Below are 55,255 nucleotides of genomic sequence, written 5' to 3'. Positions count from 1 at the left end.
ACGCCGTTGCAGCCCGCCTCGATGGATACGCCAAAGCCCGTGGCGCGGCTCTGAATGACGCGGCCATGGCTGAACACGTCCGCATCAACTGTGGACATGATTGTGGCGCTGATTTGGGCGAGCAGGTTGGTCCAGGGGTGGATCACCGCCGTGCGCACGGGGTGAAGCATCTCAAAGCCGAACAGGCAGGCCAAGACCGCAACGAAGACGAGGGCAAATCGCCACATTTTCATTTGCCGGCCGCAAGCGGCAGACCCTCTTGATCGGGTACTGATGTCTTGGCCATCAAGATTTCAATGCCCTTGCTGACGACGCCGCCTCCTGTGCGAGAGAGATGCTCAACAGTTTGAGCCCGCAGGCTCACCGAGATTTTGAGCTTGCGTTCGCCAGGCGGTTTTGGTTTGCGTCCACGTTTGAACCCCATTGTGGATTCGGTTTTGCCGATAGTCATGCAGCAATTTTGGTATGACCAAAAAGCAAAATCAAGTCTGTTGATTCTTTGTTTGTATACCTCTCGCACGTCGCGCGCGCCACGCGAGCTCGAACGAGGGTTGGGGTGTTGTTTTATTAACAATTAACATTTGAATTGCTGATGAATTGTCTCATATGCAGTAGATTGACTTGGCGCTTTTTGTGAAACTGGACGCGAATAAAATTAACAATAGTCAGGGGTGGGGGAATGAAAAACGCTGTTTTGGCGGGCTGGGCCCGAAGGTACTTGCTGCCCGTTTTGGGGCTTTTTTTGGTATCCGGGGCAGCTTTGGCGCAGTCGGCCGACCTGGTGGTCAACCATTCGGACTCCCCCGATCCCGGTCCTGCCGGCGGCGTTTTCACTTACACCTTGCGGGTGGACAACAACGGGCCGAATTTGGCCACGGGCGTCACTTTGGCGGACGTGCTGCCTCCCGGGTCGGTGTTCGAGAGTGTCAACACCACGGCGGGCTCTTGTAGCCACGCCGCTGGCGCGGTCAACTGCACCCTGGGGGACATTGCCTTTCTGGCCAGCCAGACCGTGACGATCAACGTGCGCCTGCCTTCGGCAGGGGTCTGGACCAACACGGCCACCGCCAGCAGCGCGGTGACGGACCCGAACCCAAGCAACAACGTCAACAACGCCCAGAGCACCACGGCTTTGCAGGCTGCCGACTTGTTGCTGACGGCAACGCCATCGGATGGCAATGTGGTTGCTGGGCAGTTGTATTCCTACACACTTGATGTCTACAACAGTGGCCCGGACGCGGTTCTGGGTCGGCAGATCATCACGTTCACCGTGCCGCCGGGATCTTCCATCACAGCCGCACCTTCTGGCGTTGGGTGGGTTTGCTCGCCGCTCACGGGTTACCCCTTGAGTGCGGGCGACATCACTTGCACGCGAGAACAACCGCTGGCAAGCGGGCAAACGGCAGAGCCCCTGCTTGTGCCGGCCACGGCCAATCTGGATGGAACGGTCACGGCTGCCTTTGCTGTGGCCGGCTTCCGGCCGGATGGATCGCCCATGCCAGACGCCAACCTGAACAACAACACGGTGTCAGAAAGTGTGACCTCTGGTCCGGGGGCTGATGTGAGCATCACCAAGGTGGCGGATGCCACTGCGGTGGTTCAGGGGGGAACCGTGGTCTACACCCTCACGCCGCGCCTCAATGGCGGCCTCAGCTTGGTGGGACAGCAAATTGTGGTGACCGATACGCTTGACCCCGGGTTGACGTTTGTGTCGGCCAGTGGCTCGGGTTGGACTTGCGACGCGACCATTACCTGTGTGCGACCTGGGTATGACGGGGGCAACTTCACCAACATGCCGCCCATCACGGTGACTGCCGTGGCCAATGGGAGCGCGAACCTGATCAACACGACTTCGGTGAGTTCGCCCTTGGTCGATCCGATTCCGGGCAACAACGATGCCTCAGTCGCGGTGTTCTCTGGTAGTGCGACCGACTTGCGAATGGTGAAGGGCGTCAGCCCTTCGCCCTACATCCTGCCGAACGTCGAGTTTGAGTATCAGTTGTATGCCAACAACTTGGGTCCGCTGGCGTTGCCTGCCGGCCAGCTCATTACGGTGACCGACACGGTGCCTGCGGGGGTGACGCTTAAGCGCATTTCATCGGCGCCAGGGTGGACATGTGATGCTTTGCCCGTGACAGGGCCCGGAACATGGTCGTGCACGGGCGCGCCTGCGATCAATGTTGGCGCTAACACGCCTTTTATTCGAGTCGTGGCTGAGGTTGATGGAGAGGGTTCTTACACAAACGGCGTGTGCCTCGCGCTCGGCGCAGGCGGCGCGGACCGTGTGGACCCCAATGCGGCGAACGATTGCGCCACACGGGCTGTCACAAGCAATTCGAGCATCGCAGCGGATCTGCGGGTCGTCTCCAAGACCTCTTCGCCGTCCGTGGCGGCGGTAGGCGAAAACGTCACTTACGTGATCACAGTTGAAAACCTGGGCCCATCCGCTGCCTCGGCGCAGGTGCGCGACAGTTTGAGCCGCCTGATGGAGGTTGGTGGTTTTCAGTCAGCAACACCGTCGCGAGGAACCTGCTCGGCCAACCAGGTGACGACGACTTCGCGTTGGCTTCAGTGTGACATCGGCGTGCTTCAGCCCGGTGAAACGGCGACGGTGACTGTGGTGGTTCGGCACAACGAGACGGCTGCGCCCAGCTACACCAACACGGCTGAAGTGACTTCGTGGTCTAACCCCGACCCGAATCCTGCCAACAACACGGGCAGTGTTGTTACGGCGTTTGAAAACAAGTCTGACTTGGTGGTGGCCAAGACAGCCACACCCTCAACGATTCCGGCCGGCGCGCCCATCACCTTTGTGTCTTCTATCAGCAACGGCGGCACCCTCCCGGCCGATAACGTGCAGATGAACGATGCCCTGCCGGCAAATGCCACCTTCATGGATGTGGTTGCGGTCAGCGGCGGCGGTATGTGTGTTCCTGTGGCGCCCGGCGCCATGGGGGGCACCTTGCAGTGCAGCTGGGCACAAATTGCGCCGGGCGTGCAGCAGACGGTCACCTATCGCATGCGCCCTCTGGCGTCTGCCATAGGTGGTGTGGTGATCAACAGCGTGGCTGCCACAACAACCACGGCCGAAATCACCACCGCCAACAACAGTGCGCAGACCTCCACGCCTGTGACGCCCGCCGAGCTGGACATTCTGGTGAACAAGGTCGATAGCGTCGATCCGCTGAACCTGGGGGCGTCCACCGTTTACACGATCACGGTCACCAACAGTGGTCCGTCGTATGGGACGAATGTCGTGATGACCGATGTTTTTCCCGCGCCCGGATCTACCCCAACGGCAACCTTCAGTTACCAGGGTGAACTGACCGCGAGCGCTGGCGGGGTGTGTACGGAGCCCGCCATCGGGGTCACGAGCGGCACCCTGAGCTGCTCTTTCCCGGGCCTGGCCAGCGGCGCGTCGGCAGTTGTGACCTACAAGATGACGGCCGAGGCGCTCTTGATCGCTGGTGCAAACACCGGTACGGCCTTCAACGCTGTGTCTGTGAGTGTGGATGAGGTTGAGACGCTCACAGCCAACAACCAGGTGGTGCACGACACGACCACGCGCCGCTTCGCAGTGGCAACCGATCTTTCGGTGGTCAAGACCGCTCCTGCGGGCCCCGTGGCGCCTGGATCTGATGTGTCTTATGCCGTCACTGTGACCAACAATGGGCCCATGGTCAGTGATGGTGCACAGGTGATGGACACGCTGCCTGACGGTTTGACGTTCTTGTCGGCAAATGGCTGTATTTTGGACGACCGCCAGGTGTTTTGTCCCCTGGGGGTGCTGGCGGTCGGCGCATCACGCACCTTCACGATCAATGCACAGTTGAGTTCGCCCTATCTGGGTGCTCGCCCGCTGGTGAACACAGCCATGGTGGACGCCCCTGGCGACACAGACAGTTCGAACAACAGTTCAAGCGCATCCACGGTGGTGTCTGAGAATCCGCCGCCTGTTGATCCCGCACCTCCCGGTGGTGGCAACGTGGTCGACATTCCAACCCTGTCGGAGTGGGGGCTGATTTTCCTTGCATTGTTGTTGGGTTGGGTCACCTACAAGCAGGCGGGGCCTGCCCTTGCCCCGCGCAGACGTTGACGGGTGGGGTGGGGGCGGGTGATGGCCGCAGGACATGCGACTCAAGCATTGTCTTAAACTCGTCGGCCCACCTGCGAGGCCGCCATGAGCACACGACAAGTCCACCTGATCGACCACCCCCTGGTGCAGCACAAGCTCACGCTGATGCGCCAGAAAGACACCAGCACCAAAAGCTTCCGCCAGCTGGTGCACGAACTCAGCGCCCTGCTGGCCTATGAGGTCACGCGCGACATGCCCATGCAGGAGATCGAGATCGAGACGCCGCTGGAGACCATGAAATCTCGCGTGATCGATGGCAAGAAGATTGTGCTGGCCTCCATACTGCGGGCCGGCAACGGTTTCCTGGATGGCATGCTGGAGGTGGTGCCCAACGCGCGCGTGGGCCACATCGGCCTGTACCGCGACCCGAAAACCCTGCAGGCGGTGGAGTATTACTTCAAGATGCCCAGTGGCATGGACGAGCGCGATGTGATTGTGCTCGACCCCATGCTGGCCACCGGCAACTCCGCCGTGGCCGCTGTGGACCGCCTGAAGCAGACCAAGCCGCGCTCCATCCGCTTTGTGTGCCTGGTGACCTGCCCCGAAGGCCTCAAGACCTTCCACGACCACCACCCCGACGTGCCGGTGTACACCCCGGCGGTGGACCGTGGCTTGAACGACCACGGCTACATCGTCCCCGGCCTGGGCGATGCGGGTGACCGGATCTTTGGCACGAAATAAGACCACCCCCGTCGCTTGCCCGCTGCGCGTGGCCGCATCCCCCCTCAAGGGGGCAACACCAGCCGTCCGGCAGAGCCGGCCCGGCGGTGTTCACCCGGTTGACTCCCCCGCTTTCGCCCGGTATTTGCTTCTGGGGTAAGGTTCGGGGATGACGCATCAAGCACCCTCTTTCTGGCAACTTGGCTGGCGCGCGCTGTGGCGCGATCTGCGGGCGGGTGAACTGCGGCTGCTCATCGTGGCGGTGGCCTTGGCCGTGGGCGCGCTCACAGCCGTGGGGTTTTTTGCCGACCGCCTGCAAGGCGGCTTGCAGCGCGATGCGCGCCAGCTCATCGGCGGTGATGCGGTGGTGCAGAGCGACCACCCGGTGCCACCGAAGTTTCTGACCCAGGCATCTGCGCTGGGTTTGCGTGCCGTCACCACGCTGAGCTTTCCCACCATGGGCCGGGCCGACGACGCGCAAGGGGGCGCTGCGCGTCTGGTGGCACTCAAATCGGTGGAAGGCGGCTATCCCTTGCGTGGCCGGCTGCGCACCGCCGACGCGCCGGGCCAGCCCGATGTGGCCACCGCTGACATTCCCGCGCCCGGAACGGTCTGGATCGATGCGGCGCTGCTGGACGCGCTCAACCTCCAGATGGGGCAGACCCTGCTGCTGGGCGACAGCGGTTTTCGCATCGCGCGCATTCTGGTGGTCGAGCCCGACCGGGGCGCCGGTTTCATGAGTTTTGCGCCGCGTGTGATGCTCAACACCACCGACCTAGCGGCCACTGGCCTGGTGCAACCCGCCAGCCGCCTGAGCTACCGCTTGGCGGTGGCCGGCGAAGACGCCGCCGTGCGGCGCTACACGGCATGGGCCGAGGCTGAGCTGAAAAAGGCCGACGTGCGCGGCATGCGGCTGGAGTCGCTGGAAGGCGGTCGCCCCGAGATGCAGCGCACGCTGGAGCGGGCCGAAAAATTCCTCAACCTCGTGGCCCTGCTGGCCGCCTTGCTGAGTGCCGTGGCCGTGGCCATTGCCGCGCGCGGTTACGCTGCCCGCCACCTGGACGACTGCGCCATGCTGCGGGTGCTGGGCCTGTCGCAGGGCACCATGGCGCGGGCTTACACCTTCCAGTTCGTCACCGTGGGCCTGGCGGCCAGTGCCATCGGCGTGGCGTTGGGGTTTGCCGTGCACTTCGTGTTTGTGGTCTTGCTGGCCGGGCTGGTGGACGCGGCCTTGCCCGCAGCCAGCGTTTGGCCGGTGTTGTTTGGCCTCGGCATGGGCCTCACGTTGATGTTGGCGTTTGGCTTGCCGCCAGTGCTGCAACTGGCGCAAGTGCCGCCGCTGCGTGTGATCCGCCGCGACGTGGGTCAGCTCAAGCCCGCTTCGCTGGCCGTCTTGGCGCTGGGTGCGGCGGGTTTTGCCGCGCTGCTGCTGGCGGCCAGCCGCGACCTCACGCTGGGCCTCATCGCTGTGGGCGGTTTTGCGGTGGCGGTGGCCATTTTTGCCGTGGCCTCTTACGCGGCCGTGCGCCTGCTGCGCGCCAGCGTCAACGAGGCCACCGCGCCGCGCTGGCTGCGCCTGGCCACGCGCCAGCTGGCCGCCCGCCCCGCTTATGCGGTGGTGCAGGTGAGTGCGCTGTCGGTGGGCCTGTTGGCCCTGGTGCTGCTGGTGCTGCTGCGCACCGACCTCATCAGCAGCTGGCAAAAGGCCACGCCGCCCGATGCGCCCAACCGCTTTGTCATCAACATCCAGCCCGAGCAAGCCCAGCCCTTCCAGGCCAGCCTGCGCCAAGGTGGCGTGAACCAGTTCGACTGGTACCCCATGATCCGGGGCCGGCTGGTGGCCATCAACGGCAAGGACGTGGTGCCCGAAGACTTCACGACAGACCGCGCCCAGCGCCTGGTGGACCGCGAGTTCAACCTGTCGCACAGCGCAGAACGCCCCACGCACAACGAGATCGTGGCCGGACGCTGGACACCCGACGAAGCCGGCGGTGCCAGCGTGGAAGAAGGGTTGGCCGAGGAACTGGGCCTCAAGCTGGGCGATCGCATCACCTTCGACATGGCCGGCCAGCGCATCGAGTCGCGCATCACCAGCCTGCGCAAGGTCGATTGGGGTTCGCTGCGCGTCAACTTCTTTGTACTGTACCCGGTGGCACAAATGAGCGACGTGCCGCTGACCTACATCAGCGCCTTCCGCGCGCCCGACACACCAGGCTTCGACAACGCGCTGGTGCGCGCCTACCCCAACATCACCAACGTGGACATGAGCAGCACCATCGCCCAGGTGCAGCGGGTGTTGGGTCAGGTCATACGCGCGGTGGAGTTTTTGTTTGGCTTCACCCTGGCCGCTGGCTTGGTGGTGCTGTTCGCCGCCGTGACCGCCACCCGCAGCGAACGCGAGCGCGAATTCGCCGTGATGCGCGCCGTGGGCGCCCCCTCCAAGCTGCTGCGGCAGGTGCAACGCGCCGAACTGGTCGGTGTGGGTCTGTTGGCGGGTTTCCTGGCCTCGGTGGTGGCCGTTGTCGTCGGCTGGGCGCTGGCGCGCTACGTGTTTGAATTCGCCTGGACCGCCTCGCCCTGGGTGCCGCTGGGCGGCGCCGTGGCGGGTGCGTTGCTGGCGTTGGCCGCCGGCTGGTGGGGCCTGCGCAGCGTGCTGCGCACCCCGGTGGTGGAGACCCTGCGCAAGGCGCCAACTTGATGAACACCGAGAACCCTTCTTCCAACGCGGCAGCCGCGACCACACCGTTCGAGTGGGTGGGCGGCGAGACGCGTGTGCGTGCCCTGGTGGACCGCTTCTACGACCTCATGGACCTGGAGACCGCTTACCGCGAGCTGCGCGCCGTGCACGGCACCACGCTGGACGATGCGCGCGACAAGCTGTTCTGGTTTCTGTGCGGCTGGTTGGGTGGCCCCAACCACTACATCGAGCGCTTCGGCCACCCCCGCCTGCGCATGCGCCACATGCCGTTTGCCATCGGCATCCGGGAGCGCGACCAATGGCTGGCGTGTATGGATCAGGCGATGGGTGAAACCGGGGTGCCCGTCGATTTGCGCGAGCGGCTGAAAACCAGCTTTTTCCAAACCGCCGACTGGATGCGCAACACGCCCTGAGGTGGCAGCGGCGCTCAGTCCGGGATCGCCGGCTCCACCAGTTGCGCCAACTGTGCCAGCGATTCCTGCCAGCCCAGGTAACACATCGCCACCGGGATGGCATCGGGAATGCCGGCCTGCACGATGTTCAGCTCGGTGTTGACCCTGTCGCCGGATTTCGCAACACCTTGGGTCGACATTGTGACGATCCACGCAGCCGATTTGCGTATTTGACTCTGGCATGCTAATTAGCCAAGTTCCGAATACATGTTTCACGCCTGCATAGACGTAGCGCGACTTGAAGCCCCGGTAGTTGGCGGTAGTTGGCGGGAGTTGCGAGTGTGTTGCTGGGGAACCAGAAGTTGTGGCCAGCGTTGGATTCGTTGTTGACGTTTGCAAGTGCCGTTGAGAAAAATGTCCGTTTGGATAGGAAAAAGTCGAGCCAGGTGCACAACTTGAAGTTTGCTTAGCGACTGCGCCGACACGCACCTGCACTTGATGGCGGTTTGGCAGCAGATGAGTGAATGGATGGATCCCGGCGCTCAGTCAAACCGGATGGTGTCCCGTTGCAGCACGTTGTTGCAGTGAGGGCACATCCATTGACCTCGGAGGGATTGACCACATGGGCGGTGTATGACCGTCAACGACGAAGCACTGTGCCGTTGCCAGTGGTCGCCCCAGTGGATGAGTTCGATCGTTATTGGGTAGGTGGCAATCGCCGCGCGCGTCAGGTGGTACTCCAGTCGCGAGCCTGCGTAAGAGATGCCGCGCAGCATGCCCATGGACTGCAACTCTTCCAGTCGATCAGTCAGCGAGGCGGGCCAGATGCCGGTCGCAACCGACAGGGCAGAAAACGTTTTGTGCCCTTGAAGCGCCGCTGCAACGATCATGGCGTTCCAGCGGTCACCAAACAGGCGCAACAAAGTGGGCAGGCTGCCGCGATCGTCGCTGTGTGACTTTCGATACCGCCGGCGGGCCGGCAGCAGCGCGGCTGGTGCCGTGTGTTCATCTTCTTCTGTTGCCGGCGCTGCGAAGGTGTCGAACGGCGTGACAGGAGCTTGGCAGTGCGCGCAGGCGTAGATAGGATCGATCGGTTTTCCGCATTCCAGATGGATCAATCGGATGCGTGGACGGTCATGCGATGGCGCCGACGTGTCTGTGCCGGTACCCCAGTGCTGTTCCCATTGCCACATCGCCAGAAGTACGCTCCATAGCGCCAGGCCCGTTTCCGTCAGCCGGTACTCGGGATGGGCGCTTGGCGCCACGATTTTTTCTAGCAGGCCGTCGCGACACATGCGCTCCAGGCGGTCACTCAGTACAGCGCGCGAGACACCGAGCGCATGCATGTGATCACTGAAGCGACGTGCGCCACGAAAACTGGTTCGCAGGATGCGCAAGACCCAGGCGTCCCCAAGGACCTCAATCGCTCGCGATGCACCGGACACGCGCAGAGCCGGGACGAATGCTTCAGGCATGGCGTCTCACTATCACAAAAAAATAGGTCTGTATATAATAGTTTCCAGCATGGGTGCTATGGGTGATTGAGTGCAAAATTGGTCTGTGTAAAGTAGTTTGTCAAAAATTTACAGACAAGGAAGCTGCATGGCGAATGCATTGATTATCGAGGCGCTGCGTACACCACGCGGTGCGGCCAAAAGCAGTGGGGCACTGCATTCGCTCACGCCCGTAGAGCTGCTGGCTGGACACCTCCGCACGCTGCGTGAACAGGTGGCGGTGGATCCCATGTTGGTGTCCGATGCCGTCTTTGGCTGTGTCACCCAGGTCGGTGAACAAGGCGGCAACATCGGCAAAGTCGCGTCTTTGTTGGGGGGCTGGAGTCCATACACATCGGCTGTCACCATCAACCGCTACTGTGCCTCTGGCCTGAGCGCGGTGCATTGGGCCGCTCAACAGGCGATGACGATGGACACATTGTCGATAGGCGGTGGTGTAGAGATGATGTCTCGGGTGCCCATGCAAGGGGACAACGCGCCGCACTACACGGACGCCGAATTGTCCGAGGCCGTGGGTTTCGTTCCACCGCCCTGGACGTCGGACCTGGTGGCCACTCGCCACGGATTCACTCGCGAGCAGTGTGACGACTATGCCGCCTTGTCACAGGCTCGCGCCTGTGCAGCACGCGAAGAGGTACCCATGCCTTCCATGCGACCTGTGTCCGACTCGAATGGTCGTTTGCTCCTGGCGCATGACGAGAATCCACGTGCCGGCAGCACCAAAGAAAGGCTCGCTGAGCTCAAGGCCATCTTCAGTCGAGGCGCTGAAGCACTTGACGCCTGGGGCCTCGCCAACGAGCCTGGGCTGACCCATATCGAGCATGTGCATACCGCAGGCAACGCGCCTTGTATGGCGGACGGTGCTGCCGCTGTGTTGCTGGCGTCGCCAGCGGCGGCGGAGCGTGCGGGCTTGCGCCCACGGGCGCGGTTTGTTGCCATGGCCGATGCCTGCGTGCCTCTGGCGCAAACAGGTGCGGTCGACGCGACGCAGCGCGCCTTGGCACAAGCGGGATTGACGGTGGGTGACATTGACCTCTGGGAGGTGCGTGATTCGTTTGCTGCCATCACGCTGCACTACTTGCAAGCGCTGCAAATTCCCATTGATCGGTTCAATGTCAATGGCAGCTCGATTGCGTTGGGCCATCCACTGGGGGCGACGGGCGCCATGTTGATCAGCTGTCTGCTGGACGAAATGGACCGTCGTCAACTGCGTCTGGGCGTCGTGGCCATCACCGGCGCCACCGGGGTTGCAACTGCCAGTGTCATTGAACGACTCACCCATTGAACCGTCTCCAGGAGCAGAAACATGATTGAAATTCACTCGAAATACAAACTGAGCTGCCTGCCCTCAGATAACCCGTACCTGTCGGATGGCCACCAGCCGGTTGAGGTGGAATGGACAGCGGAAACCACCTCGTTGGAGGTGATTGGCGACATCCCCAAAGACCTCAACGGCGTGTACCTGCGCAACGGCCACAACCAGATCCACGCGCCCCTGGGCAAGTACCACCCCTTCGACGGCGACGGCATGATCCACGGCATGCACTTTGCCCACGGCAAGGCAACCTACCGCAACCGCTTCATCCGCACCACCGGCTTTCTGGCGGAACAGGCGGCGGGCGAATCGCTGTGGCCAGGCATCATCGAGCCGCGCCGCGCGGTGCGCCGGGGCTGGGGCTCCATCGGCGCCATGAAGGACAACGCCGGCACCGACGTGAAGGTGCACGCCGGGCGCGCAGTGGCCGCCATGAGCCAGTGCAGCGAGCCCTACCGGCTGGACCCCGTGACCCTGGACACACTGGGCCCCGACCCCAGCTGGGCGCGGGCGCTGGGCGACCGCGGCATCTGTTCCCACTTCCAGGTGGACGAACACAGCCAGGAGATGATGTTCTTCAACTTCGCCGAGCGCGCACCCTACTTCAACTACGGTGTGGTCAACGCCCGCAACGAGCTGGTGCACTACGAGCCCATCGAACTGCCCCACGCCACCTGGCCACACGACCTGGGCATGAGCCAGCACTACTGCGTGATCCATGACCTCTCCATGTTCTTTGATCAGGAAGGTCTGAAAAAAGGTCAGCACCGATTGAAGTTCCACCGCGATGTGCCTGCGCGTTTTGGTGTCATCCCGCGATTTGGCAGCAGCCGCGACGTGAAGTGGTTCGAGGGTCAGCCCTGTTACATCCTGCACCTGGCCAACACATACGAAGTGGGCGACGAACTGGTCATGGACGGCGCCATCCAGACCAACCCCGTGCCGGACCTCAGCGGCCTGCCCAAGGACGGCTACGCGCGCATGAACGCCTTGCTGTCCATGGACCTGCAGGAAACCCGTATGCACCGCTGGCGCTTCAACCTCAAGACCGGGCAGACCACCGAGGAAGATCTGGACGACGAGGTGACCGAGTTCTCCATGATCAGCGGCCGCTACAAGGGCCGCCCCAACCGCTACGTCTACAACGCCCTGATGCAGCCAAACTGGACTCTGGTCGGCCTCAAGAAATACGACTGGCTGACCGGCAACACGCAGCGTTGGCAGGCGCCCGAAGGCTGCTTTGTCAGCGAGACCCCGTTTGCCCCGCGCGACGGATCGACCGAAGAGGACGACGGCTACCTGGTCACTTTCCTGACCAACCTCAACACCCGTAAAGGCGAGTGCGCCATTTTTGATGCCCGCGACATCACCCGGGGCCCCATCTGCCGCATCGTGCTGCCCGGCCACATCCCCATGGGCGCCCACGCGGGCTGGACGCCCGCCGCCGCACTGAAGGAGCCAACATGACCACCTCCAACAACATCCCGCTGCCCGACCATTCGGTCACCCACCCCCACGGCCGCGCCAGTGGCACCACGGTCTTTGTGCTGCACGGTGCCTTCGGGGCCAAGGAGTACTGGCGCGCCCAGATCGACTGCCTGGTGCGGCACGGCCACCGCGTGGTGGCCTGGGACGCGCCCGGTTACGGCCTCTCACCCCTGCCCGCGGACTTCGGCATCGACCGCTGCGCCCAAAGCCTGGCCGCGCTGCTGCGCCACCAGAGCGGCGAGCGCAACGTGGTCATGGGCCACAGCATGGGCGGCATGATTGCCCAGCGCGCCTGGGCCCATGCGCCCGAGCTCATCCACGGCTACGTGCTGTCGGCCACCAGTGCCGCCTTCGGGCAGGCCGACGGCGACTGGCAGCGTGAGTTTGTGCGCCAGCGGGTGGCACCTCTGGACGCTGGCCGCTCCATCCCCGACTACGCCCCCGAGATGCTGCGCAGCATGATGGCGCCGGGCGCGGGCGGGCCCGTGGTGGACCTGCTGATCGCCACCGTCAGCCTCATGTGTGAGGACACGTTCCGTGCGGCCGTAGGCGCCATCGCCGGCTACGAAGGCCGCCAACTGCTCGCCGGCATGAACGTCCCCGCACTGTGTGTGGCGGGCGAGCTCGACCGCACCGCGCCCGCCGTGGTGATGCAGAAGATGGCCGCCAAGATGCCGCAGGCCCGCTTTCTTGAACTCAAAGGCCTGGGCCACTTTGGCTGGGCAGAAGATCCCGATCGTTTCAACGCCGCTCTGCTCGACTTCCTGTCCAGCAGCGGTTTTGGTCTCCCACCCCAAGCCCCAGGAGCTGCCGCATGAACCACCATCCCCTGAACCGACGCCACCTGCTGCAAATGGCTGCTGCCGGCGGCACCGCCGCGCTGTGGCCCCAAGCCCAGGCTCAGAGCGTCTGGCCGTCCAGAGCCATCACACTGATTGCACCCAACGCGCCGGGTGGCCCGGCCGACACCCTGGCGCGGGTGGTCACCACTTCCCTGTCACAGCAGCTGGGCACCTCTGTGGTGGTCGACAACAAGCCGGGCGCGGCCGGCAAGATTGGCATCCAGGCCATGCTGCGGGCGCCGCGCGACGGCCACGTGGTGGCTGTCACCTCGGTCACCGCCATGTCGGCACTGCCGGTGTTCGACCCGCAGGTGGGCTACCGCTCACCCGAGGACTTCGAGCCCCTGGTGCTGGCGGTCCGCACGCCCGCCGTCTGGTGTGTGCACCCCAGCCTGGGCGTAAAGAACCTGGCGCAACTCGTGGCGCTGGCCAAGTCCAAGCCCGGCGTGCTCAACTACGCCAGCTTTGGCACCAACAGCTCCTCGCACCTGGCGCAAGAGGACTTCTTCCGCCGCGTCGACATCCGCCTCACCCATGTGCCTTACAAGGGCGAAAGCGAGGGCATGACCGCGCTGCTGTCCAACCAGGTCCAGGTCATGATGATCTCGGGTGCGGCCAAGCCCCATGTGGAGGCTGGCAAACTGACCGCCCTGGCCACCACCTCGGCCGACACCTGGGAGGTGTTCCCCAAGCTGGTCACGGCCAGCCGCAGCGGTGTGCTGCAACTCGCCCATTACAGCTACGAGCCCTGGCTGGGCTTCTCCGCCGCAGCGGGCACGCCCGCCGAGACCGTGACGCGGCTGCAGAATGCCCTGCGCGACGCCTTGCGCACGCCCGAGGCACAGGCCACGCTGGGCAAGCTGGGTTACCGCGTGGTGGCCGGCAGTGCGCAGGACATGCGCAACGCCATCGAGCAGGACATGACGCTGTACCGGGTGCTGCTGCGTTCGGGTCGGGTCAGCGTGTCCTGAGGAGGCAGCGATGACCGCCGTGCTCGAAGGTGTGCGCGTCCTGGACCTGACACGGGTGATTGCCGGACCCTGGTGCACCCAGATCCTGGCGGATCTGGGTGCCGACGTGATCAAGATCGAAAAACCCGATGGCGGTGACGACACCCGCCGCGTGGGCCCCTTTGTGGGCGACCCCCAGCGCGGCGACTCCGCCTTTTTTCTGGGCGCCAACCGCGGCAAACGGTCGGTCACCGTGGACATCAGCCAGCCCGAAGGCCAGGCGCTGCTGCACGAGCTCCTGGGCCAGTGCGACGTGCTGGTCGAGAACTTCAAGGTTGGCGACCTGCGCCGCTACGGCCTGGACCACGCCAGCCTGTGCCAGCGCCACCCTGGGCTGATCTACTGCAGCGTCACTGGCTTTGGCCAGGACGGGCCCTACGCCACCCGCCCCGCCTACGACTCGGTGCTCCAGGCCATGTGTGGCCTCATGAGCACCTGTGGCCACCCCGACGATGCGCCGGGCGGTGGCCCGGTGCGTGCCGGCGCGCCCATCGCCGACATCTTCAGCGGCCTGTACGCCGCCATTGCGGTGTTGGCCGCCCTGATGCACAAACGCAGCACCGGCCAGGGCCAGTTCATCGACCTGGCCATGGTCGACGCGACCACGGCCGTCATGGGCCACCTGGCCCTGGGCTACCTGATGACGGGCGAGGTGCCCCAGCGCCAGGGCAACAACAATCCCATCACCGCGCCGTCCGAGGTGTTTCGCGCCAGCGATGGCTACTTCTCCATGTCGGCCGGCAACAACGGCCAATTCGCGGCCCTGCTCGAGGTCTTGGGCTTGTCCGCCACCCTCGCGCACGACCCGCGGTTTGTCAGCAACATCGAGCGCATAAAACACCGCCAGGCGCTGCACGCGCTGCTGGAAGCGGTGACGCTGACCCGGCCGGTGGCCGAGTGGATCGAACGCCTCTCAGCGCGCACCGTGCCCTGTGCGGCGATCAACGACATGCGGCAGGTGTTCGCCGACCCGCAGGTGCGCCACCGTGACCTGCGGCTGGACGTGCCCCACGGCAGCGGCCAGACCGTGCCCACGCTGCGCAGCCCCTTGCGCATGTCGGCCACGACCATACGCCACGGCACTCCGCCCATGCTCGGTGAGCACACCGATGCCGTGTTGGGGGAGCTGCTGGGGCTGTCGGCTGAGCGCCTGCAGGCCTTGCGCGAAAGTCATGTGACAACCGCCTCTCTCGTCGCGAATGGACGCTGAGGCTGGCATGCATGCGGTGCAAGTGATCGGTCGGGTGGAGGTGGTCGATCGCAGCGTGCAGGACGGCGCCGAGCTGGTCAGTACGCTGGCCAAAGGCCTGGACGTGTTGGCTGTGCTGGCCGGTGGCGAACTGCTGGGAAACCTGCAGATTGCACAGCGTGTGGGACTGAGCAAGGCAACCGCGTCCCGGTTGTGCACGACCATGGCAGCGCTGGGCTATTTGCGACTGGACGAAAGAACACGCAAATATGCGATGGGCGCGCGGCTGCTGGCCATGGGAGCGACCGTTCAGCACCGATGTGGGTTGCTGCGGTTGGCCAAGCCCCTCATGATTTCGCTCGCACGTGACACCGGCATGGTGGTCGGCATGGGCGCCCGTGAGCGTCTCGGCATGGTCTGTCTGGATGTGGCGAATGACGAAGGTGTCAGCGTCGGTACATCCAGCGTCGGATCGGTGTTGCCCATGGCAGATACGGCGATGGGGCTCGCGTATTTGGCCCACGCTGGCGTGGCCGAACGCATTTCCGTGCTGCGGCAGCTGCAGGTTGCCTACGGTCGGGACTGGAAAGCGGTGCGTGAACGCATCGAAGAAGCCATGACGCAGTACCGCCGCCAAGGCTATGTGATTCGACACCGATCGTGCGAAGCGGGCGTCACAGCTGTCGCAGCGGCGATCGAACTGCCGGGTCACCTGGGCGTGGTGGCGTTCACCTGCGCCACCGAAGCCAACAGTCCGGAAGTGACAGCGCGCCTACAGCGGGCAGGGGCTGGGCTGCTCGACATGGCAGCCGCCCTGCTACGCGGTGCTGTACCCGGACGTTGACGGGAAGGCTCAGACGCCAGGCACTGCCGGTTCAACACCCAGCCGTACGACTGGAGCGGTTCGCAAGGCCACTGTCACCGTTTTTTCCTCGGTATAGAAATGGCGCATGCCGTCGATGCCCTCGCGACCGACGCCCGATTGTTTGTAGCCGCCAAATGGAAAGCGGGTGTCCAATGTCATGTTCGTGTTGGTGAGCACCACGCCCGCTTCCAGGCGCTGTGCAGCGAGCAGCGACTGGGCCAGATCCTGCGTCCACACATAGGCCACCAGGCCAAAGTCTGATTCATTGGCAGTGTGGATGGCCTCTTCAAAATCATCGAACACCTCGACGGTTGCGACTGGTCCGAAGACTTCGCGTTGGCAAATCGACAGACGGTTGTGGGGCGTCAGCAGCGCGGTCGGTGCCAGGTAGTAGCCGCGCTGAAGGTGTGCCGGACGATCGCCTCCAGTCAACAGCTGTGCGCCATCGGCCACCGCCTGCCGCACGTGCTCCAGCACACGTGCGTGGTGTGCGGCGTTGGCCAATGGGCCAATGTCGGTGTGATCGTCCAGGGGATCGCCTACGCGGATGCGGCGGGCGCGTTGCACAAAGGCATCCATGAAATTTTGGGCGATGCGTCGATCCAGCAGGATGCGTGAACCCGCAAAACACTGCTGGCCGTTGTTGCTGAAAATGCCGGCCAAGGCACCGTCCAGGGCAGCGTCCAGGTTGGCACTGGCGGTCACGATGTTGGCGGATTTCCCACCGAGCTCCAGGTCGACGCGCTTGAGGCCGGGCCCAGCGGCGGTGGCGATGGCCCGTCCCGTCTCGGTGCCTCCGGTGAACGACACCACACGCACATCGGGATGGCGCACGAGTGCGTCACCCGTGGTGTGTCCGCGACCGTGTACGAGGTTGGCGACGCCCGGCGGAAGCCCGGCCTCTTGCAGCAGATCCATGAATCGGGACACCGCCAGTGGCGTGGTTTCAGCGGTCTTGATCACACAGCAGTTGCCGAAGGCGAGTGCTGCCGCGATCTTGGTGGAGGCCAGCGCCAGCGGTGCATTCCAGGGCGAGATCAACGCGGCGACACCTGCCGGTTCCCGCACCACATAACGCAGGTAGGCACCGTCCTGGATGCCCGCCTTCTCGACGTTCTGAGACATCCAGTCTGCAAAAAACTCGAAGTTGCGCGCAACGCGTGGCATCTGGCCATTGCGCACGTACCACAGCGGCAAACCGGTGTTGAGCGACTCCAGCCAGGCCAGTTCATGCAGGTGCTGCAGGGTGAGTTCGGCAATGCGCCGAAACAGCTTTTGGCGTTGTGCCACCGGCATGTGCCGCCATTCGCCGAGCGCGTGGGCGCGGCGGGCGGCGGCCACCGCTTGTGCCACCTGCGCTGCATCGGATTCTGCGACCTCGGCAATCTGGGTCTCGGTGGCGGGATTGACCACGGGCAGCATCGTGCCGACCGGTGGCTGCCATTGGCCGTCGATGAAGCTGCCGAAATGGGTGGGAAATTCGTAGGTTGTGCTCATGCCATGTGGCTCCCGCCGTTGACGTGGATGGTCTGACCATGGAGGTAGCTGGCGGCCGGGCTGAGCAGGAACAGCAGCGGCGCGGCAATGTCATCGGGTTGACCCAACCGTTTCAGGGGGACGGTCTCCTTGAAGCGGGCCACATCCAGGCCCGTCGTTTTGTGGGGTCTGCCGGTGCCGCCTTGCAAGAAGGGCGTCTCGATGGCGCCTGGCGCCAGACCGTTCACACGCACGCTGGGGGCCCACTCGGTGGCCAGCGCGCGCACCAGGTTGATGACGCCGGCTTTGGATGTGGCGTAGGGCGCGTAGCCGCTCAGCGGAACGGCCACACCAAAGGTCGACGAGACGAGCACCACGGCCGGTCCGTGGCCCAGGGCGGCAGAAGCCTGAAGCAGCGGCGCCGCCGCACGTGCGACCAGGAACATGCCTCGCAGGTCGGTGTTGACAATGTCGTCCCATTCCTGGGTGGGCATGTCGGCCACTGCGATGCGCTCCCCGGTGTACCCAACAAGGTTGACCAGGCCGTCGATGTGACCCCAACTGAGGCCAATCTGCGCGAAGGCACGCTGCACGTCTGTCTCTTTCGACACGTCGCAGGCCAGTGTATTGACGCTTTCCAGCGGATGGGACTTGTCGATGGCGCTTTGGGTGTCCAGCGCCGTCACACGGATGCCCACCGCCTCAGCGGCACGAACGAGGGCTCGCCCGATGCCACCAAGCGCGCCCAGCACCACCAGGTGGTATCCCGGTGGCGGCACGAAAGCGGGGAACTGCGTTGGGCTCATTGGGTGGCTCCCACTTCGGTCTGGGCTTTGTCCCAGAAGGAAATGTCGGCCGCCATTTGAGCCTTCAGCGCCTGGGGTGACATGTCCAACCAGGCCTGGTTCGGTTGCGCCCTCAACGTCCGCAGTGTGTCCTCATCCTGCAGCAACTTGCGCGAGACCTCTTGCAGTCGTTTCAGCACTGTGGCCGGTGTGCGGGCTGACGCAAACACCACCACACCATCGGTCCAATCGACGTCCAGGAAGCCCAGTTCCCGCATTGTGGGCAGTTGGGGTATGAACTCGATGCGCTGTGCACTGAAAACGCCCAGTAACTTGATTTTTCCGGTCTTTTCGTTTTCGCGTGCAGCCGCCATCGACAGCACGCCCATTTGAATCTGGCCTCCCAGGAGGTCGGCTAACATGGGCGCTTCGCCGCGGTACGACACCGCGACGGCGTCACGTGCCTTCAGTTGCTTGGCAACGCGGTGTTGCCCAATGTGTGTGGTCGTCATCGGACCGTAGGTGCCATACGACAGGCGTTGCGTTTGTGCAAATTGTTCCAGTTGCTTGAGGCTGGTGATCTGACTCTCTGCCGAGGCAGCCAGTACCAGCGGAGCAAGGGTCATGGGCAACACGGGCACGAAGTCCTCCAGCGCGTTGTAGCTGGTCTTGATCGCCGGATTGCGGTTGGTGAACACCGAATAGGGGGTAATCAACAGTGTGTGGCCATCCGCCGGAGCCTTCGCCACAAACTCTGCGCCAATGGTTCCAGCCGCTCCGCCTTTGTTGTCCACCACGACGGGCGTGGAGAGCAGCTCGGCGAGTTTTCTGGCGTACACGCGACCCAGCAAATCAGCGTTGCCGCCCGCGGGGAAGTTCACGACCAACTTGATGGGACCAGCCGGGAAACGATCATTTTGTGCATGCGCCAACGGTATTGAACAAATCATGGCCCATAGGGCCGAGGCGCACACTAGAGAGCGGCGATAGAACATGGGTCATTCCTTAACGTAGTTGATGGGAAAGCGGATTCTTGCCAGGCACCCACAGTCACACGACCGTTCTGTGGGGCGCGTTTCGTTTCATGGAACGACCAGGGGAAATTCCTGTGTTGTGCCTACCGACGCACTTTTTTTCCAACAACCAGTGCGGATCAAAATCGGTCTCGGTCGCTGAGGGGCAAGTTGGCGTTTGCGCCCGACACCGCCCACCGCGGAGCGCTAGGTTTGCACCCACCCGAGTCAGTTTGTGGCTAGCTACCTGTCGCGGTTTGGCGAACAGCCCACAACAACGCGTCAGCGGCCACGGCACTGAGTGGCCCCTGCGGCGATCAAGCGTTCCCGGGACGGTGAGCAGGCCGTTGAAATTCCACGGCGTAAACACTGTTTGCCGAGCCGACTGGCGCTGATAATTTTGGGTATCGAGGTACAGCAAGGAGTGGCCGATGCGCACAGAAAACGGTCTGCACGAAGTTTTGTTCACTGTCGCCAAACTCGAAGACTTCGTGCCAGTCGATCACCCGTTGCGCGCCTCCGACTGGTGGTCAATGAAGCGCTGAGTCGCCTTATTGAATACGGCATCATGGAACTTGAATCAACCGGCATAGCGAACCGGAGCATGCTCGAAGTATTTGCGAATCCGCTCAGGATGGCGTTGCACGCTGCGCATATGGCACGCCGTGACCTTGACCAGTTGTAGCTTCGTGCGCGCCTGCGCAGCGTGCTGCGCACCCCGGTGGTGGAGACCCTGCGCAAGGCGCCAACGTGATGAACACCGAGAACCCTTCTTCCAACGTGGCAGCCGCGACCACACCGTTCGAGTGGGTGGGCGGCGAGACGCGTGTGCGTGCCCTGGTGGACCGCTTCTACGACCTCATGGACCTGGAGACCGCTTACCGCGAGCTGCGCGCCGTGCACGGCACCACGCTGGACGATGCGCGCGACAAGCTGTTCTGGTTTCTGTGCGGCTGGTTGGGTGGCCCCAACCACTACATCGAGCGTTTCGGCCACCCCCGCCTGCGCATGCGCCACATGCCGTTTGCCATCGGCATCCGGGAGCGCGACCAATGGCTGGCGTGTATGGATCAGGCGATGGGTGAAACCGGGGTGCCCGTCGATTTGCGCGAGCGGCTGAAAAACAGCTTTTTCCAAACCGCCGACTGGATGCGCAACACGCCCTGAGGTGGCAGCGGCGCTCAGTCCGGGATCGCCGGCTCCACCAGTTGTGCCAACTGTGCCAGCGACTCCTGCCAGCCCAGGTAACACATCTCCACCGGGATGGCCTCCGGGATGCCGGACTGCACGATGCTCAGCTCGGTGCCACACAACACCGGCCTCAGCGTGACCGTCACCTCCAATGTGCCCGGCAGGTGGGGGTCGTCAAAACGGTCGGTGTAGCGCAGCTTCTCGTTTGGCACCAATTCCAGGTACTCACCGCCAAACGAATGCCCGTGGCCGGTGCTGAAGTTGCGAAACGACATGCGGTGTGTGCCGCCCACCCGCGCGTCCAGTTGGTGCACCTGGCAGGTGAAGCCGAAGGGCGGCAGCCACTTGGCCACGGCATCGGCTTCCAGGAAGGCGCGGTACACGCGCTCGGGTGGGGCGCGCAAAACACGGTGCAGTTGAACGGTGCCAGTGGTCATGGTGAACGCCTTGGGTGGTGAAGATATGTCTCTACGACGGATCAGGGCCGGTGGAATCGACAGGGGGCGGCGCCGCCTGGCTGAATCGGTGCCACACGTTGTGTGCCGCCCACACCGGCAACACCAGCACCAGCAACCATCCCAGCCCCAAGACCACTGCCTCCAGCCAGCCCGGCAAGAGGCCCGCGTGGGGGCCTGCAACCACGAGCACCAGCGCCCCGCAAGCCATCGTCACGAACACGAGCGTTGCCAGGTAGGCGACCAACGTCAGCGCCCAACGCGCCGCCGTGCCCTTCAGACCCTTGGCGGGGCGAACGCGCATGGTCTCACGCAAGGAACAGCGGGATGCGCTCCGGCGGCGGCAGGCCCAGCGCCGGGGACACCCTTCCGCGCAGGTCGAACAGCGAACCAGGCATGGCAGGACTCCGTTGAGGGGGTGATGTTCACCATGGTACGCCCGCGCCTTCCGCGCTCAAAGTCACCTGCGCGGCCATGCCACCAGCGGTGGCGATGGGCTCATTCCAGGGGGACCACCGTTGGAGCACCCAGCCATGCCCGCAGGGGTGTGTCCCTTGGGACGTACAGCGGATGGCGCGGTTGCCCCGCCAGCGTGATTCCGAAGCAACAAGGCTGAATGAGTTTCCCAAGGAGTGCGGCAGATCGGTCAGAGCGAGCGCCGTGGTTGCCCCAGGCCACGATGGTGCAGGACGCCAGCGTTGACAACAGTTCCATTGCCTCACTGTTCAGATCATCTGCTGGTTCCGGCCTTTTCAGCAAATCCCTGGCCGAACGGGTGCGCAACGAAAACACATTGCCGAACATCAAACCGCCATAGCCCAGCTCGTGTGACCACCGTTTGCAGCGCTCGAAGGTGTTGCGCCGTCGGCCTTCAGTCTCGCCCGTGCCGGGGTTGAGCATTACCCACAGCAGCCGCGGTTGGTCAGTCGCCCAGGTCAGGGCATATGCGTAGCGGCGGCTTTGGTCGTGCGAGTAGACAAAAACGTGTTCTCCATCCTTGTCGTCTCGCACGACAGGCTCGGGCAATTGGTGGGCCTCAGCGAAGGCACGGAACGACACGACGATGGGCGGCGGCATGGTGACTCGATCACACGCGGGGCCGTCCCGGTCGCAACAACACCACCAACGCTCCCGCCCCGCCATCCACCGGCCGCGCCTGCACAAAGGCCATCACCTCGTTTTTCTGTATCAGCCAGCTGTGCACCCGGCCTTTGAGCACCGGCATGCGGCCGGGCGACCCCAGGCCTTTGCCATGCACCACGCGCACGCAGCGCAGGCCGGCTTTGTGGGCTTCGCGGATGAACTGGCCCAGGGCTTCGCGGGCGTCTTCGCGGCGCAGGCCGTGCAGGTCGATCTGGCGTTGGATGCTCCAGGTGCCGGCGCGCAGGCGGCGCACCACGTCCACACCCATGCCGGGGCGGCGAAAGCTGAGGTGTTCGTCGGTGTGCAGCAGGGTTTCGGCGTCGAACTCGTCGGACAGGGCCTCCTGCATCACGGCCTGCTCGTCACGTTCGCGCTGCAGGGGCAAAGGCAGGGCGGGTTGGGGGCGCAGGTGTTTGTGGCCGCTGCTGCGCAGGGGTTTGACCGGGCCCACCGCGTTGGCAAACAGGTTTTTGCGCGCCAGGCGCTCGCGCTCGGCCGCCAGCCGGGCGGCTTCCTGCGAGGCCCGGGCCTGGCGTTGTGCCAACAGCTGTTTTTGCAGTTGTTTGAGTTCGGACAGCCCGTGCACTTTCATGCAGGGTATTGTCGGTGCGGCGCTGCGCCCGCGTCAGACCAGGCCCATTTCGGCCATGGAGCGCCAACCGCTGGTGCACACCACCATGTGGTCGAGCACGCGCACGTCCACCAGCGCCAGGGCGCTTTTGAGGGTTTGTGTGAGCATTTCGTCGGCCTTGGACGGTTCTGCCACGCCGCTGGGGTGGTTGTGGGCCAGCACCACGGCAGCGGCGTGGTGGTGCAGGGCGCGCAACACCACCTCGCGCGGGTACACGCTGGTCTGGCTCAAGGTGCCCCGAAACATTTCTTCCAGCACGATGAGGCGGTGCTGGCTGTCCAGGAACAGCACCGCAAACACCTCGTGTGGCTTGGCGCCTAGTTGCAATTGCAGGTAGTGGCCCACGGCTTGGGGCGAATCGAACACCGGCTGCTGGCGCAGTTGCTCGCTCAAGGCGCGGCGCGCGAGTTCGAGCACGGCCACCAGTTCGGCGCGTTTGGCCGGGCCCAGGCCTTTGATGCTTTTGAGCGCGTCGGCCGGTGTGTGCAGCAGGCCGGCCACGCCGCCGAAGCGGTCCACCAGTTCTTGCGCCAGCAGCAGAACGTTTTTGCCGGGCAGGCCGGTGCGCAGCAGCAGGGCCAGCAGCTCGGCGTCGCTCAAGGCGCTGGGGCCACGCGCCAGCAGTTTTTCGCGCGGGCGTGCCTCTTGTGGCAGCGCGTGCAGCGTGGCTTGGCCTGGTGTCATGGACCTCTCCCTCCCGTTTTTTACAATACGAGTTTATTCAGCGGCCGCCGGCCGCGACCGCGTTCATCGCCCCCACCATGCCCCAAGTCGATTCCGCCTCGTTTCTCACCCTCCACTATCGGCTGTCGGGGCCGGACGGGCGTGCCTTCATCACCACCTTTGACGGCCCGCCGGCCACGCTGAGCCTGGGCATGGGCGAGCTGTCGCCGGCCATCGAACAACGCCTGCTGGGCCTGGAAGAAGGCACCCACACCACCTTCGACTTGCCCGCTGGCGAGGCCTTTGGCGAGCGCCAGCCCGAGATGGTGCAGTGGGTGGCGCGCAAGCTGCTCAACGAACTGGGTGACCCGTTGGAGAAGTACGCCGTGGGCGACGTGGTGCAGTTCCCCACCCCCGATGGCCTGGGCCAGTACGCCGGCACGGCGGTGGAGGTGCGCGAAGACGGCGCGGTGCGTTTCGACTTCAACCACCCGCTGGCCGGGCAGCCGGTGTCGTTTGAAGTGCAATTGATCGGGGTGCTGTGATGGAGATCACCCTCGCCGAGCCACGCGGTTTTTGCGCCGGTGTGGACCGCGCCATTGAAATTGTGGAGCGCGCGCTGGAAAAATTCGGCGCGCCCATCTATGTGCGCCACGAGATCGTGCACAACACCCACGTGGTCAACGACCTCAAGGCCCGTGGCGCCATCTTCATTGAAGAACTGAGCGACGTGCCACCCGGCGCCACGCTGATCTTCAGCGCCCACGGTGTGAGCAAGGCGGTGCAGAACGAAGCCGCCGCGCGCGGCTTCCAGGTGTTTGACGCCACCTGCCCGCTGGTGACCAAGGTGCACGTGGAGGTGGCCAAGCTCGCCAAAGAGGGCTATGAGTTCATCATGGTCGGCCACAAGGGCCACCCCGAGGTGGAGGGCACCATGGGCCAGCTCGACCAAGGCATTCATCTGGTGGAAGACGTGGCGGACGTGGCCCGCGTGGCGCCGCGCCAGACCCAGAAGCTGGCCGTGGTGACGCAGACCACGCTGAGCGTGGACGATGCCGCCGAGATCACCGCCGCCGTGCGCGCGCGTTTCCCGCAGGTGCGTGAGCCCAAGCAACAGGACATCTGCTACGCCACCCAGAACCGGCAGGACGCGGTGAAACTGCTCAGCGCCCAGGTGGACACCGTGGTGGTGGTGGGCAGCCCCACCAGCAGCAACACCAACCGCCTGCGCGAACTGGCCGACCGCCTGGGCGTGCCGGCCTACATGGTGGAAGACGCGACCGAGCTGGAGGCCGAATGGTTTGCAGGCGCTGCGCGCGTGGGCCTGACCGCCGGCGCCTCCGCGCCTGAGAGCCTGGTGCAGGGCGTGGTGACGCGGCTGCGTGAATTGGGCGCGATCTCTGTTCGCACATTGGCTGGCGCCGAAGAAACCATGAAATTCCCCCTGCCCAAGGGCCTGAAGATCGATTCGTGAAAAGACATTGACATGCTAGACATCACCCTGCTTCGCAAAGACCTCGACCACGTGGTCGCCCGCCTGCTGACCCGCAAGAACCCCCAGGCCTTTCTGGACGTGGACGCCTTCCGCGCGCTGGAGGGCGAGCGCAAGACGCTGCAGACCCGCACCGAAGAGTTGCAGAGCCAGCGCAACAGCCTGTCCAAGCAGATTGGAATTTTGAGTGGGCAAATCGCGCGATTTGTCGCAACTGAAGATTTTGAGCAGGCGGACTTCAACAAAGCGCAGGTCGAGCACAACAAAAATAAGGTCGCTGAAATTAAGGACGAGCTGGACCGCTCGGCCGCGCGGCTAGAAGTCATCCAGGCCGAGCTGCACACCCTGTTGCTGGCCGTGCCCAACTTGCCGCACGAGAGCGTGCCGGTGGGCAGCGACGAAAGTGGCAACGTGGAACTGCGCCGCTGGGGCACACCACGCACCTTCGACTTTCCGGTGAAGGACCACGTGGACCTGGGCGAGCGACTGGGCCTGGACTTTGAAACCGGCACCAAGCTGGCCGGCTCGCGCTTCACCTTCATGCGCGGCCCCATCGCCCGCCTGCACCGCGCGCTGGCCGCCTTCATGCTCGACATCCAGACCCGCGAGCACGGCTACACCGAGTGCTACACGCCCTACGTGGTCAACGCCGACACCTTGCGCGGCACCGGCCAGCTGCCCAAGTTCGAGGGCGACCTGTTTGCCGTCAAGAAGGGTGGTCAGGATGGCGAACCCGTGCCCGACACCCAGGCGCTCTACCTCATTCCCACCTCGGAAGTGACGCTGACCAACGTGGTGCGCGACGAGATCGTGGCCGAAGCCGAGCTGCCCATCAAGCTCACCGCGCACACGCCGTGTTTCCGCTCCGAGGCCGGCAGCGCCGGGCGCGACACGCGCGGCATGATCCGCCAGCACCAGTTCGACAAGGTCGAGATGGTGCAGATCGTGCATCCTGAAAAGAGCTACGAGGCGCTGGAAGAAATGACCGGCCACGCCGAGGCCGTGTTGCAGCGCCTGGGCTTGCCCTACCGCGTGTTGGCCCTGTGCACCGGCGACATGGGTTTTGGCGCCACCCGCACACACGACCTGGAGGTGTGGGTGCCGGCACAGAACGCCTACCGCGAGATCAGCTCGGTGAGCAACTGCGAAGCCTTCCAGGCGCGCCGCCTGCAAGCCCGCTTCAAGAACGCACAAGGCAAGAACGAATTGGTCCACACCTTGAATGGCTCCGGCCTGGCCGTGGGCCGCACCTTGGTGGCTGTGTTGGAGAACTACCAACGCGCCGATGGCCGCATCGACGTGCCAGCGGCGCTGCAGCCCTACTTGGGTGGCGCGGACGTCCTTTGAGCACCCTTTAAAATCTCGGGTTTTCCCCAAGGAGCATTTTTGTATGGCATCGCAAGAAGTCGAAGTTGAACAACGTGTGGTCGCCGTGGTGGTGATCGCCGCCATCCTGTTGGCCGTGGGCCTGGCGCTGGGTTTTGGCATCAACAAGTCGCGCCCCAAGGCCGTGCCCGCACCTGCCGCTGTCGCCGCAGCGCCCTCTGCCGATGCCTCCGCCGATGCCGCCCGTGTGGTGGTTGAAGGGGGTGTGGTCAAGTTCTTCTTCGCCACCGGCAAGGCCGATCTGGCGGTGGACCTGTCGGCCGACGTGCAAGCTGCCCTGAACGACGCCGCTGCCGCCGCCAAGGCCGGCAAGAAGCTGGTGGTCTCGGGCTTTCACGACAGCACCGGCGACGCCGCTGTGAACGCCGAGCTGGCCAAGCAGCGCGCCCTGACCGTGCAGGCCGTGCTGGTCAACCTGGGCGCGGATGCCGCAGCGATTGAACTGAAGAAGCCCGAAGAAATGTTGGGCGGCACCGACAACGCTCAGGCCCGCCGCGTTGAGGTGGTGGTGCAGTAAGCCACGCGCCTCTTTTTCACGTTCAAAAGCCCGGCTCGCCGGGCTTTTGTTTTGGGGGCTGCTGGCCTTCGGTGGGGCACAGCGCTACCATTCGTCTCTTAATATAAGGAAATAAGCATGAATGGCATCCTGGCGTTTGGTGAACAGGTGGATGGCTACCCGGTGCGTGTGGTCAACGAGCGGGTGGTGCGCGCCGCCGCCGGGCTGCTGTTTTTCCCGGCCGTGTTGTCCTTCATGCACTCGTTCCTGCTGGGCAACTTCCAGTACACGCGGCTGTTCATCATCGTCTTCCTGATCGACATGGCCTTGCGCCAGTTGAACCCGCGCTGGGCGCCCAGCATGATCGTGGGCGGCTGGATCGTGCGCCACCAGGCGCCCGAGTGGGTGGGCGCGCCACAAAAGCGTTTTGCCTGGGGCCTGGGCCTGCTGCTGGGGCTGGCCATGCTCTACCTGATGGTGTTCAACCGCTACATGGGCCCGCTCAACATGCTGATCTGTGGCAGTTGCCTGCTGCTGATGTTTTTTGAAACCGCCTTTGGCATCTGCCTGGGTTGCAAGCTCTACAACCTGTTTCACCACGAGCAGGCGCAGTTGTGCCCCGGCGGCGTGTGCGAGGTGCCGGCGCAGCGTGTGCCTGGCCTGCGGCCGGCACAACTCGCCAGCCTGGCGGCGTTTGTGGCGGTCACGGTGCTGGCGGCCCGCTGGGTGCAGGCCACCGGGCCCATGGGGGGCTTCGACGACATGGCCACGCTGGAGGAAATGGGCGTGCCGGCCACCGCTGGTCAGCCCAGCGCAGCCGATGACGGGCGCTGCAAGGTGCCCGATTTCGCCAAGGCCATTGGCCACGAGGAATTGTGGAAGAAGCACAACGGCTGCAGCTGAGTCCCACGAAGCAGGCCTGACGGTTCACTCCATTTCCATTTCCAGGTAGGTGCGGTTGACCAGCTGTGGCAGCCACACGTCCACATGCTGCAGGTGCTTGAAGGGCGTCGCATCAAAGGTTTTCACGGCCGTGGCCAGGTCGGTGCCAGCCTCCACCGCCAGGCCCGCGTGGGCGCGCAAGGCCTTGAGCAAAGCCCCGGTGTCTGCCTGGGCCTGCGCCAGTGTGGTCACGCGGCCGTGGCCGGGCACCACCACGGTGGGCTTCAAGGTCTCCAGGGTCTCAAAGCTCTTGACCCAGGTCCGGGTTTTGCTCACCGGGTGCAGGCCCAGGATGCGGTCCACATACACCACGTCGCCGGTGAACACCACACCGCTCTGGGGCAGCCAGACCAGCACGTCGCCCGGCGTGTGACCGCCGCCCCGGTGCAACACCTGCACCGTGACCCCACCGAGCGTGAGCGTGGTGTCGGGCTCGCGCAGCCAGCGGGTGGGCAACACCACCTCGGTGCCCGCCATCTTGTCTTTGAGCACCGGCGCGTTGGCCTGCAATTGCTCGGGGCCACGCGCCTTCATGTCGGCCTCGGCGCTGGCATGGGCGATCAGCTCGGCGCCCTGGGCCTTGAAAAAGCCATTGCCCAGCCAGCGGTGGTCTTGCCCGCCGGTGTTGATGACCCATTTGATGGGGAGAGGCGTCACTTGCTTCACCGCCTCGGCGATCTGCCTGGCGCCCTGAAAACTGGCACCACTGTCGATCAGCAGCGCGCCGCCCGGCGTGAGCACCAGGCCGAAGTTGGCGTTGAGCGCCTCGTTCTCGTGGGTGCGGCCTTCGGTGTCGCCCACGTAGGCGTACACATGGGGCGCCACGGGCATAAATCGGATCTCCAGTGCCCAGCCCGACCCAGGCAGGCAGGCGGCCAGGCCCACGGCGCACAACAGCCGCTGGCGGGTGGACAGGGCGTGTTGCCAGAATCGCTTGAAAAACATGTCTTGTCTCCTGCCGGTCGGCGTGCATCGCCTTACCCGGGGGAGTAAGTATGGAATGGGTTTGCCATCTTGAAGCACAATGCCCGTCGAGAAGTGTTAAAAATCATGTTCCACCCCTCGCACCACTCCGAATCTCGACTGTTGCGCGTGTGGCTGCTGGTGCTGCTGGCAGGCCTCATCCTGGTGTTGTGGCTGCCAGCGCCGGATGCTGCGCGTGGCCTGGCCGGCTACGTGCCCCTGCACACCACGCTGGAGGTGTTGGCCATGGCGGTGGCGGCCATGGTGTTTGGCACGTCCTGGGCCACGCAGCGCTACCGCGTCGATGGCCGCGCGGTCGTGTTGGGGGTGGCGTTTCTGGGCGTGGGCTTGCTCGATCTGGCGCACACCCTGTCCTACGAGGGCATGCCCGATTTCGTCACGCCCAGCGGTTCGGAAAAGGCCATCAACTTCTGGCTGGCGGCGCGGGCCCTGGCGGCGGCCAGCATGTTGCTGGTCGCATTCTGGCCCCGGCCTTGGGGGCGGTGGCTGGATCGCCTCTCGCGCCACGCGGCCCTGGCGGGGGTGCTGGCGCTGGTGCTGCTGGTGCACTGGCTGGTGTTGTTTCACCCCCAGCTCTTGCCGCGCACCTTTGTGCCAGGCTCGGGCCTCACGCCTTTCAAGCTGGCTTTCGAGTACGGGCTGATCGCTGCCTATGGGCTGGCGGGCCTGGGCTACCTGCACCATCTTCGCCAGGCGCGGGCGTTTGGTGCGGCCCCCTTGGCGGCGGCGGCCTTCACCATGGCCATGAGCGAGTTTTTTTTCACGCGCTATGCCAACGTCACCGACATCTACAACCTGCTGGGCCACGTGTACAAGGTGTTGGCCTACGGCTTTTTGTACCGGGCCTTGTTTGTCGAATCGGTGCAAAGCCCGTTCCAGGCACTGCAGGCAGCGCAGGCCCGCCAGCAGGCCACGTTGGACACCTTGCCCGATCTGCTGTTCGAGATCGACGACAACGGCGTGTACCAATCGGTGCACGCCACCGAAACCGACAAGCTGGCCGCACCCGCCGTTGAGCTGGTGGGCCGCAACATCCGTGAGGTGCTTCCCGCCGATGCGGTGGCGCAATGCCACGCCGCCATGGCCGAGGCACGGCGCGACGGCGTGTCGCGTGGCAAACGCCTGCAGCTGGTGGTGCCCGACGGTGTGCGCCATTTCGAGCTGTCGGTGGCGCGGGCGTCGGATGGGGTTGGCGGCGGGGGCGCCCATTTTCTGGTCCTGTCGCGCGACGTGACGCAGGCGGTGCGGCAAGAGCAGCAATTGCGGTTTGAGGCCGAGCTCAATGCCGCACTGCTCGACCTGGAAACCTACACCGAAGGCGATGACGAAAGCGATGTGCTGCGCCGTGGTGCCCGGCAAGCCAAACGCCTCACCGGCAGCGGCCTGGCGTTCGTCTACCTGGTGCATGAAAACCAGCAGGACACCGAACTGGCGGCGTGGGTTCGCCGCAGCGGTACCAACGGTCCGCAGCTGCGCCTGGGCGAGCCTGAGCCGCCGCCGCCACTGGTGCTCGACCGCAGTGCAGGCTGGCTGGGCGCGCTGCACCTGCGCGAACCTGTGGTCGGGCCAGGCCAACCCAAGGGGGCCCATCACGCGCAGGCAGGCGATGGGACGCCGCGTGGGGTGGGCTTTGCCAGCGTGCCGGTGGTCGATGGCGGTCTGGTGCGCCTGCTGCTGGTGGTCAGCGATGGCCCTGCGGCGTACGACGCGTCTGCCGTGCAGGCCTTGCGCATGTTGGCGGCCACGCTGTGGAACCTGGTCAAGCGGCGGCGGCAGGACGCGGTCATCCACCAGCTGTCGGAGGCGCTGGACCAGAGCCCCTACCCGGTGGTCATCACCGACGCCGACGTGTGCATCCAGTACGCCAACCGCGCCTTTGGCGAGGTCAGCGGCTACGCGCCCGCCGAGGTGCTGGGCCACAACCCGCGCCTGCTGCAGTCTGGCCAGACACCCAGCAGCACCTATGCCGACATGTGGCGCCACCTGAGCCAGGACCAGCCGTGGCAAGGCGAGTTCATCAACCAGCGCAAGGACGGCCAGGTGTATGTGGAGCGGGCCGTGGTCTACCCCATCCGCGATGGATCGGGCCGGCTCTCGCACTACGTGGCCCACAAGGAAGACGTGACCTTGCGCAAATCGGCCGAAGAGCGGCTGCGACAACTCTCCGAGTTCGACGCCTTGACCGGCTTGCTGAACAAGAAGGCCTTTGACGAACGGCTGAGGCAGGCGGTGGCACAGGCCGACCAGCACCAAGGGCAGGTCGCGCTGTTGTGGTTCGATCTGGACAACTTCAAGTCCGTCAACGACTCGTTGGGACACAACGCGGGCGACGAGTTGTTGCTCGCCTACTCCCAGCGCCTGCGCGCCTTGTTTGGCCCGCCCTTTGCACTTGGGCGTTACTCGGGCGACACCTTTGTTGCCATCGTGCCCGACACCGAACAGTCGGCGGTGGCCTTGCTGGCGCAGGAGGCGCTGAGCCGGCTGCAAAGCCCGGTGACCACCCAGGGCAGCGCGTTGGCCCTGAGTGCGTCCGCCGGCATCGCGATGTACCCGGGCGACGCGCCCGGCGCCAGCCTGCTGGCTGCGGCGGCCGAAACCGCCATGTACCGCGTCAAGGAAGAAGGGCGCAACGGTTTCCGCTTTTTTGCGCCCGACATGCAGGCCCACACCCAGCGCTCGCTGGCTTTGGCGGCCGAACTGCGCCAGGCGGCGTCGCGGGGCGAACTGCACCTGGTGTTTCAGCCGCAGTGCGCCTTGGGCAGCCGACACATGGTGGGCGCCGAGGCCCTGTTGCGCTGGCAGCACCCCACTTGGGGCGCCGTGTCACCCGGCGAATTCATTCCGCTGGCCGAGCAGACCGGCGTCATCGTGGACATTGGACTTTGGGTGGTGGAGCAGGTGGTGCTCAAGCTGCGCGACTGGCTCGACGCCGGCCTGCCCGTGGGCTGTGTGGCCATCAACGTGTCGGCCATCCAGTTTGCGCAGCCTGACCTGGTCGAGCGCCTGCTGGGCGTGTTGCAGCAGCATGGTGTGAGCACCGACCACGTGGAGATCGAGCTGACCGAGGCGGTGGCCCTGCGCGACCCGGCCGGTGCGGGCATCAAGATTCAGCACCTCAAGGACGCGGGCTTCCGTGTTTCCATCGACGACTTCGGCACTGGGTACTCATCCATGAGCTACCTCAAGCGCTACGCGCTGGACAAACTCAAGATCGACCAGTCCTTCATCCGCGATCTGGCCCACGACGCGGGTGACCAGGCCATCGTCACCGCCATCGTCAAGATGGCGCACAGCCTGGGCCTGAGCACCATCGCCGAAGGGGTGGAAACCGCCGAGCAGCAGGCCTTTCTGGAGGCTGTCGGGTGCGATGAAATCCAGGGTTACTGGTACAGCCGCCCCATCGAGGCAACGGCTTTTGAGGCCTTTGTGCGCGCGCAGGCCTGACCGCAGCCAGGCCCAACGCCTCATTCTTCGAGCAGGCTGCGCAACATCCACGCGGTTTTTTCGTGCACGTCGATGCGCTGCGTCAGCACATCGGCGGTGGGCTGGTCGTTGGCGGCATCCACCACCGGGAACAGCTTGCGCGCGGTGCGGGCGGTGGCCTCCTGGGCGGCCACCAGATGGCGCACCATGTCATTGGCCTTGGGCACACCCTCCACCTCCTTGATGCTGGCCAGACGCACAAACTCCTTGTAGGTGCCGGGCGCCGGGAAACCCAGCGCACGGATGCGCTCGGCAATGATGTCCAGCGCGTTCCACTGCTCGGTGTATTGGCCCATGAACATGGTGTGCAGGCTGTTGAACTGCGGACCGGTCACGTTCCAGTGGAAGTTGTGTGTCATCAGGTACAGCGTGTAGCTGTCGGCCAGCAGCGCAGACAAACCGTGGGCGATTTTTTTGCGGTCGGTGTCGCTGATGCCGATGTCGATGGCGGGTGCGGAAGGGGCTTTTTTGGCCATGGGACGCTCCTTGTGGTGGGGGTGAAAAATGCGATCGAACGATCATGCCACCGCCCGGCCTTCGCCTGCTTCCTCCACCGTCTGGCCGTCGCGGATGTGGTAGATGCGCTTGAAGGTGGGGATGATTTTTTCGTCGTGCGTGACCACGATGATGGCGGTGTGGGCCTGCTGCGCCATCTGGTTGAGGATGCGCACCACGGCCAGGGCACGTTCGCTGTCCAGCGGCGCGGTGGGCTCATCGGCCAGGATGACGGGCGGCCGGTTGGCCAGGGCGCGTGCGATGGACACCCGTTGCTGTTCGCCGCCCGAGAGCTGCCCCGGCTGCGCGTGGGCACGGTGCGCCACGTCCAGCGCCTGCAGCAGATCCAACGCACGCGCGCGGGCCTGTGCATTGGGTTGGCCCGAGAGCATGGGCAACAGGGCCACGTTGTCGGTCACGTCCAGAAACGGGATCAGGTACGGCGCCTGGAACACAAAGCCTATCTGGTCCCGGCGCAGGGCGCGCAAGTCGGGCACGGTCCAGGCGCTGTCGTAGATCACGCGCCCGCCCAGCGTCATGCGCCCACCGGTGGGCTCGATGATGGCGCCCAGGCATTTGAGCAGCGTGCTTTTGCCCGAGCCAGAGGGGCCCACCAGGCCCACCACCTCGCCGGGGCGCACGTGCATGTTGACGTCCTTGAGCGCGGTCACGGCGGTGTCGCCGCTGCCATAGACCTTGCGCAGGCCTTCGATGAGGATGCCCCCTGCCAGTGTTGGGGTGCTCATCCGATGGCCTCGCCGGGATCGACCTTGAGCGCGATGCGAATGGCCAGGGTGCTGGCCAGCACACAAATGCCCAGCGTGACCAGCAGGCCGGTGATGGCGTCTTGTGTGAGCAGCAGCACAAATTTGGGAAAGGCCGGTGCCCACAGCGTGGCCGCCAGCTTGCCCACAACAAAGCCGATCAGTCCCAGACCCAGTGCCTGCTGCAGGATCATGCCGGCGATGGTGCGGTCGCGCGTGCCGATGAGCTTGAGCACCGCGATCTCGCGCAGCTTGCCCATGGTCATGGTGTAGATGATGAAGGCCACGATGGCGGCACTGACCACCGCCAGAATAGCCAGGAACATGCCGATTTGTTTGGCCGAGTTGGCGATCAACTTGGCCACCAGGATGTCGTGCATTTGTGCGCGCGTGAACACCGACACATGTTTCCAGCGCCGCAGGCCGGCGGCCACCTCGTCGTGGCTGAAACCGGGGGCAACCTGCACGAGCACCGCGTTGACGCTGTGGCTGCTGGTCTGCAGGTTCTTCACCGCGTCCAGCAGACCAGGCTGGCCGGGGCGGTTGAAAGTCGGGTTGGCCTCCAGGCGGCGGCGGTCGGCGATGATGGCGTCGTTGTCCTTTAAAAACTGCGCCTCTTGCGCATCCTTCAGCGGCACAAACACCATGGGGTCGCCGCCCGACGAGACGGCGCGCCGCGTCAGCCCCACCACGGTGAAATCGTGCCGGCGAATGCGCACCCGTTCGCCCACGGCAAAGCCGGTTTTGATGTCGGCCACCGCCTCATAGTGGCTGCGGTCGATGTGGCGCCCGGCCACCAGGTGGGTGGGGCCACCGGGGCCGGTGGCGTCAATGCCCACCACCATGGCGCGCACGTCGCGCTGGCCCTGGCGCACCTGCATGGTGAAGTAGGTGATGTTGGCGGCGGCGGCCACGCCGGGCAAACCGCGCACGGCGTGCACCACGTCGTCGCGCAGGCTGGACGATTCGGCGTAGGGGCCCTGCGTGTCCTGCTGCACCACCCACAGGTCGGCGCCACTGTTGGCCAGCAGGGCCTCGGCGTCGTCCACCATGCCCCGGTACACGCCGGCCATGGTCAGCGTCACGCCGATCAACAGGCCCAGGCCCATGCCGGTCAGCACAAAACGTTTCCAGCTGTGCTGGAGATCGCGGCCGGCCAGGCTGATCATGGTTGGGATTGGCTGGTGACGAGGCTGTCCACGGTGCGGATGCGCGCATCGGGCGCCAGCGCGCGCTGGCTGTGCACCACCACCAAATCGCCCTTTGCCAATGGCAACGCGGTGTCTGCTGCCTGCAGCAGCACCTGGCCATCGGCCCCACGTGCCAGCACGCGCACTGGCACAAATTGGGCCTGCCCGCCGTGCAGGCGCCACACGCCGCTGTGGCCTTGCCAGCTCTGCACACTGGCGCTGGGCACACGCTGACCCGCTGGTGTGGCCGGCAGCAAGAGCGTGACCTCGGCCATCTCGCCAATGGAAGCGCCTGCGGGCACAGCGTCAAAGGCCACCTGAATGAGGCGTTCTTCGGTCACGCTGTCGGCCAGCCATTCGAGGCGGGCCACCCGCCCGGCGTGAGCTTGTTGTGGTTGCGAGCGCAACACCACCCGGGCCGGCGTGCCCACATCCAGGCCGGCCGACTGGCCCTGGTCGATGCGCACACGCAGCCACAGCGAAGCCGGATCGATCAGTTTGAACACCGGCTGGCCGCCCACCACGGTGACGCCGGCTTCACCTTCGCGCGCCACCACCACCGCATCGGCCGGGGCGCGCAGGCGCAGGCGCTCGCGTTGTTCTTGCAGGCCGGCACGTTCGGCCCGCAGGCGTTGTGCGTCCTGCTGGTTGGCTTGCACGTTGGCTTCGGCCGTGGCCAGCGCGGCCTGCGCCGAGCGCAGCTCCTGCTCGCGGCCTTCCAGCGCGCCGGCGCTGATGAATTGTTGCCGCGCCAGCTCAAGGTTGCGCTGGTGGTTGGCGCGCGCCAGGGCCAGGCGGGCGGTGGCGTCAATGGCCAGGGCGGAGGCGCCCTGTTGCTGGCTGGCGGCACGGGCCACGCTGGCGTCGAGCGCACGCAAACGTTCGTCCAAGTCCACTTGGTCCATCTCGGCCAGCACCTGGCCGGCTTGCACCCGGTCGCCCACGTCCACCGCCAGGCTGCGCAGGCGAGCGGTGGCGGTGGGCCCGATGGACCAGCTGCGCTGCGCTTCCACCGTGCCGATGCCAAAACGCTGCGGCGACACACTGCCCTCGTCCACCTGCCCCACCGTCACCTGAGTGGGGGCCAACGGCCCGGTGCGGGTGGCCACCCACCCCACGGCGCCCAGCAACAGCACCCCCGCCAGGGCGGGCAGCAGGCGCTTTTTCCAGAGAGAGGGTTTCATGGTGAGGGAGAAGGGCGGCTCGGGTGGCCAGTATCGGGTGCCCGCCGTGGAACGCCGTTGACGCGCGTCAATCTGTGGTGTGTGGGGTTGTGGAACCTTTCTCTTAGCACTCACTCTCAATGAGTGCTAATATTTGAACTGTCCCATCAGGACACTCACAGAAAGGTGAAGAAATGACCGTTTCTCACAACCCGAATTCGACCGCCGTGGCGCTGAGCAAGCCCTGGGCTTCGGCCATGGTGCTGCCCCCGCTGGGCAACCTGGATGCCTACATCTCGGCCGTCAACCGCCTGCCCATGCTCACGCTGCAGGAGGAGCAGAGCTTTGCCCGCCAACTGCGCGACGAAAACAACCTGGAAGCCGCCGGCAAGCTGGTGATGTCGCACCTGCGCCTGGTGGTGTCGGTGTCGCGCCAGTACCTGGGCTACGGTCTGCCACACGGTGATTTGATCCAGGAAGGCAACGTGGGACTGATGAAGGCCGTCAAGCGCTTCGACCCCGACCAGGGCGTGCGCCTGGTCAGCTACGCGCTGCACTGGATCAAGGCCGAAATCCACGAGTACATCCTGAAGAACTGGCGCATGGTCAAGGTGGCCACCACCAAGGCGCAGCGCAAGCTGTTCTTCAACCTGCGCTCCATGAAGCAGGGTTTCAAGACCGACGCCGCCGAGGCCGACCTGGCCACCCACCGCGAAACGCTCAACGACAGCGAAGTGGATGTGGTGGCGCGCGAGCTGAACGTCAAGCGCGAAGAAGTGATGGAAATGGAGCGCCGCCTGTCGGGTGGCGACGTGGTGCTGGACCCGAGCCCGTCGGACGACGGCGAGGAGACCTACGGCCCCATCGCTTACCTGTCTGACGCCGCGCACGAGCCCACCGCCGTGCTGGAAAACCAGCACCGCGACCGCCTGGCCACCGACGGCATTGCGCACGCCATGGCGCAGCTGGACGACCGCTCGCGCCGCATCGTGGCCGAACGTTGGCTCAAGGTGAACGACGACGGCTCGGGCGGCATGACGTTGCACGAGCTGGCGGCCGAGTACGGCGTGAGCGCCGAGCGCGTGCGTCAGATCGAGGTGGCCGCCATGAAGAAGATGCGCGCTGCCCTGGCCGCCTACGCCTGAAGCGAAGCGGGGGCAGTGGGCGCGACACGCGCCAGCCAGGCGTCCATGGGTTCAGGGCGGCCGTAGAGGTAACCTTGGCGGGCCACCTCGCCGCGCTGATCGAGAAAAGCCGCCTGCTCTGGCGTTTCCACCCCTTCGGCCACCACCTGCAGGTGCAGTTGGCGGGCCACCGCCAGGATGGTGTCCACCAGGGCCGCATCCTGCGGGTTGCTGGTGGCATCCTGCACAAAACTTTTGTCGATCTTGAGCTCGCTGATGGGCAGGCGCTTGAGGTACGCCAGCGACGAGTAGCCGGTGCCAAAGTCGTCCATCGAAAAGTGCAGCCCCAGGGCGCTCAGTTCGGTCATCTTGCGCACCGCTTCGGCGAGGTCACCCATGACCATGCCTTCGGTGACTTCCAGCACCAGCCGCGCCGGGTCGGCACCGCTGTCGGCCAGCTGCAGGCGCACCGAATCGACGAAATCGCTGCGCTGGAAATGGCGCGGACTGATGTTGACCGACAGCCGCAGGGCCAGCCCCTGCCGGTCCAGGCGTACCAGAAGCTGACAGACCTGGGCCAGCATCCAGCGGTCCAGCGCCACCACGAGGTCGGACATTTCTGCGATCGGCACAAACACCGCTGGGGGCACCAGCCCGCGCTCGGGGTGGGCCCAGCGAACCAGGGCTTCGGCCCCCACCAACTGGCCGTCGGCACGCACCTGTGACTGCAGGTGGCAGCGCAAGTCGCCCTGCGCAATCGCTTGGCGCAGCTCGCGCTCCACGCGGAAACGCTGCTCCACCGCCTCGCCCATGGCGGCCTCAAAAAAGGTGGTGCGCGCGCCGCCTTCGGCCTTGGCCTTGTGCAACGCCGTGTCGGCCAGGCGCATCACATCGTCCGCATCCGGACTTTGTGGGTCGGGGCACAGGGCAATGCCCACGCTCAAGTCCAACGCAAACAACTCGCCGTCGGGCAACACGGTTTCGTGCAGCAGGCCCCGCAACCGTTCGGCCAGAGCCAGGGCTTCGCGCCCGGCGGCTTCGCGGCTGGGCGCACCCCGACGGGGCAGCAGGGCGAAGGTGTCGCCGTCCAGCCGCGCGAGCACGTCCTCGCTGTGCAGGTGTCGGCGCAATTGTGTGGCCACGGCCTTGAGCAGGTTGTCACCCAGCGCCAGCCCGCGTGCTTCGTTGATGTGTTTGAAGCGGTCGATGTCGAGCAGCAGCACGCCGGCAAACCGCTGTGACTGCGACAGTTGTGGCAGGGTTTGCGCCAGGGTCAGCTGGAACTGCGTGCGGTTGGCCAGCCCGGTCAACGCGTCGTGCGACGCCAGTTGTTCGGCACGCGCTTCGGCGCGGCGGATTTCGCTCAAGTCGGTGTGCACGTGCACATAGGTGCTGACCTTGCGGTTTTTGTCCTGGATGTGGCTGATGGTCAACCACTCGGGGAACAGCTCGCCGTTTTTGCGCCGGCTCATCACCTCGCCCGACCACTCGCCGCATTCGTGCAGTGCCGCCTGCACCTGGGCCTGCCAGTGGGCGGGCAGGGGCGCCAGCAGCCGCGCGTGTGGCCTGCCTTGCACCTCGCGTTCCAGGTAGCCCGTGTTGCGGCAGAAAGCGGGGTTGACGGTCACCACCCGGTCCTGTGCATCGGTGACCACAATCGCTTCGCTGGTGGTTTCAAACACGCGCATGGCCAGGCGCTGGCGCGCAGCTGCCCGGTGTTGCACGCGCCACAGCTGAAAGGCCAGCGCGGCGATCAGCAGCCCGGCCACCCCGGTGGCCAGCAGCTCGTTGCGCCACTGCTGCAGCACATCACCCAGGGTGATGACCGGTGGCTGATCGAAAGGTGGCAGGCGCAACACCCGCGCCATGTTTTCCACCGGCAGGTAGTCGGCCGGGGTGGTGAAGCCGTGTATGCCAGCCGCACGCACGGCCGGGTGGTCGGGTTCCAGCGCGTACAGGGCCGACGCCACGCGGCGCACCATGCGCTCATCCACATGGGGCAGGGCGAACACCGGCCATTCGGGGTACAGACGGGTGGAGCTTTGCAAGGGGAAGCCGGTGTGGGTTTGTGGCTCGACCACGCTGATGCGCTCGGGGTCCAGCATGCCGTTGAGGGTGAGTTTTTCCAGGATGCCGGTGCGCACGAAAGCGAAATCCGCGCGGTCGTCCAACACAGCTGCGATGGCGTTTTCGTGGGAGTCCACCTCCAACACCTGCGTCAGCGCGTCGGGCACGACGATGTGGCGTTGCCGCAGCTCGAAGGCGGGGGCCCGCCAGGCCATGTGCAGCCGGCTGGCCACCGCCACCCGGCGCCCACGCACATCGGTCAAGGCGCGCCACTCGGTGCGTTCCCGCCGGCGCAGCACCACGCCACCGAACTGAGACGCTGGCACACCGTCTTCGGCCGTCACCAGCGTGGCCATCACGCCGGCCAGCGGCCAGCGTTGGCGCAGAAAAACGAAGTGGGTGGGCGTGGTGGTGACGAAGGCCAGCGTGCGGCTGGCGATGCCGTCCTCCAGGTCCTGCTGCGACAACACCTTGAGCTCGATACGTTCGTGCTGCAGCTGGCTGTTGAGGTGTTCGATCAGTGGCGCATATTGGCGCTGTGTGCGACCTTCGCCGAGGTTGTCGAACACGCCCAGCACCAAGGTTTGACCGTGTGCCGCCAGCACCCAAGGCGTCATCGCCAGCAGGGCCAACCCGAACAACAGCCTACGGCAGGCCCGCAGGCGCAGCAGCGTCTTGTTTACAGGCAAATCCGGGCGCAGGCGCACTGACATGGGCAAAAAGAGGTGACCGCGCTCCCTGGTGATGGACGGCCGCCACAGGCCAGCGGCGCCCACACTGTTGTCAGAGTCATCATCTTAGGCGGCGTGGCGGTTGTGGGCAAGCTGCTCGCCCTCCACGCGCCCGGGGCTTCGGGTCAGCCTTCGCGGCGCAGCGCGGGGAAGAGGATGATGTCGCGGATGCTCGCGCTGTCGGTCAGCAGCATCATCAGGCGGTCGATGCCGATGCCACAGCCACCGGTGGGGGGCATGCCGTATTCGAGCGCGCGCACGAAGTCGTGGTCGAAGAACATGGCCTCGTCGTCACCGGCGTCCTTGTTGGCCACCTGGGCGTGGAAGCGGGCGGCCTGGTCTTCGGCATCGTTCAGCTCCGAGAAGCCGTTGCCGAATTCGCGGCCGGTGATGTAGAGCTCGAAGCGCTCGGTCACCTCGGGGCGCTCGTCGTTGGCGCGGGCCAGCGGCGAAATTTCGGTCGGGTGCTCCATGATGAAGGTGGGCTGCCAGAGCTGTTCTTCCACCTTCTCTTCAAAGTACATCACCTGCAGGCTGGCCAGGCTGCGTGCCGAGAGCTTGTCTTTTTCTTCGGTCAGGCCCAGCTTGCGCAACTCGTTGATGAGCCAGCTGCGGCTGTCCACGTGGTCGCCGGCTTCGGTGTACTTGAGGATGGCTTCGCGTATGGTCAGGCGCGCAAAGGGCTGGCTCAGGTCCACCGGCTGGCCTTGGTAGCTCAGTTGCTGGGTGCCGCAGGTGTTTTGTGCCACATCGCGGATCAGCGCCTCGGTGTAGTCCATCAGGTCGCGGTAGTTCCAGTACGCCGCGTAGAACTCCATCATGGTGAACTCGGGGTTGTGGCGCACCGAGATGCCTTCGTTGCGGAAGTTGCGGTTGATCTCGAACACGCGCTCGAAGCCACCCACGATCAGACGCTTGAGGTACAGCTCGGGTGCGATGCGCAGGAACATTTGCTGGTCCAGCGCGTTGTGGTGGGTTTCAAACGGCTTGGCATTGGCACCGCCGGGGATGGGGTGCAGCATGGGCGTTTCCACCTCCAGAAAGCCGTGCTGGACCATGAACTCGCGCAGGTGCGTCACACCCTGGCTGCGGGCCATGAACCGCTTGCGCGCGGCCTCGTCGGTCATCAGGTCCACATAACGCTGGCGGTACTTGATCTCCTGATCGCTCACGCCGTGGAACTTGTCCGGCATGGGGCGCAGGCTCTTGGTGAGCAGCACCACCTTGTCGGCCTGGAGGGTGAGTTCACCGGTGCGGGTTTTGAACACCGTGCCTTCGGCGGCCACGATGTCGCCCAGGTCCCAGTGCTTGAAGGCGGCATGCGCTTCTTCGCCCACGCTGTCGTTGCCCAGGTAAATCTGGATGCGGCCGTTGGACGGACCAAAAGAAGCGTCCTGCAGGGTGGCAAAACTGGCTTTGCCCATCACGCGCTTGAGCATCATGCGGCCCGCCACGCTGGCGCGCACCTTGAGCGGCTCCAGCTCTTCTTTGCTCATGGCGTCATAACGCTCGAACAGGTCTTGTGCGCGGTCGGCGGGCTTGAAATCGTTGGGGAACACCGGCTCGCCCGCGGCCTGTTTCTGCTCGCGCAGCGCCTTGAGCTTCTCGCGGCGTTCCGTGATCAGCTGGTTGTCTTCGGCAACGGCGGTGTGGGTGTGGGCAGCGGCTGGGGTGTTCATGTTGGCAATGAAAAAAGGGTTGCGCACCGTTGTGCGCAACCCTCTATTCTAGTTTTGACTGCAAACGTGTTCGAAGTGCAGTGGGCCGCTGCGCCGGGCCGCCCCAAGCAAGGCCGCACCCCCTTGGGGGGGCAGCGACCCGCGAAGCGGCAGAGCGCGGGGGCTTTATGTCATTCGCCGAGGTACGCGGCGCGCACTTTCGGGTCGTCGAGCATGTCTTTGCCAAGGCCGTTCATGGTGATTTCACCCGAGTCCATCACGTAGCCCCGGTCGGCGATCTGCAGGGCGCGGCGGGCGTTCTGCTCCACCAGCAAAATGGTCACGCCTTGGGCCGACACATCGCGCACCACTTCGAAGATTTTGTCCACCATGATGGGCGACAGGCCCATGGAGGGTTCGTCGAGCAGCAGCACCTTGGGCTGGCTCATCAGCGCGCGGCCCATGGCCAGCATCTGTTGCTCGCCGCCCGACATGGTGCCGGCCAGTTGGTCCTTGCGCTCGCGCAGACGCGGGAAGATGGTGAACATGCGCTCGATGTCGGCGGCGATGCCGGCTTTATCGGAGCGGATGTAGGCGCCCATCTGCAGGTTTTCGGTGATGGTCATGCGGGTGAACACACCACGGCCTTCGGGCACCATGACCAGGCCTTCGCGGACCAGGTCCCACGAACCTTTGCCCTTGATGCTTTTGCCCAGGTATTCGATGTCGCCGCCTTCCATGGCCAGGGTGCCGGTCACCGCCTTCATGGTGGTGGTTTTGCCGGCGCCGTTGGAGCCAATCAGGGTGACCAGCTCTTTTTCGCGAACTTCAAGGTCCACACCTTTGACCGCCTTGATGCCGCCGTAGGCGACCTTCAGGCCGCTGACTTTGAGTAGGGTTTGTGCCATGTTCTTTCTCGCTCAGTGGCCGCCGGTGCCCAGATAGGCCTCGATCACCTTGGGGTTCTTCTGCACTTCGCTGGGCGTGCCGCTGGCGAGTTGCTTGCCGTAGTCGAGCACGGTCATGCGGTCGCACAGGCCCATCACCAGTTTCACGTCGTGTTCGATCAGCAGGATGGTGCGCTTGTCGTTGCGGATGCGGTCGATCAGCTCGCGCAGCATCACCTTTTCGGTGGCGTTCATGCCGGCGGCCGGTTCGTCCAGCGCAATCAGCTGGGGATCGGTCGCCAAGGCACGCGCGATTTCCAAGCGACGCTGGTCGCCATAGCTCAGGGTGCGCGCTTTGTAGTCGGCGTATTTGCCAATGCCCACGTACTCCAGCAGCTCCTGGGCGCGCTCGGCAATGGCCTTTTCCTCGGCCTTGAAGCCAGGGGTGCGCAACACGGCGCCGATCAGGCCCGAGTGGGTGCGCACATGGCGACCGACCATCACGTTTTCCAGTGCCGTCATTTCGGCGAACAGCCGGATGTTCTGGAAGGTGCGTGCGATGCCGGCCTTGGCCACTTCGTGCACGGCGGTGGGGGTGTAGGGTTTGCCGGCCAGTTCGAAGGTGCCGCTGTCGGGCGTGTACAGCCCGGTCAGCACGTTGAAGAAGGTGGTCTTGCCGGCGCCGTTGGGGCCGATCAGGCCATAAACCTGGCCGCGCTGGATTTCGATGCCGACGTCGCTCAGGGCCTGCAGGCCGCCGAAACGTTTGGAGACGCCGGCCACTTTCAGAATGGTTTCAGACATGTGGTGTGCCTCGGTGAATTACTTGCTCAGCGACTTGCCGTGTTCGGGCGCGGGCCACAGGCCACGCGGACGCAGCAGCATGATGACGATCATGGCCAGGGCCACCAGCAGCTGGCGCAGGATTTCGGGCGCCAGACGGCCGTCGGTCAGTGCCTGCAGCGGCGTGGCCACGTGGCGCAGCACCTCGGGCAGGCCGGCCAGCAGCAAGGCGCCCAGGATGACACCTGGGATGTGGCCAATGCCACCCAGCACCACCATGGCCACCACCATCACCGACTCCATCAGCGAGAAGGATTCGGGCGAGACAAAACCCTGGAAAGAGGCGAACAGCACACCGGACACACCGCCGAAGGAGGCGCCCATGCCGAAGGCCAGCAGCTTGAGGTTGCGGGTGTTCAGGCCCATGGCCTTGGCGGCAATCTCGTCTTCACGCACGGCCATCCAAGCGCGGCCAATGCGCGAGCGCTCCAGGCGGTAGCAGATGATGACCGACAGCACCACCAGGAACAGGAACAGGTAGTAGTACAGCGTGACAGGCTGGAAGGTGAAGTCGCCGATGGTCAGCTTCTTGCCCAGGTTGACACCGAAGATGGAGATGGAGTCGATCTGGCTCAGGCCCTTGGGGCCGTTGGTGATGTTCACCGGACGGTCCATGTTGAGCATGAAGATGCGGATGATTTCGCCAAAGCCCAGGGTCACGATGGCCAGGTAGTCGCCGCGCAGCTTGAGGGTGGGTGCACCCAGAATCATGCCGACGACACCGGCCACAATGGCCGCAAAAATCATCAGCACCCAGATGTTGTAGTGGATGCCGTTGGGAAAGGCCGCCTTGATGGCGGGAAAGGCATCGGCCAGGTGGGGTGAGCCCAGCAGGCCCATGATGTAGGCGCCGACCGCAAAGAAGGCGATGTAGCCCAGGTCGAGCAGGCCGGCGTAGCCGACCACGATGTTCAGGCCCAGCGCCAGCAGCACATACAGCAGCGCCATGTCGATGATGCGGACCCAGGCATTGCCAAAGGTCTGCAGGAACAGCGGCAGCACCAGCAGGGCCACGGCTGCGATCAGGAAGGTGATCAGTTTGCCTTGTTTTGTGTTCATCATGATGAGGTTTCCTTCGCGTCAGGCGCGGTCGGCCACACGTTCACCCAGCAGGCCCGAGGGGCGCAGGGTCAGCACCACGGCCAGCACGATGAAGGCGAAGATGTCGGTGTACTGGCTGCCCAGGAAACCGCCGGTCAGCGCCCCCAGGTAACCTGCACCGAGCGACTCGATCAGGCCCAGCGAAATGCCGCCGACCACCGCGCCGCCCAGGTTGCCGATGCCACCAAACACGGCCGCCACAAACGCCTTGAGGCCGGGCATGAAGCCCATGGAGTGTTGCACCGTGCCGTAGTTGGCGGCCCACATCACGCCGGCGATGGCGGCCAGCATGGCGCCAATGACGAAGGTGGCCGAAATCACCATGTCGGGCTTGATGCCCATGAGGCCGGCCACCCGCGGGTTTTCGGCGGTGGCGCGCATGGCGCGGCCCAGGTTGGTCTTGTTGACCATGTACATCAGGCCGGCCAGCACCACGGCGGTGGTGCCCAGAATGAAGATTTGTGTGACCGAAATCACCGCGCCGCCCACGTTGATGGGGTCGGTGGGCAACATGGACGGGTAGGACTTCGGATTGGGCTTCCAGATGATCATCGCCAGCGTCTGCAGCAGGATGGACATGCCCATCGCCGTGATCAGCGGTGCCAGCCGGGGCGAGTTGCGCAAGGGCCGGTAGGCCAGCTTCTCGATGGTGAAGTTGAGCAGCGCACACACGACCATGGCAATCACCAAGGCCAGCAGCAGGATCAGCCAGCCCGGCGCGCCCGGCATGGCGTCGCGCATGGTGACGATGATGGTCCAGCTGGTGAGCGCGCCCACCATCAGCACGTCACCGTGGGCAAAGTTGATCAGGCCGATGATGCCGTACACCATGGTGTAGCCCAGGGCCACCAAGGCGTACATACTGCCGAGAACCAGACCGTTGATGATCTGCTGCAGCAAGGTTTCCATTCAGGTTTCTCCGGTTTGGACAGAAAGCTGGGGTTCAAGACCCCAAGCCTGACGAGGTAGCAAAAAACCCGCCAGCCGGATTCGGAGCCTGTGGCGCCGGGACCGCTGCGGGTGAGAGTGGGCGGGATTGTAGTGATCTGTAACGGGGCGCCGTATACGCGTATGCCCGTAGAAGCTCGGGAAAACCCTTGAAATTAGGGGTGTCCGACCATCGACTGATGCAAATAGCGCTAATCATTAGTTGTTCTAATGGTTAATCTGATGTTCTTGCTTCATGGTTGCGTTGGGCCAGCTGGCGCAGCTTGTCGGCGATCTTGATTTCCAGCCCCCGCTCCACCGGTTGGTAGAAGCCGGGTGCTGCCATGCCATCGGGCAGGTAGGTTTCGCCGGCGGCAAAACCGTCGGCTTCGTCATGGGCGTAGCGGTAGCCTTTGCCGTAGTCCAGGTCTTTCATCAAGCGGGTGGGGGCGTTGCGCAGGTGCATGGGCACCGGGCGGCTGCCGTCTTTTTTGACGAAGGCGCGGGCGGCGTTGTAGGCCTTGTAAACGGCGTTGGACTTGGGCGCCACGGCCAGGTAGACCACACATTCGGCCAGGGCCAGTTCGCCCTCGGGGCTGCCCAGGCGCTCGTAGACCTCGGCGGCGTCCAGCGCCAGGCGCAGGGCGCGGGGATCGGCCAGGCCAATGTCTTCGGCCGCCATGCGCACCAGACGGCGTGCCATGTAGCGCGGGTCGGCCCCGCCGTCGAGCATGCGCACCAGCCAGTACAACGCCGCGTCGGGGTCGGAGCCACGCACGCTTTTGTGCAGGGCGCTGATGGTGTCGTAAAACTGTTCGCCGCCTTTGTCGTAGCGGCGCAGGCGTTCGCCCAGCACCTTGAGCAGCCAGGCGTCGGTGATCTCGGGCTGCTTTTGCACCCGGGCGGCCACAGCCAGCGTTTCCAGCGTGCCCAGCAGCCGGCGTGCATCGCCATCGGCATAGGCGAGCAGGCGCTGTTCGGCCTCGGGCTGCACGGGCGGCACGGCATCGATGGCGCGGGCCTTGGTCACGATCAGCCGCAGATCGTCTTCGGTGAGTGGTTGCAGCACGTAGACGGCGGCGCGCGAGAGCAGGGCGGAGTTGACTTCGAACGACGGGTTTTCGGTGGTGGCGCCGATGAAGGTGAACAGGCCACTTTCCACATGGGGCAAGAAGGCGTCCTGCTGGCTTTTGTTGAAGCGGTGCACCTCGTCCACAAACACGATGGTGCGGCGCTGCTCCAGCCCGTCGCGCGCCAGCAAGGCCTGGTCCACCGCCTCGCGGATGTCTTTGACGCCCCCCAGCACCGCGCTGATGGCGATGAACTGCGCGTCAAAAGCATCGGCCATGAGGCGGGCGATGGTGGTTTTGCCCACGCCGGGCGGGCCCCAGAGGATGCAGCTGTGGGGCTGCCCCGATTCGAAGGCGATGCGCAGCGGCATGCCCTCGCCCAGCAAGTGCTGCTGGCCCACCACCTCGCCCAGGGTGCGGGGGCGCAGGCGTTCGGGCAGGGGAATGTGCGGAGGAGCCATGGCAAGCATTGTGGCTCAGGCGCCGTCGGCAGATTTTGGCGCTGCGCGGCACAATCGGCGGATGTCACCTCGCAACCGCCGCATCGTTCAAGCCGTTCTGTACGAATCCGTCGCCATCGCCATCGTCACGCCTGCGCTGGGCTGGATGTTCAACGAACCCATGGGTTCGGCCCTGGGCCTGAGTGTGGCCATGTCCACCGTGGCCCTGACCTGGAACTACCTGTTCAACTGGTTTTTTGAACGCTGGGAAGCGCGCCAGGTGGTGCGCGGCCGGTCGTTGGCGCGCCGTGTCGCGCACGGCATCGGTTTTGAAGGAGGGCTGGCCCTGTTGCTGGTGCCACTGGTGGCCCACTGGCTGGACATGAGCTACTGGAACGCCCTCATCACCGATCTGGGCCTGTTGCTGTTCTTCTTGGTCTACACCATGGTCTTCACCTGGGTGTTCGACCGCGTATTTGGCCTGCCCGCTTCGGCCCTGCCAACCCCCGCCTCATGAGCACATTGACCGTCTACCACATCCCCGTCTGCCCGTTCTGCCAGCGGCTGGAGATTCTGCTCGCCCTCAAAGGCCGGCAGGATGCCGTGCGTTTTGTGGCGGTGGACATCACCCAGCCCCGACCCGAATGGTTGTTGGCCAAGACGCGTGGCACCACGGCCTTGCCGGTGCTGGAAACGGCCGACGGCCACATCCTCAAGGAAAGCCTGGTCATCCTGCAGTACCTCGAAGACCTGTTCCCCGAGCCGCCGGTGGCGCAACGCGATCCTTACTTGCGTGCGGTGGAAGGCATGTTGTGCCGCATGGAGGGGGATTTTGTGTCGGCCGGCTACACCTGGGTGATGAACCAGGACCCGGGCAAACGCGAGGGCTTGCGCGAACACATGCTCAAGCAGTACGCCCGGCTGAACGACTTTTTGCTGCAGCACGCGCCCGACGGCACCTGGCTGTTCGACGATTTTGGCTGGGCTGAGACGGTGTACACGCCCTTTTTCATGCGCTTCTGGTTCCTCGCCTACTACGAGGGTTTCGAGCTGCCCGACGACCCAGCCTACGCGCGTGTGCGGCGCTGGCGCGATGCCTGCCTGGCGCACCCCGCTGCACAGCAGGTGACGGAGGAAGAAATCGTCAAGGTCTACCACGACTACGCCAAGGGGGCAGGCAACGGCGGCCTGTTGCCGGGCCGCACGCGGTCCTCGTTCAGCTTCGAGCCCCATTGGCGCAGCCGCCCCTGGCCGCCACGCAACAAATACGAACACAGCGCCAGCGACGCGGAACTGGGCTTGCTGGCATGACACAAGACCTGTTTCGCAGCGACAGTTACCAACAGGCCTGCGAGGCCCAAGTGGTGGCCGTGACCGAGGCCGGCGTGGTGCTGGACCGCACGGTGTTCTACCCCCTGGGCGGCGGCCAAGCGGGCGATGCCGGCCAACTGGTGCTGGGTGATGGCCGTGTGCTGCACATCGCCGACACCCGCAAGGCGAAAGACGCCGAAGGCCGCCCCACGGCCGACATCGTGCACGTGCCCGCAGCGGGGCAAGACGCCTTGCTGGCGGCGCTGCATGTGGGCACTTCCGTGCGTGCGCAGATCGACTGGCCTCGGCGTCTGCGCCTGATGCGTTTTCACACCACCACCCATTTGTTGTGCCACTTGGTTGCGCAGCCGGTGGACGGTTGTTCCATCACACCCGACTACGCGCGACTGGACTTTCACATGACCGAGCCGCTCGATAAAGAGGTGCTGACGCAGGGCATTGCCACGCTGGTGGCCGCTGCGCACCCGGTGGTGGTGGGCGCCATCACCGATGCCGAGCTGGATGCCAACCCAGCCCTGGTCAAGAGCATGAGCGTGTCGCCTCCGCGTGGCAGTGGCACGGTGCGCACCATCCGCATCGGCGCGGCGGAGCTGATCGACCTGCAGCCCTGTGGCGGCACCCATGTGGCCAACACCGCCGAGATTGGTGCGGTGGTGGTGACCAAGATCGAGAAAAAAAGCGCCCAGACGCGGCGCGTGGTGTTGGGATTCGCATGACCCGGCTGCTGTGGCTTTTTGTGGCTGTGTGGGCGCCTGCCGCGCTGGCGCAAGCTGCGCCGCCCCAGCCCGACATCCACCTGATCTGGATGGGCGGGGACGACTGTCCGCCTTGCAAGGCCTGGCGCACCACCGAGCTGCCACAGTTGCTGGCGGCGCCGGACTTCAAAGGCGTGCGCTTCAGCTACGTCACCAAACCGATTCGCGCTTCGGTGCCGCCTGCCGCGCAGTTGCCGCCCGAAGTCAAGCCGTTGAAAGACGCGCTGGACCGTGCCAGCGGCGGGCGCAGCGGCTCGCCGCAGGCCGCGCTGGTGGTCAATGGGCAGATTTACGACTACTACGTCAGCGCCCGCCCGGCCGAGACGGTGCTGGAAATGATCGGCGCCGTGCGAGGCGAGTGGCGCTACCCGCTGCCGCGCTGTTTGCAGATGGCCGCCAAGGGCCGGGTGTGTGTGGAGCCGGCGCCTTGAATTGACCTACTGCCTGAGCACGTCCACGCCCGCGGGGGGCGTGAAACGGAAACGCTCTGCAGGCAGGCGGGTGCTCACATCGAGGGTGCCAAATCGCAGCACCGAACGCTGACCAAAGCTGTCCAGCATTTCCAGGGCCGCAAGCTGCCCCTGTTTGAAGCCCAGGTGCACCGACTGCAGCTGAGCATCGCGGTTGCGCGGTGTGGCCAGCACCCATTCCAGCCCATCGCGCTCGGGCGCATTGCCCAGCGTGAACACGGCCGACAAGGCTTTCAGGTCGGCGGCCGAGGCGATGATGGCGGCTGGCGTGTTGCCCAGCACCTCGGCTTGTTTGCGCGCCGCCACCTGGTTGAGGTCGATGTCGTGTAACCACAGCGTCTGGCCGTCGGCCACGATGAGTTGCTCAAAGGGCTTGGTGTATTGAAAGCGGAAACGGTCCGGTCGGGAAAATTCGAACGTGCCGCTGGAGGTTTTGCTGCGCGCCACCGTCTCGCCCTGGCGCAGAGGCGAGGTCACGGTCTGGGTGAAGGTGGTACTGCCACTCTGGGTGCTGCGCAAGAACTGCTCCAGCGCCTGCAGGCCGTCGGCCTGGGCCGCGCCACACCACAATGCGAGGCCCAGCGAGAGGGATTTCAAGAACAACTGAATGTACGAAGGCATGCGGTTCTGAGCACCTGGCGGCACCACGGGTTCCCTGGCGTTGCCGCCTGTTTCAATCATCGTTGCCGCCACGGGCCGCCACCAGGATGTCGCGCTGGCCGCTGCTGGTGAGCGAGCTCACCAGGCCGGCCTTTTCCATGTCTTCGAGCAGGCGTGCAGAGCGGTTGTAGCCGATCTTGAGCTTGCGCTGCACGTAGGAAATGCTGGCCTTGCGGTCTTGCAACACCACGGCCACGGCCTGGTCGTACATGGGGTCTTTTTCGCCGCCGCTGTCGCCACCGCCGCCGCCTTCGCCAAACAGGTCGCCACCGTCTCCGTCTGCGCTGCCGCCATCCAGCAGGCCTTCGATGTAGTTGGGCTCGCCGCCTTGCTCCTTCAGGTAGGCCACCACGCGGTGCACCTCGTCGTCGCTCACGAACGCGCCGTGCACCCGCACCGGGAAGCCCGTGCCCGAGGGCATGTAGAGCATGTCGCCCATGCCCAGCAAGGCCTCGGCACCCATCTGGTCGAGGATGGTGCGGCTGTCGATTTTGCTGCTGACCTGGAAGGACAAGCGGGTGGGGATGTTGGCCTTGATCAGGCCGGTGATCACGTCCACGCTGGGGCGCTGGGTGGCCAGGATGAGGTGGATGCCGGCCGCGCGCGCCTTTTGTGCCAGGCGGGCGATCAGCTCCTCGATCTTCTTGCCCACCACCATCATCAGGTCGGCCAGTTCGTCGATGACGACCACGATGTAAGGCAGGCGCTCCAGCGGTTCGGGCTGCTCGGGCGTGAGGCTGAAGGGGTTGCCAATGGATTCGCCGCGCGCCGTGGCTTCGTCGATCTTGGTGTTGAAACCCGCCAGGTTGCGCACGCCCATCTTGCTCATGAGCTTGTAGCGTTTCTCCATCTCGGCCACACACCAGTTCAGGCCGTGGGCGGCCTGCTTCATGTCGGTCACCACGGGGGCCAGCAGGTGCGGAATGCCTTCGTAGACGCTCATCTCCAGCATCTTGGGGTCGATCAGCAGCAGGCGCACGTCCTTGGCATCGGCCTTGTAGAGCAGGCTCAAGATCATGGCGTTGATGCCCACCGACTTGCCCGAGCCGGTGGTACCGGCCACCAGGCAGTGCGGCATCTTGGCCAGATCGGCCACCACCGGCTGGCCACCGATGTCTTTGCCCAGGCCCATGGTCAGCAGGCTTTTGGCCTCGTGGTAGACCTGCGAGCCCAAAATTTCGCTGAGCTTGATCATCTGGCGCTTGGCGTTGGGCAGTTCCAGCGCCATCAGATTTTTGCCCGGGATGGTCTCGATCACGCGGATGGACACGAGCGAGAGCGAACGCGCCAGGTCGCGCGCCAGGTTGACGATTTGCGAGCCCTTGACGCCGGTGGCCGGCTCGATCTCGTAGCGCGTGATCACCGGACCGGGCGCGGCGGCCACCACGCGCACTTCGACGCCAAAGTCCTTGAGCTTTTTCTCGATCAGGCGGCTGGTCATCTCCAGCGTTTCGGGCGACACCGTGTTCTGCTGGCCCGGGGCCGCGTCCAACAAATCGACCTGGGGCAGCTTGCTGTCGGGCATTTCGGTGAACAGGGGCTTCTGCCGCTCCTTGATCACACGCTCGCTTTTGGGCACCTCGACCAGCATGGGCTCAATGATCTTGACCGGCGGCGCATGGTGTTCCTTGATCTCCACGCGGGCTTCCTCCACCACCTCCTCGCGCGCTTTGGCCGCCTGTTCGCCGATGCGCAGATCTTCCGTGGCCTCACGTTTTTCGCGCCGGGTCTCAAACCACTGGTCCAGCCGTTCACCCAGGCGTTCGGCCCAATGCCCCCACGAGAAACGGAAGACCCAGCCCGACGCGAGCACGATCAGGGCCAGCGCCAGCAGCGTGCTGCCGGTGAAACCCAGCCAGCGCGTGGCCAGCGGGCCCAGGCTGGCGCCCAGCACCCCCCCGGCGTGGCCGGGCAGGTGGGGCTCCATGCGGTAGAGGCGGCCCCATTCCAACAACGTGCTGGCGGCCAACAACACCAGCAGCGCCAGCCAGAAGGCGGCCCGCTGCGCAGGCGGTCGTTGCCACCAGGCCATGCTGTCCGGTGGTGGGGCCACTGTTTCGTCGCGCGCCACGCGCAACCAGCGGGCCAAGCCGGCCAGCCAGGCCCGCACCGCAGCGGCCACACACCACCAGACCGAGAAGCCCAACAGGTAGTAGCTCCCGTCCGACAGCAGGGCGCCGACGCGGCCCCCCCAGTTGTGCACCTCGGCCCGTGTCCCGGTGGTGGACCAGGCGGGATCGGCCAGCGAGTGGCTGAGCAGCGCGATCAGCCAGAACAACAAGGCGGCCGCACCCAGCACCAGGGCAATTTCCTGTGCAAACCGCGCCACGCCCGAGGTGGGCGGGTTCTGCCGATCAACATTGAGGGTGTTCAAGGAATAGGTCATAGGCTCCCGCAGTCAGCCAGCAAGCTTACCGCAGTCGGTGTGGGGGAATGGGTTTCCGTACAGTCCGGCCGTCCGGTGCGGTTCTTACAATCCAGGGTCAACGCCCACTGCACATTTTTCACCATGAAACACGCCAAAGTCCTCATCCTCGGCTCCGGTCCCGCCGGTTACACCGCCGCCGTCTACGCCGCACGCGCCAACCTCAACCCGGTGCTGATCACCGGCTTGGCACAAGGCGGCCAGCTCATGACCACGACCGAAGTGGACAACTGGCCGGCCGATGTGATGGGTGTGCAAGGTCCCGAGCTGATGCAGCGGTTTCAGGAGCATGCCGAGCGTTTCAAGACCGAAATCGTGTTCGATCACATCAACGCGGTGGATTTTTCCAAGCGACCTTTCACCCTCAAGGGCGACAGCGACAGCTACACCTGTGACTCGCTCATCATCGCCACCGGCGCTTCGGCCAAGTACCTGGGTCTGCCCTCCGAAGAGGCCTTCATGGGCAAAGGCGTGAGTGGCTGCGCCACCTGCGATGGGTTTTTCTACCGCGACCAGGTGTGCTGCGTGGTGGGTGGCGGCAACACCGCCGTGGAAGAGGCGCTGTACCTGTCCAACATCGCCAGCAAGGTCTATCTGGTGCACCGCCGCGACAAGTTCAAGGCCGAGCCCATCCTGGTGGACAAGCTGATGGAGAAGGTGGCGGCAGGCAAGATCGAGCTGAAAACCTTCAAGACGCTGGACGAGGTGCTGGGCGACCACACTGGTGTGACCGGCATCCGCGTCAAGAGCACGGTGGACGGCAGCACCGAGGATATCGCGCTGCAGGGCTGCTTCATCGCCATTGGCCATGCGCCCAACACCGAGATCTTCCAGGGTCAGCTGACCATGGACAACGGCTACATCGTCACCCAGAGTGGCCTCAAGGGTTTTGCCACCATGACCAGCGTGCCCGGTGTGTTCGCCGCCGGCGACGTGCAAGACCACGTCTACCGCCAGGCCATCACCAGCGCCGGTACCGGCTGTATGGCCGCGTTGGACGCCCAGCGTTTCCTGGAACAGAACGAAGCCTGAGCTTCAGGCTATAATTGCGGGCTTTGCTGAGTGGTGTGCCTGGGAAGGTGCGCCTCACATTTCAGCAAATTGGGTTACCGCCACCCTTTTCTTGGCGAGGTGAAGCTTGATCGCCAGTTGGCCCCGTTCTGTGGGCCGGCCCGCTGCGACAGGCTGTTTGATTGATCGGAGTGTCCTTCATGGCACGCGTCTGCGAAGTGACGGGCAAGAAGCCCATGGTCGGGAACAACGTTTCCCACGCCAACAACAAAACCAAGCGCCGGTTCCTGCCGAACCTGCAATACCGCCGTTTCTGGGTCGAGAGCGAGAACCGCTGGGTTCGCCTGCGCGTCTCGGGTGCTGCCCTGCGCCTGATCGACAAAAACGGTATCGACGCTGTGCTGGCCGACATGCGCGCCAACGGCCAAGCTTAAGGAGCACACACCATGGCAACCAAAGGCGCACGCGAGAAGATCAAGCTGGAATCCACCGCTGGAACTGGCCACTTCTACACCACCTCCAAAAACAAGAAGACCACGCCGGACAAGATGCTGATCAAGAAATTTGATCCGGTCGCCCGCAAGCACGTGGACTACAAGGAAATCAAGCTCAAATAATTGAGCCTGACGCCCAACAAAAAAACCCGCTGTTTTCACAGCGGGTTTTTTGTTGTCCGTTTGCGCCGCCCCCTGGGGCACGGCGCAGACGAAGGCCATCAGGCGTGAGCAGAGCGAAGTTTCACCGAAAAGTCGCGCAGGGCGGCGATGCCGCTGTCTTCTGCGCGTTTGCACCAGGCTTGCAGGTCCAGGGCCAGTTGGTCGCGGGAGGCGTTGGTACTGGACCACAGGGCGCGCAGCTCTTCGCGCATGGTGTGCATCTTGGCCAGCACGGGCGATGCGGCGATGGTCTGTTGCACCTGGGGCTTCACGTCGGCCGGCACCTTGTCGTCGTCGCGGTGCAGCCAGCGGCGGGCCGCATCGAGTGCCGAGGAGTCGAAACGCTTGGCGCGCAGTGTTTCCAGTTCGTGGCCAGCAGCGGCGCGCATCTCACGGGCGTAGCGGGCCATCACTTCGTAACGGTTGGCGATGATGGCTTCCAGCGTCTTGGCATCCGCCACGGGTTTGACTTCACCCAACACCAGTTGCGGCGCGATCTTCTTGACCTTGGCCAGGCCCATGTACTGCAGGATGCTGATGTACAGCCAGCCGATGTCGAATTCAAAGGGCTTGACCGACAGCTTGGCCGAGGTGGGGTAGGTGTGGTGGTTGTTGTGCAACTCTTCGCCACCGATGATGATGCCCCAGGGCGAGATGTTGGTGCTGGCGTCCACCGCTTCGAAATTGCGGTAGCCCCACCAGTGACCAATGCCGTTGACGATGCCGGCAGCGGTGATCGGAATCCACGCCATCTGCAAGGCCCAGACCGCCAAGCCGCCGGCACCAAACAAGGTCACGTCAATGATCAGCATCAGGCTCACGCCCAGCGCCGAATGGCGCGTGTACACATTGCGCTCCATCCAGTCGTCTGGCGTGCCATGGCCGTAACGTGCCATGGTTTCGGCATTTTTCGATTCGGCGCGGTACAGCTCGGCGCCCTTCCAGAACACGGTCTTGATGCCAAACACGTGAGGGCTGTGCGGATCGCCTTCGCGTTCGCACTTGGCGTGGTGTTTGCGGTGGATGGCGGCCCACTCCTTGGTCACCTGGCCTGTGGTCATCCAGAGCCAGAAGCGGAAGAAGTGCGAAGCGATGGGATGCAGCTCCATCGAGCGGTGCGCCTGGTGGCGGTGCAGGTAAATGGTGACGCTGGCGATGGTGATGTGGGTCAGCACCAGGGCGATCAGCACCATCTGCCACCACGTGGCGCCAGTCAGGCCGTTGGACAAGAAATTCAG

At 64.7% G+C, this 55,255-nt stretch carries 51 protein-coding genes and 3 pseudogenes (2 of these 54 only partly in view); 26 read left to right on the top strand and 28 right to left on the bottom strand.

The window, feature by feature from the left end; translation table 11 throughout:
• Both xrtH and ACFQPB_RS11035 read right to left on the bottom strand, forming a co-directional pair.
• A protein-coding gene (gene xrtH / locus ACFQPB_RS11040; RefSeq protein ID WP_382223331.1) for an exosortase H crosses the window boundary here: on the bottom strand, positions 1 to 227 show its 5' portion. The gene continues 274 nt to the left of window position 1, outside the view; the window shows 227 of its 501 coding nt (coding positions 1-227); its start codon is at positions 225 to 227; its stop codon lies beyond the left edge, outside the window.
• Positions 228 to 229: 2 nt separating this feature from the next.
• Entirely contained in the window at positions 230 to 451 is a 222-nt protein-coding gene (locus tag ACFQPB_RS11035) for a hypothetical protein (protein ID WP_382223035.1), read from the bottom strand.
• A gap of 228 nt (positions 452 to 679) precedes the next feature.
• Here ACFQPB_RS11035 and ACFQPB_RS11030 point away from each other — a divergent pair, with 228 nt between their 5' ends.
• From ACFQPB_RS11030 to ACFQPB_RS11015, 4 genes are all read left to right on the top strand, one after another.
• Positions 680 to 4,096 carry an IPTL-CTERM sorting domain-containing protein gene (locus ACFQPB_RS11030; protein WP_382223032.1) on the top strand — a complete coding sequence of 1,139 codons (3,417 nt, stop codon included), beginning with the start codon at positions 680 to 682 and terminating at the stop codon, positions 4,094 to 4,096.
• An 84-nt stretch (positions 4,097 to 4,180) separates the two neighbouring features.
• A complete protein-coding gene (upp, locus tag ACFQPB_RS11025; protein ID WP_382203310.1) occupies positions 4,181 to 4,816 on the top strand; it encodes a uracil phosphoribosyltransferase in 636 nt (211 codons plus the stop codon).
• Between the two features lie 148 nt (positions 4,817 to 4,964).
• Positions 4,965 to 7,493 carry an ABC transporter permease gene (locus ACFQPB_RS11020; RefSeq protein WP_382223029.1) on the top strand — a complete coding sequence of 843 codons (2,529 nt, stop codon included), beginning with the start codon at positions 4,965 to 4,967 and terminating at the stop codon, positions 7,491 to 7,493.
• On the top strand, positions 7,493 to 7,906 hold the full coding sequence (locus ACFQPB_RS11015; RefSeq protein WP_382223026.1) for a group II truncated hemoglobin: 414 nt from the start codon (positions 7,493 to 7,495) through the stop codon (positions 7,904 to 7,906). The genes ACFQPB_RS11020 and ACFQPB_RS11015 overlap by 1 nt, the downstream gene beginning before the upstream one ends.
• Before the next feature lie 14 nt (positions 7,907 to 7,920).
• Here the strand turns inward: ACFQPB_RS11015 and ACFQPB_RS11010 are convergent.
• A pseudogene (locus tag ACFQPB_RS11010) lies at positions 7,921 to 8,043 on the bottom strand (polyketide cyclase); the annotation flags it as partial.
• 384 nt (positions 8,044 to 8,427) lie between these two features.
• Positions 8,428 to 9,360, bottom strand: a complete 933-nt coding sequence (locus tag ACFQPB_RS11005; protein WP_382223024.1) for a winged helix-turn-helix transcriptional regulator — start codon at positions 9,358 to 9,360, stop codon at positions 8,428 to 8,430.
• Between the two features lie 97 nt (positions 9,361 to 9,457).
• Between ACFQPB_RS11005 and ACFQPB_RS11000 the strand changes: the two genes are divergently transcribed.
• Genes ACFQPB_RS11000 through ACFQPB_RS10975 form a run of 6 tightly spaced genes read left to right on the top strand, consistent with a single transcriptional unit; the run spans position 9,458 to position 16,087 of the window.
• Positions 9,458 to 10,684, top strand: a complete 1,227-nt coding sequence (locus tag ACFQPB_RS11000) for an acetyl-CoA C-acyltransferase (RefSeq protein ID WP_382223021.1) — start codon at positions 9,458 to 9,460, stop codon at positions 10,682 to 10,684.
• Between the two features lie 21 nt (positions 10,685 to 10,705).
• Positions 10,706 to 12,181: a carotenoid oxygenase family protein gene (locus tag ACFQPB_RS10995; RefSeq protein WP_382223018.1), complete on the top strand. Its 1,476-nt coding sequence runs from the start codon at positions 10,706 to 10,708 to the stop codon at positions 12,179 to 12,181.
• Positions 12,178 to 13,020: an alpha/beta fold hydrolase gene (locus ACFQPB_RS10990; RefSeq protein ID WP_382223015.1), complete on the top strand. Its 843-nt coding sequence runs from the start codon at positions 12,178 to 12,180 to the stop codon at positions 13,018 to 13,020. Before ACFQPB_RS10995 ends, ACFQPB_RS10990 begins: the two co-directional genes overlap by 4 nt.
• The gene (locus tag ACFQPB_RS10985; protein WP_382203324.1) at positions 13,017 to 14,015 is read left to right on the top strand and encodes a Bug family tripartite tricarboxylate transporter substrate binding protein; all 999 of its coding nucleotides are present in this window, start codon (positions 13,017 to 13,019) and stop codon (positions 14,013 to 14,015) included. The genes ACFQPB_RS10990 and ACFQPB_RS10985 overlap by 4 nt, the downstream gene beginning before the upstream one ends.
• A 10-nt stretch (positions 14,016 to 14,025) precedes the next feature.
• Entirely contained in the window at positions 14,026 to 15,264 is a 1,239-nt protein-coding gene (locus tag ACFQPB_RS10980; RefSeq protein ID WP_382223012.1) for a CaiB/BaiF CoA transferase family protein, read from the top strand.
• On the top strand, positions 15,254 to 16,087 hold the full coding sequence (locus ACFQPB_RS10975) for an IclR family transcriptional regulator (protein WP_382223009.1): 834 nt from the start codon (positions 15,254 to 15,256) through the stop codon (positions 16,085 to 16,087). Before ACFQPB_RS10980 ends, ACFQPB_RS10975 begins: the two co-directional genes overlap by 11 nt.
• Before the next feature lie 9 nt (positions 16,088 to 16,096).
• Here the strand turns inward: ACFQPB_RS10975 and ACFQPB_RS10970 are convergent, their stop codons facing one another.
• Genes ACFQPB_RS10970 through ACFQPB_RS10960 form a run of 3 tightly spaced genes read right to left on the bottom strand, consistent with a single transcriptional unit; the run spans position 16,097 to position 19,364 of the window.
• Positions 16,097 to 17,605 carry an aldehyde dehydrogenase family protein gene (locus ACFQPB_RS10970; protein ID WP_382223007.1) on the bottom strand — a complete coding sequence of 503 codons (1,509 nt, stop codon included), beginning with the start codon at positions 17,603 to 17,605 and terminating at the stop codon, positions 16,097 to 16,099.
• Positions 17,602 to 18,390 (bottom strand): SDR family NAD(P)-dependent oxidoreductase, encoded by a 789-nt coding sequence (locus ACFQPB_RS10965; protein ID WP_382223004.1) that lies wholly within the window; start codon positions 18,388 to 18,390, stop codon positions 17,602 to 17,604. The genes ACFQPB_RS10970 and ACFQPB_RS10965 overlap by 4 nt, the downstream gene beginning before the upstream one ends.
• Positions 18,387 to 19,364, bottom strand: a complete 978-nt coding sequence (locus ACFQPB_RS10960; RefSeq protein WP_382203335.1) for a Bug family tripartite tricarboxylate transporter substrate binding protein — start codon at positions 19,362 to 19,364, stop codon at positions 18,387 to 18,389. The genes ACFQPB_RS10965 and ACFQPB_RS10960 overlap by 4 nt, the downstream gene beginning before the upstream one ends.
• 449 nt (positions 19,365 to 19,813) lie before the next feature.
• Between ACFQPB_RS10960 and ACFQPB_RS10955 the strand changes: the two are divergent.
• Positions 19,814 to 19,935: pseudogene (locus ACFQPB_RS10955) on the top strand (IS5/IS1182 family transposase); the annotation flags it as partial.
• Between the two features lie 27 nt (positions 19,936 to 19,962).
• Here the strand turns inward: ACFQPB_RS10955 and ACFQPB_RS10950 are convergent.
• Positions 19,963 to 20,085, bottom strand: a pseudogene (locus tag ACFQPB_RS10950) (IS630 family transposase); the annotation flags it as partial.
• 50 nt (positions 20,086 to 20,135) lie between these two features.
• Here ACFQPB_RS10950 and ACFQPB_RS10945 point away from each other — a divergent pair.
• Positions 20,136 to 20,549 carry a group II truncated hemoglobin gene (locus ACFQPB_RS10945; RefSeq protein ID WP_382223001.1) on the top strand — a complete coding sequence of 138 codons (414 nt, stop codon included), beginning with the start codon at positions 20,136 to 20,138 and terminating at the stop codon, positions 20,547 to 20,549.
• Positions 20,550 to 20,563: 14 nt separating this feature from the next.
• Here the strand turns inward: ACFQPB_RS10945 and ACFQPB_RS10940 are convergent, their stop codons facing one another.
• From ACFQPB_RS10940 to radC, 5 genes are all read right to left on the bottom strand, one after another.
• Positions 20,564 to 21,010, bottom strand: coding sequence for an SRPBCC family protein (locus ACFQPB_RS10940; protein ID WP_382222999.1), 447 nt, complete (start codon positions 21,008 to 21,010; stop codon positions 20,564 to 20,566).
• 31 nt (positions 21,011 to 21,041) lie between these two features.
• Complete coding sequence (locus tag ACFQPB_RS10935; RefSeq protein WP_382222996.1) at positions 21,042 to 21,332, bottom strand: hypothetical protein; 291 nt, start codon at positions 21,330 to 21,332, stop codon at positions 21,042 to 21,044.
• A 194-nt stretch (positions 21,333 to 21,526) separates the two neighbouring features.
• On the bottom strand, positions 21,527 to 22,105 hold the full coding sequence (locus ACFQPB_RS10930; protein ID WP_382222993.1) for a DUF1643 domain-containing protein: 579 nt from the start codon (positions 22,103 to 22,105) through the stop codon (positions 21,527 to 21,529).
• Between the two features lie 10 nt (positions 22,106 to 22,115).
• A complete protein-coding gene (locus ACFQPB_RS10925; protein WP_382222991.1) occupies positions 22,116 to 22,763 on the bottom strand; it encodes a Smr/MutS family protein in 648 nt (215 codons plus the stop codon).
• A gap of 33 nt (positions 22,764 to 22,796) precedes the next feature.
• Positions 22,797 to 23,486: a RadC family protein gene (gene radC / locus ACFQPB_RS10920; RefSeq protein WP_382222988.1), complete on the bottom strand. Its 690-nt coding sequence runs from the start codon at positions 23,484 to 23,486 to the stop codon at positions 22,797 to 22,799.
• Between the two features lie 77 nt (positions 23,487 to 23,563).
• Here radC and ACFQPB_RS10915 point away from each other — a divergent pair, with 77 nt between their 5' ends.
• From ACFQPB_RS10915 to ACFQPB_RS10895, 5 genes are all read left to right on the top strand, one after another.
• Positions 23,564 to 24,010: an FKBP-type peptidyl-prolyl cis-trans isomerase gene (locus ACFQPB_RS10915; protein ID WP_382222985.1), complete on the top strand. Its 447-nt coding sequence runs from the start codon at positions 23,564 to 23,566 to the stop codon at positions 24,008 to 24,010.
• On the top strand, positions 24,010 to 24,939 hold the full coding sequence (gene ispH, locus ACFQPB_RS10910; RefSeq protein ID WP_382222982.1) for a 4-hydroxy-3-methylbut-2-enyl diphosphate reductase: 930 nt from the start codon (positions 24,010 to 24,012) through the stop codon (positions 24,937 to 24,939). Before ACFQPB_RS10915 ends, ispH begins: the two co-directional genes overlap by 1 nt.
• 12 nt (positions 24,940 to 24,951) lie before the next feature.
• A complete protein-coding gene (serS, locus tag ACFQPB_RS10905; protein WP_382222979.1) occupies positions 24,952 to 26,304 on the top strand; it encodes a serine--tRNA ligase in 1,353 nt (450 codons plus the stop codon).
• A 43-nt stretch (positions 26,305 to 26,347) separates the two neighbouring features.
• Entirely contained in the window at positions 26,348 to 26,860 is a 513-nt protein-coding gene (locus ACFQPB_RS10900) for an OmpA family protein (protein ID WP_382222976.1), read from the top strand.
• Positions 26,861 to 26,977: 117 nt separating this feature from the next.
• Entirely contained in the window at positions 26,978 to 27,742 is a 765-nt protein-coding gene (locus ACFQPB_RS10895) for a DUF4395 family protein (protein ID WP_382222973.1), read from the top strand.
• 24 nt (positions 27,743 to 27,766) lie between these two features.
• Here the strand turns inward: ACFQPB_RS10895 and ACFQPB_RS10890 are convergent, their stop codons facing one another.
• Complete coding sequence (locus ACFQPB_RS10890; protein ID WP_382222970.1) at positions 27,767 to 28,726, bottom strand: MBL fold metallo-hydrolase; 960 nt, start codon at positions 28,724 to 28,726, stop codon at positions 27,767 to 27,769.
• A 105-nt stretch (positions 28,727 to 28,831) separates the two neighbouring features.
• On the opposite strand from ACFQPB_RS10890, the gene ACFQPB_RS10885 reads away from it, so the two are divergent.
• Positions 28,832 to 32,209 (top strand): bifunctional diguanylate cyclase/phosphodiesterase, encoded by a 3,378-nt coding sequence (locus ACFQPB_RS10885; protein ID WP_382222968.1) that lies wholly within the window; start codon positions 28,832 to 28,834, stop codon positions 32,207 to 32,209.
• A gap of 20 nt (positions 32,210 to 32,229) precedes the next feature.
• On the opposite strand, the gene ACFQPB_RS10880 is transcribed toward ACFQPB_RS10885, so the two are convergent.
• The 4 genes from ACFQPB_RS10880 to ACFQPB_RS10865 are packed head-to-tail and all read right to left on the bottom strand — an operon-like array spanning position 32,230 to position 35,881.
• Positions 32,230 to 32,724: a Dps family protein gene (locus ACFQPB_RS10880; RefSeq protein WP_382203361.1), complete on the bottom strand. Its 495-nt coding sequence runs from the start codon at positions 32,722 to 32,724 to the stop codon at positions 32,230 to 32,232.
• Positions 32,725 to 32,766: 42 nt separating this feature from the next.
• On the bottom strand, positions 32,767 to 33,489 hold the full coding sequence (locus ACFQPB_RS10875; protein WP_382222964.1) for an ABC transporter ATP-binding protein: 723 nt from the start codon (positions 33,487 to 33,489) through the stop codon (positions 32,767 to 32,769).
• On the bottom strand, positions 33,486 to 34,676 hold the full coding sequence (locus ACFQPB_RS10870; protein ID WP_382222961.1) for an ABC transporter permease: 1,191 nt from the start codon (positions 34,674 to 34,676) through the stop codon (positions 33,486 to 33,488). The genes ACFQPB_RS10875 and ACFQPB_RS10870 overlap by 4 nt, the downstream gene beginning before the upstream one ends.
• A complete protein-coding gene (locus tag ACFQPB_RS10865) occupies positions 34,673 to 35,881 on the bottom strand; it encodes an efflux RND transporter periplasmic adaptor subunit (protein WP_382222957.1) in 1,209 nt (402 codons plus the stop codon). The genes ACFQPB_RS10870 and ACFQPB_RS10865 overlap by 4 nt, the downstream gene beginning before the upstream one ends.
• A 173-nt stretch (positions 35,882 to 36,054) precedes the next feature.
• Here ACFQPB_RS10865 and rpoH point away from each other — a divergent pair, with 173 nt between their 5' ends.
• Complete coding sequence (gene rpoH / locus ACFQPB_RS10860) at positions 36,055 to 37,005, top strand: RNA polymerase sigma factor RpoH (RefSeq protein ID WP_382222954.1); 951 nt, start codon at positions 36,055 to 36,057, stop codon at positions 37,003 to 37,005.
• Here the strand turns inward: rpoH and ACFQPB_RS10855 are convergent.
• The 7 genes from ACFQPB_RS10855 to ACFQPB_RS10825 form a co-directional block, all read right to left on the bottom strand.
• On the bottom strand, positions 36,996 to 39,764 hold the full coding sequence (locus ACFQPB_RS10855; protein ID WP_382222952.1) for an EAL domain-containing protein: 2,769 nt from the start codon (positions 39,762 to 39,764) through the stop codon (positions 36,996 to 36,998). The genes rpoH and ACFQPB_RS10855 overlap by 10 nt on opposite strands.
• 143 nt (positions 39,765 to 39,907) lie before the next feature.
• Positions 39,908 to 41,461 carry a lysine--tRNA ligase gene (lysS, locus tag ACFQPB_RS10850; protein ID WP_382222951.1) on the bottom strand — a complete coding sequence of 518 codons (1,554 nt, stop codon included), beginning with the start codon at positions 41,459 to 41,461 and terminating at the stop codon, positions 39,908 to 39,910.
• 170 nt (positions 41,462 to 41,631) lie between these two features.
• On the bottom strand, positions 41,632 to 42,348 hold the full coding sequence (locus ACFQPB_RS10845) for an ABC transporter ATP-binding protein (RefSeq protein ID WP_382222948.1): 717 nt from the start codon (positions 42,346 to 42,348) through the stop codon (positions 41,632 to 41,634).
• Between the two features lie 12 nt (positions 42,349 to 42,360).
• Complete coding sequence (locus ACFQPB_RS10840; protein WP_382203396.1) at positions 42,361 to 43,131, bottom strand: ABC transporter ATP-binding protein; 771 nt, start codon at positions 43,129 to 43,131, stop codon at positions 42,361 to 42,363.
• An 18-nt stretch (positions 43,132 to 43,149) separates the two neighbouring features.
• On the bottom strand, positions 43,150 to 44,232 hold the full coding sequence (locus tag ACFQPB_RS10835) for a branched-chain amino acid ABC transporter permease (RefSeq protein ID WP_382222945.1): 1,083 nt from the start codon (positions 44,230 to 44,232) through the stop codon (positions 43,150 to 43,152).
• An 18-nt stretch (positions 44,233 to 44,250) separates the two neighbouring features.
• Positions 44,251 to 45,180: a branched-chain amino acid ABC transporter permease gene (locus ACFQPB_RS10830; RefSeq protein ID WP_382222942.1), complete on the bottom strand. Its 930-nt coding sequence runs from the start codon at positions 45,178 to 45,180 to the stop codon at positions 44,251 to 44,253.
• Between the two features lie 253 nt (positions 45,181 to 45,433).
• Positions 45,434 to 46,729: a replication-associated recombination protein A gene (locus tag ACFQPB_RS10825; RefSeq protein WP_382222939.1), complete on the bottom strand. Its 1,296-nt coding sequence runs from the start codon at positions 46,727 to 46,729 to the stop codon at positions 45,434 to 45,436.
• A gap of 61 nt (positions 46,730 to 46,790) precedes the next feature.
• Here ACFQPB_RS10825 and ACFQPB_RS10820 point away from each other — a divergent pair, with 61 nt between their 5' ends.
• From ACFQPB_RS10820 to ACFQPB_RS10805, 4 genes are read left to right on the top strand one after another with little or no spacing between them, the layout of a single operon-like run.
• The gene (locus tag ACFQPB_RS10820; protein ID WP_382222937.1) at positions 46,791 to 47,225 is read left to right on the top strand and encodes a PACE efflux transporter; all 435 of its coding nucleotides are present in this window, start codon (positions 46,791 to 46,793) and stop codon (positions 47,223 to 47,225) included.
• Positions 47,222 to 48,019, top strand: a complete 798-nt coding sequence (locus ACFQPB_RS10815; protein WP_382222935.1) for a glutathione S-transferase family protein — start codon at positions 47,222 to 47,224, stop codon at positions 48,017 to 48,019. The genes ACFQPB_RS10820 and ACFQPB_RS10815 overlap by 4 nt, the downstream gene beginning before the upstream one ends.
• Positions 48,016 to 48,756, top strand: a complete 741-nt coding sequence (locus tag ACFQPB_RS10810; protein WP_382222932.1) for an alanyl-tRNA editing protein — start codon at positions 48,016 to 48,018, stop codon at positions 48,754 to 48,756. The genes ACFQPB_RS10815 and ACFQPB_RS10810 overlap by 4 nt, the downstream gene beginning before the upstream one ends.
• Positions 48,753 to 49,226: a hypothetical protein gene (locus ACFQPB_RS10805; protein ID WP_382222929.1), complete on the top strand. Its 474-nt coding sequence runs from the start codon at positions 48,753 to 48,755 to the stop codon at positions 49,224 to 49,226. The genes ACFQPB_RS10810 and ACFQPB_RS10805 overlap by 4 nt, the downstream gene beginning before the upstream one ends.
• A 6-nt stretch (positions 49,227 to 49,232) precedes the next feature.
• Here the strand turns inward: ACFQPB_RS10805 and lolA are convergent, their stop codons facing one another.
• A complete protein-coding gene (gene lolA / locus ACFQPB_RS10800) occupies positions 49,233 to 49,886 on the bottom strand; it encodes an outer membrane lipoprotein periplasmic chaperone LolA (RefSeq protein ID WP_382222926.1) in 654 nt (217 codons plus the stop codon).
• Positions 49,887 to 49,938: 52 nt separating this feature from the next.
• The gene (locus tag ACFQPB_RS10795; RefSeq protein WP_382222923.1) at positions 49,939 to 52,311 is read right to left on the bottom strand and encodes a DNA translocase FtsK; all 2,373 of its coding nucleotides are present in this window, start codon (positions 52,309 to 52,311) and stop codon (positions 49,939 to 49,941) included.
• A 123-nt stretch (positions 52,312 to 52,434) separates the two neighbouring features.
• Here ACFQPB_RS10795 and trxB point away from each other — a divergent pair, with 123 nt between their 5' ends.
• From trxB to rpmG, 3 genes are all read left to right on the top strand, one after another.
• The gene (trxB, locus tag ACFQPB_RS10790) at positions 52,435 to 53,382 is read left to right on the top strand and encodes a thioredoxin-disulfide reductase (RefSeq protein ID WP_382222921.1); all 948 of its coding nucleotides are present in this window, start codon (positions 52,435 to 52,437) and stop codon (positions 53,380 to 53,382) included.
• Positions 53,383 to 53,561: 179 nt separating this feature from the next.
• A complete protein-coding gene (gene rpmB, locus ACFQPB_RS10785; RefSeq protein WP_342128501.1) occupies positions 53,562 to 53,795 on the top strand; it encodes a 50S ribosomal protein L28 in 234 nt (77 codons plus the stop codon).
• A gap of 12 nt (positions 53,796 to 53,807) precedes the next feature.
• The gene (gene rpmG, locus ACFQPB_RS10780) at positions 53,808 to 53,978 is read left to right on the top strand and encodes a 50S ribosomal protein L33 (RefSeq protein ID WP_374406294.1); all 171 of its coding nucleotides are present in this window, start codon (positions 53,808 to 53,810) and stop codon (positions 53,976 to 53,978) included.
• 98 nt (positions 53,979 to 54,076) lie between these two features.
• Here rpmG and ACFQPB_RS10775 read toward each other — a convergent pair whose 3' ends face one another.
• Positions 54,077 to 55,255 carry the 3' portion of a DesA family fatty acid desaturase gene (locus tag ACFQPB_RS10775; RefSeq protein ID WP_382222918.1) on the bottom strand. It continues 33 nt past the right edge of the window, so the window shows 1,179 of its 1,212 coding nt (coding positions 34-1,212); the start codon falls outside the window, past its right edge — the gene reads right to left on this strand; it ends in the stop codon at positions 54,077 to 54,079.

Origin of the sequence: Hydrogenophaga atypica, assembly GCF_042665215.1 — a bacterium.
GTDB lineage: Bacteria > Pseudomonadota > Gammaproteobacteria > Burkholderiales > Burkholderiaceae_C > Hydrogenophaga > Hydrogenophaga defluvii_A.
The sequence above is the reverse complement of the archived record's forward strand: the minus strand, read 5'-3'. Positions and strand labels throughout refer to the sequence as shown.

Coding starts and splice junctions, on each gene's coding strand:
- ACFQPB_RS10900 (WP_382222976.1), top strand. CDS start 26,348: ATGGCATCGCAAGAAGTCGAAGTTGAACAACGTGTGGTCGCCGTGGTG.
- ACFQPB_RS10940 (WP_382222999.1), bottom strand. CDS start 21,010: ATGACCACTGGCACCGTTCAACTGCACCGTGTTTTGCGCGCCCCACCC.
- ACFQPB_RS10865 (WP_382222957.1), bottom strand. CDS start 35,881: ATGAAACCCTCTCTCTGGAAAAAGCGCCTGCTGCCCGCCCTGGCGGGG.
- trxB (WP_382222921.1), top strand. CDS start 52,435: ATGAAACACGCCAAAGTCCTCATCCTCGGCTCCGGTCCCGCCGGTTAC.
- ACFQPB_RS10960 (WP_382203335.1), bottom strand. CDS start 19,364: ATGTTCTATCGCCGCTCTCTAGTGTGCGCCTCGGCCCTATGGGCCATG.
- ACFQPB_RS10990 (WP_382223015.1), top strand. CDS start 12,178: ATGACCACCTCCAACAACATCCCGCTGCCCGACCATTCGGTCACCCAC.
- ACFQPB_RS10975 (WP_382223009.1), top strand. CDS start 15,254: ATGGACGCTGAGGCTGGCATGCATGCGGTGCAAGTGATCGGTCGGGTG.
- ACFQPB_RS11030 (WP_382223032.1), top strand. CDS start 680: ATGAAAAACGCTGTTTTGGCGGGCTGGGCCCGAAGGTACTTGCTGCCC.
- ACFQPB_RS10945 (WP_382223001.1), top strand. CDS start 20,136: ATGAACACCGAGAACCCTTCTTCCAACGTGGCAGCCGCGACCACACCG.
- ACFQPB_RS10845 (WP_382222948.1), bottom strand. CDS start 42,348: ATGGCACAAACCCTACTCAAAGTCAGCGGCCTGAAGGTCGCCTACGGC.
- ispH (WP_382222982.1), top strand. CDS start 24,010: ATGGAGATCACCCTCGCCGAGCCACGCGGTTTTTGCGCCGGTGTGGAC.
- ACFQPB_RS10970 (WP_382223007.1), bottom strand. CDS start 17,605: ATGAGCACAACCTACGAATTTCCCACCCATTTCGGCAGCTTCATCGAC.
- rpoH (WP_382222954.1), top strand. CDS start 36,055: ATGACCGTTTCTCACAACCCGAATTCGACCGCCGTGGCGCTGAGCAAG.
- ACFQPB_RS10995 (WP_382223018.1), top strand. CDS start 10,706: ATGATTGAAATTCACTCGAAATACAAACTGAGCTGCCTGCCCTCAGAT.
- ACFQPB_RS10895 (WP_382222973.1), top strand. CDS start 26,978: ATGAATGGCATCCTGGCGTTTGGTGAACAGGTGGATGGCTACCCGGTG.
- ACFQPB_RS10885 (WP_382222968.1), top strand. CDS start 28,832: ATGTTCCACCCCTCGCACCACTCCGAATCTCGACTGTTGCGCGTGTGG.
- ACFQPB_RS10965 (WP_382223004.1), bottom strand. CDS start 18,390: ATGAGCCCAACGCAGTTCCCCGCTTTCGTGCCGCCACCGGGATACCAC.
- lysS (WP_382222951.1), bottom strand. CDS start 41,461: ATGAACACCCCAGCCGCTGCCCACACCCACACCGCCGTTGCCGAAGAC.
- ACFQPB_RS10810 (WP_382222932.1), top strand. CDS start 48,016: ATGACACAAGACCTGTTTCGCAGCGACAGTTACCAACAGGCCTGCGAG.
- ACFQPB_RS10915 (WP_382222985.1), top strand. CDS start 23,564: ATGCCCCAAGTCGATTCCGCCTCGTTTCTCACCCTCCACTATCGGCTG.
- ACFQPB_RS11005 (WP_382223024.1), bottom strand. CDS start 9,360: ATGCCTGAAGCATTCGTCCCGGCTCTGCGCGTGTCCGGTGCATCGCGA.
- ACFQPB_RS10880 (WP_382203361.1), bottom strand. CDS start 32,724: ATGGCCAAAAAAGCCCCTTCCGCACCCGCCATCGACATCGGCATCAGC.
- ACFQPB_RS10820 (WP_382222937.1), top strand. CDS start 46,791: ATGTCACCTCGCAACCGCCGCATCGTTCAAGCCGTTCTGTACGAATCC.
- upp (WP_382203310.1), top strand. CDS start 4,181: ATGAGCACACGACAAGTCCACCTGATCGACCACCCCCTGGTGCAGCAC.
- serS (WP_382222979.1), top strand. CDS start 24,952: ATGCTAGACATCACCCTGCTTCGCAAAGACCTCGACCACGTGGTCGCC.
- ACFQPB_RS11020 (WP_382223029.1), top strand. CDS start 4,965: ATGACGCATCAAGCACCCTCTTTCTGGCAACTTGGCTGGCGCGCGCTG.
- ACFQPB_RS10835 (WP_382222945.1), bottom strand. CDS start 44,232: ATGATGAACACAAAACAAGGCAAACTGATCACCTTCCTGATCGCAGCC.
- ACFQPB_RS10830 (WP_382222942.1), bottom strand. CDS start 45,180: ATGGAAACCTTGCTGCAGCAGATCATCAACGGTCTGGTTCTCGGCAGT.
- ACFQPB_RS10935 (WP_382222996.1), bottom strand. CDS start 21,332: ATGCGCGTTCGCCCCGCCAAGGGTCTGAAGGGCACGGCGGCGCGTTGG.
- ACFQPB_RS10795 (WP_382222923.1), bottom strand. CDS start 52,311: ATGACCTATTCCTTGAACACCCTCAATGTTGATCGGCAGAACCCGCCC.
- ACFQPB_RS11015 (WP_382223026.1), top strand. CDS start 7,493: ATGAACACCGAGAACCCTTCTTCCAACGCGGCAGCCGCGACCACACCG.
- ACFQPB_RS10870 (WP_382222961.1), bottom strand. CDS start 34,676: ATGATCAGCCTGGCCGGCCGCGATCTCCAGCACAGCTGGAAACGTTTT.
- rpmB (WP_342128501.1), top strand. CDS start 53,562: ATGGCACGCGTCTGCGAAGTGACGGGCAAGAAGCCCATGGTCGGGAAC.
- ACFQPB_RS10825 (WP_382222939.1), bottom strand. CDS start 46,729: ATGGCTCCTCCGCACATTCCCCTGCCCGAACGCCTGCGCCCCCGCACC.
- ACFQPB_RS11035 (WP_382223035.1), bottom strand. CDS start 451: ATGACTATCGGCAAAACCGAATCCACAATGGGGTTCAAACGTGGACGC.
- ACFQPB_RS10815 (WP_382222935.1), top strand. CDS start 47,222: ATGAGCACATTGACCGTCTACCACATCCCCGTCTGCCCGTTCTGCCAG.
- ACFQPB_RS10855 (WP_382222952.1), bottom strand. CDS start 39,764: ATGTCAGTGCGCCTGCGCCCGGATTTGCCTGTAAACAAGACGCTGCTG.
- radC (WP_382222988.1), bottom strand. CDS start 23,486: ATGACACCAGGCCAAGCCACGCTGCACGCGCTGCCACAAGAGGCACGC.
- ACFQPB_RS10890 (WP_382222970.1), bottom strand. CDS start 28,726: ATGTTTTTCAAGCGATTCTGGCAACACGCCCTGTCCACCCGCCAGCGG.
- ACFQPB_RS10840 (WP_382203396.1), bottom strand. CDS start 43,131: ATGTCTGAAACCATTCTGAAAGTGGCCGGCGTCTCCAAACGTTTCGGC.
- ACFQPB_RS10805 (WP_382222929.1), top strand. CDS start 48,753: ATGACCCGGCTGCTGTGGCTTTTTGTGGCTGTGTGGGCGCCTGCCGCG.
- ACFQPB_RS10875 (WP_382222964.1), bottom strand. CDS start 33,489: ATGAGCACCCCAACACTGGCAGGGGGCATCCTCATCGAAGGCCTGCGC.
- ACFQPB_RS10980 (WP_382223012.1), top strand. CDS start 14,026: ATGACCGCCGTGCTCGAAGGTGTGCGCGTCCTGGACCTGACACGGGTG.
- rpmG (WP_374406294.1), top strand. CDS start 53,808: ATGGCAACCAAAGGCGCACGCGAGAAGATCAAGCTGGAATCCACCGCT.
- ACFQPB_RS10985 (WP_382203324.1), top strand. CDS start 13,017: ATGAACCACCATCCCCTGAACCGACGCCACCTGCTGCAAATGGCTGCT.
- ACFQPB_RS10925 (WP_382222991.1), bottom strand. CDS start 22,763: ATGAAAGTGCACGGGCTGTCCGAACTCAAACAACTGCAAAAACAGCTG.
- ACFQPB_RS10930 (WP_382222993.1), bottom strand. CDS start 22,105: ATGCCGCCGCCCATCGTCGTGTCGTTCCGTGCCTTCGCTGAGGCCCAC.
- lolA (WP_382222926.1), bottom strand. CDS start 49,886: ATGCCTTCGTACATTCAGTTGTTCTTGAAATCCCTCTCGCTGGGCCTC.